The 40,507-nt window shown below is 64.6% G+C and carries 34 protein-coding genes; 17 read left to right on the top strand and 17 right to left on the bottom strand.

Annotation, left to right across the window (positions count from 1 at the left end):
• Window positions 1–59: 59 nt before the first annotated feature.
• A complete protein-coding gene (locus BLV04_RS21200; protein ID WP_175534740.1) occupies window positions 60–467 on the bottom strand; it encodes a hypothetical protein in 408 nt (135 codons plus the stop codon).
• A 348-nt stretch (window positions 468–815) separates the two neighbouring features.
• Here BLV04_RS21200 and BLV04_RS21195 point away from each other — a divergent pair, with 348 nt between their 5' ends.
• The 5 genes from BLV04_RS21195 (at window position 816) to BLV04_RS21175 (ending at window position 5,943) form a co-directional block, all read left to right on the top strand.
• Complete coding sequence (locus BLV04_RS21195; RefSeq protein WP_093037307.1) at window positions 816–2,348, top strand: ATP-binding protein; 1,533 nt, start codon at window positions 816–818, stop codon at window positions 2,346–2,348.
• The gene (locus BLV04_RS21190) at window positions 2,349–3,059 is read left to right on the top strand and encodes a response regulator (protein WP_093037304.1); all 711 of its coding nucleotides are present in this window, start codon (window positions 2,349–2,351) and stop codon (window positions 3,057–3,059) included.
• Window positions 3,060–3,231: 172 nt separating this feature from the next.
• Window positions 3,232–3,786, top strand: coding sequence for a hypothetical protein (locus BLV04_RS21185; protein ID WP_093037301.1), 555 nt, complete (start codon window positions 3,232–3,234; stop codon window positions 3,784–3,786).
• A 224-nt stretch (window positions 3,787–4,010) separates the two neighbouring features.
• On the top strand, window positions 4,011–5,051 hold the full coding sequence (locus BLV04_RS21180) for an NADP(H)-dependent aldo-keto reductase (RefSeq protein WP_093037297.1): 1,041 nt from the start codon (window positions 4,011–4,013) through the stop codon (window positions 5,049–5,051).
• A gap of 79 nt (window positions 5,052–5,130) precedes the next feature.
• The gene (locus BLV04_RS21175) at window positions 5,131–5,943 is read left to right on the top strand and encodes a DUF429 domain-containing protein (RefSeq protein WP_093037294.1); all 813 of its coding nucleotides are present in this window, start codon (window positions 5,131–5,133) and stop codon (window positions 5,941–5,943) included.
• A gap of 85 nt (window positions 5,944–6,028) precedes the next feature.
• On the opposite strand, the gene BLV04_RS21170 is transcribed toward BLV04_RS21175, so the two are convergent.
• Both BLV04_RS21170 and BLV04_RS21165 read right to left on the bottom strand, forming a co-directional pair.
• Entirely contained in the window at window positions 6,029–6,937 is a 909-nt protein-coding gene (locus BLV04_RS21170) for a PfkB family carbohydrate kinase (protein ID WP_245731981.1), read from the bottom strand.
• Entirely contained in the window at window positions 6,921–8,336 is a 1,416-nt protein-coding gene (locus BLV04_RS21165; protein WP_093037287.1) for an SUMF1/EgtB/PvdO family nonheme iron enzyme, read from the bottom strand. Before BLV04_RS21165 ends, BLV04_RS21170 begins: the two co-directional genes overlap by 17 nt.
• A 226-nt stretch (window positions 8,337–8,562) precedes the next feature.
• On the opposite strand from BLV04_RS21165, the gene BLV04_RS21160 reads away from it, so the two are divergent.
• Window positions 8,563–10,122, top strand: coding sequence for a gamma-glutamyltransferase family protein (locus tag BLV04_RS21160; RefSeq protein WP_093037284.1), 1,560 nt, complete (start codon window positions 8,563–8,565; stop codon window positions 10,120–10,122).
• Between the two features lie 193 nt (window positions 10,123–10,315).
• Here BLV04_RS21160 and BLV04_RS21155 read toward each other — a convergent pair whose 3' ends face one another.
• From BLV04_RS21155 to BLV04_RS21145, 3 genes are all read right to left on the bottom strand, one after another.
• Window positions 10,316–10,858 (bottom strand): retropepsin-like aspartic protease family protein, encoded by a 543-nt coding sequence (locus tag BLV04_RS21155; RefSeq protein ID WP_093037281.1) that lies wholly within the window; start codon window positions 10,856–10,858, stop codon window positions 10,316–10,318.
• Between the two features lie 230 nt (window positions 10,859–11,088).
• Window positions 11,089–11,634, bottom strand: a complete 546-nt coding sequence (locus BLV04_RS21150; RefSeq protein ID WP_245731980.1) for a retropepsin-like aspartic protease family protein — start codon at window positions 11,632–11,634, stop codon at window positions 11,089–11,091.
• A gap of 264 nt (window positions 11,635–11,898) precedes the next feature.
• Window positions 11,899–12,663 carry an MlaC/ttg2D family ABC transporter substrate-binding protein gene (locus BLV04_RS21145; protein WP_093037278.1) on the bottom strand — a complete coding sequence of 255 codons (765 nt, stop codon included), beginning with the start codon at window positions 12,661–12,663 and terminating at the stop codon, window positions 11,899–11,901.
• A gap of 182 nt (window positions 12,664–12,845) precedes the next feature.
• Here BLV04_RS21145 and BLV04_RS21140 point away from each other — a divergent pair, with 182 nt between their 5' ends.
• Window positions 12,846–13,187 (top strand): hypothetical protein, encoded by a 342-nt coding sequence (locus BLV04_RS21140; protein ID WP_093037274.1) that lies wholly within the window; start codon window positions 12,846–12,848, stop codon window positions 13,185–13,187.
• A 73-nt stretch (window positions 13,188–13,260) separates the two neighbouring features.
• On the top strand, window positions 13,261–13,752 hold the full coding sequence (locus BLV04_RS21135; RefSeq protein WP_093037271.1) for a hotdog family protein: 492 nt from the start codon (window positions 13,261–13,263) through the stop codon (window positions 13,750–13,752).
• 167 nt (window positions 13,753–13,919) lie between these two features.
• On the opposite strand, the gene BLV04_RS21130 is transcribed toward BLV04_RS21135, so the two are convergent.
• Together BLV04_RS21130 and BLV04_RS21125 are read right to left on the bottom strand one after the other, a co-directional pair.
• A complete protein-coding gene (locus BLV04_RS21130) occupies window positions 13,920–16,730 on the bottom strand; it encodes a hypothetical protein (RefSeq protein ID WP_093037267.1) in 2,811 nt (936 codons plus the stop codon).
• 372 nt (window positions 16,731–17,102) lie between these two features.
• Window positions 17,103–17,342, bottom strand: a complete 240-nt coding sequence (locus BLV04_RS21125) for a hypothetical protein (RefSeq protein WP_139191999.1) — start codon at window positions 17,340–17,342, stop codon at window positions 17,103–17,105.
• A 401-nt stretch (window positions 17,343–17,743) separates the two neighbouring features.
• Here BLV04_RS21125 and BLV04_RS21120 point away from each other — a divergent pair, with 401 nt between their 5' ends.
• The 4 genes from BLV04_RS21120 to BLV04_RS25090 all read left to right on the top strand — a co-directional run bounded on the left by BLV04_RS21120 (window position 17,744) and on the right by BLV04_RS25090 (window position 24,270).
• Window positions 17,744–18,493, top strand: a complete 750-nt coding sequence (locus BLV04_RS21120) for a Crp/Fnr family transcriptional regulator (RefSeq protein ID WP_175534739.1) — start codon at window positions 17,744–17,746, stop codon at window positions 18,491–18,493.
• A gap of 224 nt (window positions 18,494–18,717) precedes the next feature.
• Window positions 18,718–22,110, top strand: a complete 3,393-nt coding sequence (locus BLV04_RS21115) for a choice-of-anchor O protein (RefSeq protein ID WP_093037256.1) — start codon at window positions 18,718–18,720, stop codon at window positions 22,108–22,110.
• A gap of 150 nt (window positions 22,111–22,260) precedes the next feature.
• Complete coding sequence (locus BLV04_RS21110; RefSeq protein WP_093037253.1) at window positions 22,261–23,310, top strand: PKD domain-containing protein; 1,050 nt, start codon at window positions 22,261–22,263, stop codon at window positions 23,308–23,310.
• A gap of 792 nt (window positions 23,311–24,102) precedes the next feature.
• Complete coding sequence (locus BLV04_RS25090; RefSeq protein ID WP_175534738.1) at window positions 24,103–24,270, top strand: hypothetical protein; 168 nt, start codon at window positions 24,103–24,105, stop codon at window positions 24,268–24,270.
• Window positions 24,271–24,554: 284 nt separating this feature from the next.
• Here BLV04_RS25090 and BLV04_RS21095 read toward each other — a convergent pair whose 3' ends face one another.
• From BLV04_RS21095 to BLV04_RS21080, 3 genes are all read right to left on the bottom strand, one after another.
• On the bottom strand, window positions 24,555–25,328 hold the full coding sequence (locus BLV04_RS21095) for a Crp/Fnr family transcriptional regulator (protein WP_175534737.1): 774 nt from the start codon (window positions 25,326–25,328) through the stop codon (window positions 24,555–24,557).
• 603 nt (window positions 25,329–25,931) lie between these two features.
• Window positions 25,932–27,689, bottom strand: coding sequence for a multiheme c-type cytochrome (locus tag BLV04_RS21090; protein ID WP_093037243.1), 1,758 nt, complete (start codon window positions 27,687–27,689; stop codon window positions 25,932–25,934).
• A 579-nt stretch (window positions 27,690–28,268) separates the two neighbouring features.
• Entirely contained in the window at window positions 28,269–29,102 is an 834-nt protein-coding gene (locus BLV04_RS21080; protein WP_175534736.1) for an alpha/beta fold hydrolase, read from the bottom strand.
• Between the two features lie 439 nt (window positions 29,103–29,541).
• On the opposite strand from BLV04_RS21080, the gene BLV04_RS21075 reads away from it, so the two are divergent.
• The 4 genes from BLV04_RS21075 to BLV04_RS21060 all read left to right on the top strand — a co-directional run bounded on the left by BLV04_RS21075 (window position 29,542) and on the right by BLV04_RS21060 (window position 32,890).
• Window positions 29,542–30,105, top strand: coding sequence for a cytochrome b (locus tag BLV04_RS21075; protein ID WP_093037234.1), 564 nt, complete (start codon window positions 29,542–29,544; stop codon window positions 30,103–30,105).
• 444 nt (window positions 30,106–30,549) lie between these two features.
• A complete protein-coding gene (locus BLV04_RS21070) occupies window positions 30,550–32,253 on the top strand; it encodes an FAD-dependent oxidoreductase (RefSeq protein WP_093037231.1) in 1,704 nt (567 codons plus the stop codon).
• Between the two features lie 131 nt (window positions 32,254–32,384).
• Complete coding sequence (locus BLV04_RS21065; protein WP_093037228.1) at window positions 32,385–32,639, top strand: type II toxin-antitoxin system Phd/YefM family antitoxin; 255 nt, start codon at window positions 32,385–32,387, stop codon at window positions 32,637–32,639.
• A complete protein-coding gene (locus BLV04_RS21060; protein ID WP_093037223.1) occupies window positions 32,636–32,890 on the top strand; it encodes a Txe/YoeB family addiction module toxin in 255 nt (84 codons plus the stop codon). The genes BLV04_RS21065 and BLV04_RS21060 overlap by 4 nt, the downstream gene beginning before the upstream one ends.
• 45 nt (window positions 32,891–32,935) lie before the next feature.
• Here BLV04_RS21060 and BLV04_RS21055 read toward each other — a convergent pair whose 3' ends face one another.
• From BLV04_RS21055 to BLV04_RS21025, 6 genes are all read right to left on the bottom strand, one after another.
• Window positions 32,936–33,520, bottom strand: a complete 585-nt coding sequence (locus tag BLV04_RS21055; protein ID WP_093037219.1) for a Uma2 family endonuclease — start codon at window positions 33,518–33,520, stop codon at window positions 32,936–32,938.
• A gap of 125 nt (window positions 33,521–33,645) precedes the next feature.
• A complete protein-coding gene (locus BLV04_RS21050; RefSeq protein WP_093037217.1) occupies window positions 33,646–34,101 on the bottom strand; it encodes a HEPN domain-containing protein in 456 nt (151 codons plus the stop codon).
• A complete protein-coding gene (locus BLV04_RS21045; RefSeq protein WP_175534735.1) occupies window positions 34,080–34,517 on the bottom strand; it encodes a nucleotidyltransferase family protein in 438 nt (145 codons plus the stop codon). Before BLV04_RS21045 ends, BLV04_RS21050 begins: the two co-directional genes overlap by 22 nt.
• A 50-nt stretch (window positions 34,518–34,567) precedes the next feature.
• On the bottom strand, window positions 34,568–37,657 hold the full coding sequence (locus BLV04_RS21040) for an efflux RND transporter permease subunit (RefSeq protein WP_093037211.1): 3,090 nt from the start codon (window positions 37,655–37,657) through the stop codon (window positions 34,568–34,570).
• Complete coding sequence (locus BLV04_RS21035; RefSeq protein ID WP_245731979.1) at window positions 37,654–38,844, bottom strand: efflux RND transporter periplasmic adaptor subunit; 1,191 nt, start codon at window positions 38,842–38,844, stop codon at window positions 37,654–37,656. The genes BLV04_RS21040 and BLV04_RS21035 overlap by 4 nt, the downstream gene beginning before the upstream one ends.
• A 418-nt stretch (window positions 38,845–39,262) precedes the next feature.
• A complete protein-coding gene (locus tag BLV04_RS21025; protein WP_093037204.1) occupies window positions 39,263–39,397 on the bottom strand; it encodes a phospholipase A in 135 nt (44 codons plus the stop codon).
• A 116-nt stretch (window positions 39,398–39,513) separates the two neighbouring features.
• Here BLV04_RS21025 and BLV04_RS21020 point away from each other — a divergent pair, with 116 nt between their 5' ends.
• Entirely contained in the window at window positions 39,514–40,416 is a 903-nt protein-coding gene (locus BLV04_RS21020) for a DUF6268 family outer membrane beta-barrel protein (RefSeq protein ID WP_093037201.1), read from the top strand.
• The last annotated feature ends 91 nt before the right edge of the window (window positions 40,417–40,507 follow it).

Below are 40,507 nucleotides of genomic sequence, written 5' to 3'. Positions count from 1 at the left end.
TGAAATTCCGCTTCTGCCCAGCCCATCGACGCCCCCGGAGATCGTCCAAAAGCGATATCTTAGCCTGTACACTTAAAGTTGTGTGTAATGGGATGGGAATAGATCACCTCGACCGCGTAGGTCGTTTGCGCAGAGGGTGACGCGCCTGTCGAGTGTTCCGGGATCAAGACCGTGCAGGATTCGCGAGCGCTGCATCCATGGAGCTGTCGGTTCCGTTGACCGTCGGGGTTGGCCGGGAGTGCACCGCTCTCGCTTGCAACCAGTAGGGCTTGAGCGACCTTCCGTGCGAGCTGCCCGTATCCGCTGAGCTCGGATGGATAAACGCCATTAAAGGAGCCATCCGCAAAGATGACGTCGTATGGGCTGCCTTGGATCTCGACACCCGTCACACCGCTGATGACACCATTGTCCACGGCAAAGGATTGCGCTTGGGCCATGACTGCAGCCCCGACGTAGAGAGCGATCATGCCGCTACGAAATCCGTGATCGAGAATGCGTTTTATCGTCATCGTGCGCTCCGGTAAAGGTCGATGAGTAACTGTCCTCGCTCTTTCGCGTGCAACATTGAAACGCTCGGACGTTCATCGCGCATTGCGAAATGTGGCGCATGAGCGTCGGGGTCGATCGATTCCTTTTTTGATGCACCGTCGCCTGTTATCGTCGCTCGTCGATCGAGAACGGATACCGCCCGACGGCGTTGAGTGCGCCGAACGTGCGTCGACCCTGCGCGGCGCACTCGGCCGAAACCGCGCCTGCTGCAACATCCCGTTAACGAGCCGCGTTTGCCGAGGCGTCCGCCCTGAGCTGCCGTCAAGATGTCGCTTTCCATTCACACCAAGGTCTTCCTCACGCTTCTGCTCGCCTGCGTCCTGGTGTTGTCGGGCACGCAGGCGTTCGTGCACTGGTCGCTTCAACGCGGACTGGTCGAGCTGGCCGAGGCGCGCGAGCAGGCGCGGGTCGAGGTCATCGGCGAGCGTCTCGCCGAGATCTATGCCCGGGAGGAGAGCTGGGCGCCGCTGCGTGCGTCGCCTCGGTTGTGGCTCGGGGCGCTGCTTGGGCGCGATTGGCCCGCCGAGGGACGTCGTGGACGACCGGGCGAGGGCTCGCGCTCTCCGCCGTGGGTGCGACGCTTTCTTGGACCGCATCATCAGGCGGAAAGTGGCGACGGCTTCGTCTGGCCACCGTCGCCGACATTGCGGGGGGATGGACGGGATCAGGGGGCGCCGATCGAGCTGCGCCTGATGCTGATCGACGCCCAGGGCGCGCTGATCTACGGTCGGCCGGAGCTGTTGCCCGACACCCGACGTTTTCCGTTGAATCTCGACGGCACGCCGATCGGCGAGCTTGCGGTCATCGCGGGTCCCCCGGTCGCGGAGCTCGCCGATCTGCATTTCGTCGAGCGCCAAGGCGGGCGACTCTGGCTGATCGTAGCGGCGATGCTGGCGCTTGCGGCGGCCTTGGCCTATCCGCTGTCCAGTCGTCTCATCCGGCCGGTGAAGGAGCTCCAGCGGACCGCTCGCCGACTGGCGGCCGGGGACTATGACGCCCGCGTGGCGATCGGCGGCGGCGACGAGATCGCCCGCTTGGGCCGGGACATCAACGCCCTTGCGGATGCGCTGGGGCGCAACGATCGGGCGCGGCGTCATTGGGTCGCGGATATCTCGCATGAGCTGCGCACGCCGATCGCGCTGTTGCGGGCGCATCTCGAAGCGATGCAGGATGGCGTGAGGCCGCTGGAGCGCGCGGAGGTCGATCGGCTGCACGGGGATGTGCTGCGGCTCTCGCGCCTGGTCGAGGACCTGAACGATCTCGCGACGACGGATCTCGGTGCACTCGCCTACCGCATGCAGGAGATCGACCTTGCCGAGATTCTCTGCGAGGATATCGATTCCTTCCGGACGCGCTTCGCTGCTGCGGGGCTCGACTTGGTTTTCGACAATCGGCTCGCCGGTCGGCGCGACCCAGCTCAGGCCGAGGCTGCTCCGCTGTACGCGGACGCCGGCCGTATTTCCCAACTCTTCGGCAACCTTCTTCAAAACAGTCTGAGCTACACGGATCCGGGCGGAGGGCTTACGGTGACCCTGGACGCAGATCCGGTCGGCAGCTATCGGATCACCTTCGAGGATACGGCGCCCGGCGTCCCGACGGAGGAACTGCCGCGGCTCTTCGACCGACTGTATCGGGTCGACGCCTCGCGCAGCCGCCATACGGGCGGCGCCGGACTGGGGCTTGCGATCGCGAGGAACGTCGTGCTGGCCCATGGCGGGACCATCGAGGCACGCCCTGCGGCAGCGGGCGGTTGTGCGATCCGGATCGAGCTGCCGGCAGACCGAGGGGGGAGGAATTAGATGGGCCAAATCGCACTGCCGTCGATCCTTATCGTCGAGGATGAGGAGCGCCTGGCCGACGTGGTCGGCGACTATCTGCGTGCGGCCGGCTTCCGGGTCCACCACCTTGCGACCGGCACGGGTGCAGTCGCGTGGATCGAGCGCGAAGGACCGGATCTGATCCTGCTCGACCTGATGCTGCCGGGTCAGGACGGCTTGAGCATCTGTCGCGAGGTGCGCAGCCGCACTCAGGTACCCATCATCATGACGACCGCACGGGTCGAGGAGATCGATCGCTTGCTGGGGCTTGAGCTGGGTGCGGACGACTACGTTTGTAAACCCTACAGCCCGCGGGAGTTGGTGGCACGCGTCAAGGCCGTCCTGAGACGAACTAGCCGCGCGCTCAAGCAGCGCCGGAGCGGTTTCCTGACACTCGAGCGGGAGCGCTTGCAGGTCTCGCACGACGGGAAGGTCATCACGCTGACCGCCGTGGAGCTCGCATTACTGGCCGCGCTCCATCAGGCCGCAGGCCGAATTCTCTCGCGCGACCACCTCATGGACCGGATCTATCCCGACGACCGGGTCGTGTCCGATCGCACCATCGACAGCCACATCAAGAAGCTTCGGCGCCGACTCACCGAGCTGGCTCCGGATGTCGAGCTGATCCACTCGGTCTACGGCGTCGGCTACCGCTACGAGGAGCCCGACACCCACGAGGCGCTCTCGCGGTGACCGGGCAGAGCCTCGACCGTTCGGCTCGGACTCGTCCGCTTCCACGAAATTTGCACGATCACTGCACAGCTCCTGCACCCTGGCCACCTAAACTGCAGCGCGTCGGGAATGGACTCGACATGGAGTCGGGACTCTCCCGAGACACGATCCAACACATCAAAGGTGATACATCATGAACACGAATAAGAGCTTTCGCACCGCAACCTTGGCGTTTGCCGTCTCGGCAGTCATGGCCACCTCGGCCTTGGCGGAACCAGGCGGCCCTGACCAGGACCCGAGCACGTTCACGCAGCAGCGCATCGACCGGATGACCCGAAGCCTGGACCTGACGCCCGAGCAGCAGACCGAGATCCGGACCATCCTGGAGGAGCAACGCGCACAGGCGCTGCAACAGCGTGAGGACACGCAGGCACGCATCGGCGCCGTTCTCACGCCCGAGCAGCAGGCACGTATCGAAGAGCAGCGGGGCTCGCGGATGGAAAGGCATCTCGACGGACTCGCCGACCGACTGAATCTGAGCGAGGATCAGGTCGCCCAAGTGCGCACCATCATGCAGACTAAGAACGACGACTCGGGCATGGCCAGAGACGAGATCCGAGAGCAGATCAAGGCCGTCCTGAACGAGGATCAGCTCAAACAGTTCGAGTCCCGCGAACCGAGATCCAAGCACGGAGGCTCGGGCGAACCCTGTGCGTCGGATAGGACGCGCGGCGGGCCGGCGTTCTGATGCGGCGAGCCCCGGCAGTGGGCGGGTTGAATGCGCTCCGGCCGGGGCACCTGCCGAGCGGGAAGAGCGCACGGTAATTCGCGTGCCGCGCCCGCGCCGTCTCCGTTAACTCATATCCGCTACGGTTGCTTCTTCGATAGAATCAGGGCGATTCTTCGCTTGATCATGTGCTTGGACGAGTCGATCTATCATCCCGGATCACCGACACGATTGAGGAGAACGCAATGGAGCTCAGACCGCTCGGGCGCTCGGACATCCGCGTCAGCGCACTTTGCCTCGGCACCATGACCTTCGGCGAGCAGAACAGCGAGGCCGAGGCACATGCCCAGCTCGACCGTGCGCTCGCCGCGGGTATCAACTTCATCGACACGGCCGAGATGTATCCGGTGCCGCCGCGCGCGGAGACTATCGGCCGGACCGAAGCCTATATCGGCACCTGGCTCGCGTCGCGCCGTTGTCGTGACCGGGTGGTTCTGGCGTCCAAGGTGGCCGGTCCTGGCGCATGGCTGCCGCATCTTCGCGGCGGCAAGTCGCGGCTGGACCGCGCCAACATCGTGACGGCATTGGACGGCAGCCTGAAGCGACTGCAGACCGACTGGATCGACCTCTACCAGCTCCATTGGCCGGACCGCGAGACCAATTACTTCGGCAAGCTCGGCTATTCACCGGTGGAGGACGCCCACAGCGTCCCTTTGCTGGAGACGCTCGAGGTCCTTGCCGATCAGGTCCGGGCCGGCAAGATCCGACAGATCGGCGTCTCCAATGAAACACCCTGGGGCCTGATGCGCTTCCTCGCGCTCGCGCAGGAGCATGGGCTACCGCGCATGGTCAGCATCCAGAACCCTTACAGTCTGCTGAACCGGACCTTCGAGGTCGGTCTCGCGGAGGTCGCTTTTCGGGAGAACTGCGGTCTCCTTGCCTATTCGCCGCTCGGCTTCGGCGTGCTCTCGGGGAAGTATCTGGACGGCGCCCGCCCGGCCGGCGCTCGCATCACACTCTTCGAGCGCTTCAACCGCTATTCCAATCCGCAGGCCGAGCGGGCCACGGCCGAGTATGTCGCACTCGCGCGCAGCCACGGACTCGACCCTGCGCAGATGGCACTCGCCTGGGTGACGAGCCGCCCATTCGTCACGTCCAACATCATCGGTGCGACGACGCCCGAGCAGCTGGAAGCCAACCTCGCCAGCGCAGACCTCTCGCTCCCGGATGAGGTGATCGCGCAGATCGAGGCGATCCATACGCGGCAGCCGAATCCGGCCCCTTGAACCCGGTAGGTGCGAATTTATTCGCACGTCGCGGCATGACGATGCGAATAAATTCGCACCTACACCGGATCTCGCGCGAATGAAGATCTACGGCATCGACTTCACCAGCCGACCGAGTCGCCGCAAGCCAATCACCTGTCTGGAATGCTGTTTGGAAGGCCCGCGACTGGAGGCCGGCGCGCTGACCGAATGGCGCGATTTCGCGGGTTTCGAGACCGCGTTGCAGCGATCCGGGCCCTGGATCGCCGGGATCGATTTTCCCTTCGGCCAATCGCGCACCTTTATCGAGAACATCGGCTGGCCCGAAACCTGGGCAGGCTACGTGGATCATGCGACCGGACTCGGTCGCGACGGATTCCGCGCCGCGCTGGATGGGTACAGGGCGTCCCGCGCTCCGGGCGACAAAGAGCACCGCCGTGCGACGGATCGCGCAACCGGTGCGATCAGCCCACAGAAGCTCTACGGCACGCCGGTCGGACTCATGTTCTTCGAGGGCGCACAACGGCTGCGCAAGGTCGACGTGAGGATTCCGGGACTCCAGGAAGGCGACCCGGAGCGGATCGTCGTCGAAACCTATCCCGGCGTCCTCGCCCGCCGGCTCATCGGCAAACAGAGTTACAAACAGGACACGCGGTCCAAGCAAACAACCGAGCGAGACGAGGCGAGATCGAGACTTCTCAAGCTGATCCTCGACGGCAAAACACAAGCCATCTACGGCCTGAAGGTCGAGGCGGATCCGAGCCTCGCCGAGGATCCGAGCGGCGACCGGCTCGACGCCTTGCTCTGCGCCATCCAGGCGGCTTGGGCCTGGACGCGGAGGGCGAAGGGGTTCGGGATGCCGGATGCGATGGACTGCCTGGAAGGAGCAATCGCGGACCCGATCGGTCGCTGACGCACCGATGCACGCACGTCGGAACAGGCCAGCACGCGACTCGACCGGCATATCGTGTCTGGTGTCTTCTTTATTCAACAGCCGTTCAGTCGGAGATCGGCGGCGATTCGCGCTCCATCACAATGCCCGGATGCCCGCATTTGAGACCCGCGAGCTTGACTGCCTGCACGACGGCTTCGCCGTCGGGCAGGCCCTTCAGCAGACCATGGATCACCCCGGCGTTGAAGACATCGCCCGCACCCAAGGTATCCACGACACGCGTAGGGACGTAGGCCGACACCCGCTGGACATGGCCGCCGCGCTTAAGGAATGCGGCACCCTGTGCGCCCCGAGCAACAACGCAAAGCCGTGCATCGCTGCGCATGAGGAGATCCTCCAGAAAATCACCCGGATCCTCGAATCCGCCGGCGCGCGCAAAGGCGCGACTCGCCAGCAACAGCTGCGGCCCATGCAGCAGCGCCTCGATCCCGGGGCGGTGTTTCTCGAGCTCCACGGAGATCGCCACATCCGGCGCCTCCTTTCGGACACGGCGGATCATCCGTGCCGTCTCCTGCGGGTTGCGCCCCTCGAAATGGACCCAGGCGAGCCCGTCGAGCGAGGCCCGACCGAAATCCTCCGCACTCAGCTCGGGCAGGTCCCGAAAATGGACGATGGTCCGGCTGCCGTTGGTGCGGCTGACCAGAATCGACGAGGTCGGAGTGGTCCCGCCGGACACGCGCACGGCATCCCCTGTCTCGATGCCGTGACCGGCAAGGTCGGCGAGAATCAAGTCCGCCGCCGGGTCGTCGCCCAGGGTGCCGACCCAACGGCAGACGTGTCCGAGTCGCGACAGGACGGCGAGGCTATTGGTGACATTGCCGCCGCGCACCCGACGCAGGGCGAGGGCGCGGACCTCGTCGTCCTCGGCGGGATAGACCTCGACCTCGTTGACGAGGTCGAGCACGGCGATGCCGACACCCAGCACGGACCCTGCGGGGTTAGATGTCTCGTGCAACGCGAAACCCCAGCATGTCCAGACGCGTCCCCGGAACAAAGCGTGCGCGAACATAGGTCCGCATCGAGGCGGACGGCCTGTTGAAGGCACCGCCACGGGCGACACGATAGGTGCATGGACCGTCCGTGCGGGCGCTCCCGTCGCTCGGTGCGCCGTCGTAGCCCGACTCATAACAATCCGCGACCCACTCCATCACATTGCCTGCCGTATCGTGGAGACCGAACGGGCTCGCCTCGAAGCTCCCCACGGGGGCCGTCGAGCGGTTGTCCCAGGCGCTGCCGCAATCCAAGCAAACCGCACGATTCGGCTCCAGCCCGAACCCCCACCAGTAGGATCCGCGCCCGCCGGCTCGCGCCGCGTACTCCCATTCGGCCTCGCTCGGCAGGCGGTAGCTGCGTCCGGTCTCGCGGGAGAGCCAGGTCGCGTAGGCGCGGGCATCCTCCCAGCTCACCCCGACCACCGGGCGGTTACCTCGGCCCCATCCGAAGTCCCTCGCAAGGCCACGACCGGTGGCGCGGGCGAAACGATCGTAGTCCTCGAAGGTCACTTCGTAGACGCCCATCAAGAAGGGCGCGATCTCGACCTCGCGCTCCGGCCCGAAGTCGCTCGCGACCGTCAGATTCCGGCCCATCCGGAAACGCCCGCCCGGGAGCCTTGCGAGCGTCGGACCCAAGCCGCCGTTGCGCAGCCGATCGCGCTGTGTCGGGACGGTGATGATCGAGGGCGCAACGGGCTCGGCCGTCGACTCGGACCCGGGCGGCAAGTCGCTCCCCCCGGTCCCGGTCTGCATCGCAGGGGACCGCGAGGAGGCGGTTTCCGGGGTCGCGGTGGCCGGCGGGCGATCGGCGCGCAGCCACACGAAAAGGATGAGCACGGTGAGTGCCGGGATCAGAAGAAGCGGCCAGAGGCGAACGCCGACCGCGTGACGCCCGATCCGATGCGGCTCGGCGAACGGCCCGCGCGGCGGCCCGGGCTCGAGCAGCACGGGCTCACTCGCCTGCGCCTGCAGATCAAGCAGGGCCTGTCTCAAACGGCTGACCTCCTCCTGCGCAGCCGTCAAAGAGAGATCGCGCCGCTCCACCTCTTTGCGCAGGCCGTCGAAGACCAGATGCTGATCCTCCAACACGTCCTCGAGACGGCGACACTCCTCGGTGATTGCGTCGAGGGCCTGCTCTTTCGCACCCAGTGTCCGCTGAAGGCTGTCGAGCTCCTGACGAAGTGCCAGCTGCTCCGCCGCCGAGGCCGCTCCGACCTCGACCGCGGCGCGCTCATGCAACTGGCGATTGATGCGCGCGACCTCCTGCTGGGCCTCGCGACGCACCTCCCCCAACGCCTGCCGCAACGACGCGGCCTCGGCGCGATCGCCGTCCGGGGGCTGTAGGTTCGTTTCGTCGACCATTCAGAAGGGCATCGGATGGGTTGAACCGGCTTGAGCGTCGGGCGACATCGTCGGATCATACTGCTCGCGAGCGCGCGTCCGAGGCGTAAGATTCGCATGATCGGCGGTCGGTTGCACCTTGCGTTGATCAAGTGCGAGAGCCGCGACCGCCCCGCTCCCGGATCACGCCATCGGCAGACGACAGGTCGGCAATGCACTCGACACCCTCATCCGGACACCGGCGCCCATGACCATCCTCGGTAGCGTGGCGGCCGGCCATCCCTTGACCGCCGAGGCAGCCGCCGAGACCCTGCGCGCCGGCGGCAATGCGTTCGATGCGGCGCTCGCGGCACTGTGCGCGGCCTGCATCGCCGAGCCGGTCCTGGCCTCGCTCGGCGGCGGCGGCTTTCTGCTCGCCCGACCCGCCGGCGCGGCGCCGGAGCTCTTCGACTTCTTCGCGCAGACCCCGCGCCGGCACCGCCCGGAGCAGGAGCTGGATTTCTATCCGATCCTCGCCGACTTCGGCGACGCCACCCAGGAATTCCACATCGGACAAGGATCGATCGCGACACCGGGGGCGATCGCCGGTCTCGTCGCGATCCATCGCGCACACTGTCGGCTTGCTCTCGAGGTCATCGTCGCGCCGGCCTGCCGTCTCGCCCGCGACGGGGTGATCGTGAACCGCGTCCAGCGTGATATCGCAGAGATCGTCGCGCCGATCCTGTACGCGAGCCCCGCGGCACTTGCACTCTATGCCGACCCGGAACAACCCGACCGGCTCGCCCCGGTCGGCGCACGGGTGCGCAACCCGCAGCTCGCCGAGACCCTGCAGAGGATCGCCCGCGAGGGTGCGGACCCCTTCTATCGGGGCGACTTGGGAGCGCGTTTAGTCCGCGATTGTGCCGAGCACGGAGGACATCTGAGCGCGGCGGATCTCGCCGAGTACCGGGTCGAGCGACGCGCCCCGCTCGTACACCCCTATCGCGGGGCGCATCTCTACACCAATCCGCCACCCTCGCAGGGCGGATTCCTGCTCGGCGTCACCCTGGGTCTACTCGACGCCGTCGAGCCGGCCCGTCTCGGACGCGGCAGTCCCGCGCATCTGCACGCGCTCGCCCTCGCCCTGGAGCTGACCCAACGCCTGCGTCGCGCGCAGCCGACCGGCCCCCCCGAGTCACTCTCGGCGCCACCGTCGGCATTGCCCCAGAGCATCCCGGAAGCCTATCGCAAGCTCATGGAGGACGCGGCGACCTTCAGCCGCGGGACCACGCAGATCAGCGTCGCCGATCGCGAGGGCAACCTCGCCAGCGTGACCCTCTCCAACGGCGAGGGTGCGGGCTATGTGCTTCCCGGCACCGGCATCATGCTGAACAACATGCTGGGCGAAGAGGACATCAACCCGCACGGCTTTCATCGCTGGCCGACCGATCGGCGGATCAGCTCCATGATGGCGCCGAGCCTACTGGAACTGGCGGAAGGGGGTTGGGTCGTCACCGGCTCGTCCGGGTCCAACCGGATCCGCAGCGCCATCCTGCAGGTAATCTCCAATCTGGTCGACTTCGGGCTCGATCTGGAGGCGGCCGTGGCCTCGCCCAGAATGCACTACGAGGACGGGGTCCTGAACCTCGAGCCGCCGATCGCGGAGGAGACGGTCGCCGCACTCGGCACGCACTGGCCGGGGCTCAAGGTCTGGAATCGGGGAAGCGTCTTCTTCGGCGGCGCCCACAGCGTGGCGGTCGCCCCGGACGGCAGCACGCACGGCGCGGGGGATCCGAGGCGCGGCGGGGTTGGGCTCCAGGTCCGTTAAACCTAAACCGCGCCCAGCGCGGTATGTGAGGTTTTTGGATGGGAACGGCCCCGGCAGACTCGACGATTATTGGAGCTGGCGCGGCTTAAGGCTTTAAAAAATATAAAATTTTAAACGGCGTCTCCACCAAGGGCGGTGAGGTCCCCAAGGCCAAATACGACATGAAAATCTCGCATGTCGCTCTGGACGCGGTTTAGTCGCTCGAATACGGCCGCAGGATCATCTCCCCGCCTCGCAGCACCAGCTCCATGCGTCTGAGGTAGGCCATGCCGAGCAAGACCTGATCGCCCTGCATGTTGGGGAGGATGGTCGCGTTGAGGTCATAGGCAACCAGCCCGCCGACATCCACAGTCTCCAGCCGCGCGACCCAGGTACGGACATCGCCGTTGCCGGTCTTGCTGAGCCCGCCGGGCTGGAGCGTCAAGCCGAGCGTCTGGGCGACCATGTAGGGCATGGCGACATCCACGGCCCCGGTATCGACCAAGAACTCGATGGGGGTCCCGTTGATCCGTCCGGTGGTCACGTATTGACTCACCTGATTCTCTTTGAGGACGACCTCGGGCACGTTGCCGGCGCCGAGATAGGCGACCGGGTTCGGATTCGGATTCTCCCGACGCGCCGCCAGATCGCGCGCGAGCAGGATCACCAGCAGACTCGCGAGCAGAAACACGGGGATCGGCATCTTGCGTCTGAGCCAAGCGACTGAGCTCTCTCGGATCCGGTGCAGTTTGATCATCGTTCGTCGGGGTGCGTCGATACCAAGTGAAGCGCCGTCGGCGTTGACTCCGAGCCCGATCGCAGGGCCGGATCGCCGCAGGCCATCCGCCCGGCATTGCGCTCGAGCGGTCGCGCCGATGCACGGGTTCGGTCGAGCTTAAACCGAAACCCTACGGATGACGAGGTTGTGTCGTCGAGAGCGGAAGTGGGATTCGGAGTCGGCACGCAAGGCCGGCACCAAAACGCGGATCAAGATGACCCGAGGTGAGGACGCAGCGTCAGCACGCCGCCGCGTTGAACCATCTCCAGATGTCTCAGATAACTCATGCCGAGCAGGACGTCGTCTCCAGGCATGTTCGGCAGGACGGTCGCGCGGACGTTGTGCGCAACCAATCCGCCGAGGTCGACCGTATCGAGTCGTGTCGTCCAGGTCCGCACCATACCGTTTGCGGTCTTGCTCATGCCGCCGGGCCTGAGCGGCAGAGACAGGCGCTCGGCCAAGGACAGCGGCAAGGCGACGTCGGTCGCGCCGGTGTCGATCAGAAAGCGCACCGGTTCGCCGTTGATCCGACCGCCGGCAACATAGTGCCCGGCACGGTTGCGTTCGAGTCGCACCTCGGGGATCCCGCTGCCGCCGTGCAGTGCAACCGGAGCCGGGTTGGGATTGTCGCGACCGGTGATCACGCCGTCGAAGAACATCGCCAGCAATGCCAATCCGACGATCCATGCCGCGAACAACATCACCCGCCCGACCTTCGAGGGCATGTCGTCGGCGCCCGGGGGCGCACTGTTCATCGGTCCATCCATCGTCGGCTCCCCATGGTCGGCCCCCGGTCGGGCGAAATGATCGCCGGTCGCGATCTCTCGCAAGGTCCAGTCTATGGCCTTTGGCTACGTCTCCATGAAGTGGTTCGATCGAGTCGGGGCCGGCAGTGCATGCCGACCCCGTAGGGGCGAATTTATCCGCACTCTTGAATCAAGGTGTGCGATCCAATCCGTGCGAATCAATTCGCGCACCTACCCCGAGCCGCCCCGGTCAAGGAGCAGCTCGGTCGAGGATCAACTCGTCGGCCCTGCCCCCTGTCCGGCCATGCGCTGAAACTGCACCCGATAATAGGCGGCTGCACTCTGACCGTTCGCCACGACATCGTAAACGCGCCAGCCGGTCGGCGATTTGTACATCCGGAACTCGAGCTTGGAGGGATAGCTCTGCGCGCGCAGCAGCGCCACGTTGACGCTGACGTCGCCGCGCGGACCCATGCGCGGCTGCAACATGCGGATCTGCTGCCCCTGATAGTCCATCAGCCGGGACGCTAGGGTCCCCAGGAAATCGGCCTCCAGACGCGCGGCCATCGCCTCCTTATCCTCGGCACTCATGCCTTCGGACGCCGGACCGGCTACCCACTTGGCCATGGCCTCGAAGTCGAAATAGGGCGCAATCTCGCGGTCGAGGAAGGCGGCGACCTGCAGCCGATTCGGCACCTCGTCCCGTGCGAGGAAGCCGAGGAGCTTGTCCATGCCCTCCTTGAGCGTCGCGCTGGCCTCGGCCGCTGGACCCTCGGGCATCCCGGCAGGCGCACCCGCACCCCGAGCCGGCGCCGTGGACTCAGCACGCGCAGGCGGCGCGGCCGGACGCGCAGGGCGCGCCGCGGCGGCGGGCATCTCGGGCATAGGCGGCATGACCGGGTAAGCGCCGCCGTAGGGCATCGGCATCTGGCCGTAGCCTTGAGGGATTGGCGGGGGAGCGTAGCCGTAGGGCTGGGCGGAAGCGCCGGCGGCGGCTCCTAGTAATACGAGGAGCGGCACCAAAGAACGAGACTTCATCGAATTCCTCCTAAACATTATGTTTTTCGTCGTCCGCCAAGCGCCCTGTTGTCGCCCGGCAGGCTCTGAGCGTGCCAACGGACTCGGGGAAAAGCAAGCCGGTCCGGGGTAAACTATCGAGCATCGGCAGGACTCGGAATCGCCCGAATCCTGCATATCACCAAGAGGGAGGCAAACACCTCATGTCCCTACCGCGCGTCTACTACCGAGTCGTCGGACAAGACGACTATGTGCTGGAGATCACCCTGGAGCCCACGGGAACTTATCGGGTCGACTGCGGCGACCACACCAGCCACAAGCCACGCCAGGGCGCGCTCGACGAACGTCAGACCCGCGAGATCGCCGGCCTGATCGACGCCTTGGGCGAGCCCCGAGAGCACCCGGCACCCGCAGGCGCGACCGGGTTCATCGCCGAGCTGACCCTCGGCTCCCCACCCGACGTGCGCGCCTATCGCGTCTGGGAAGGCGAGCTAGCGGAAGAGCCGGACGTGATGGCGCTGATCCGCGCGCTGGAAGTCATTTGAGCGGCGTCGCGATCGCCGCGAAGGCCGCGGAAGCCCGTTCCGGGCACTGCAGACCAGCAGGGAGATCCCATCCATGACGCCAACCCGCTGCTTGACCCCCGCGATGCTCGAGGTCGGCATGCGCCACGAGGCGCGCCTGAGCTTCAGCCGCGAGGAGGTCGATCGCTACTGTGCCCTGGTCGGGGATCACAACGCCATCCATCGCGACCTCGACGCGGCACGGGTGCGGTTCCCGGATGCCCGCGACATCATCGTCCCGGGCGGACTCGTGCAGACCCGCATCTCCGCCCTCTTCGGGACCGAGTTTCCAGGCGACGGGACCCTCGGCTTGACCTTCTCCCCCGAGCGCCTGCGCCGTCCGCTGTATCCGGGCGACGAGCTGGTCGTGACGCTGGAGGTCGCACGCCTGATCCGCGGCGGAATCGTCGAGATGCAGATCGGCATCGCCGATCCCGAGGGCAACCGCGTCAGCGAGGCAACCGCCAAGGTGGTGGCGCCGGACGCGACCTATCGGGCTTGGTGGGAAGCGAACATCGGCGCGGAGGCCAGTAGCGGCAGCGCATGACCGGCAGCCTCTGACTGCCGGTTTCTTTGCGCCTCCATACGACGGAGGTTGCGAGCGACCAATGACGCCGGCTCAAGGCCGGCGTCCTCGTCGGGGATCAGCTCCAGTCAATCCCGTTTAGCTGATGCCCCGCCGCTTTGTCGGGGGTTGTGGCTGCCTGCCCCCAATCACGGCCCCGTCGTCTCGAAGATCACCTCCTCCTTCGCATAACCCAGAATCGCGTAGTTGGGTTGCGCTACGGTCACGGGCTCCATCACAGGCATCCAACGCCCCCCGTTCCAGGTCAGGTCCTTGGCCTTCAAGCCGGTGCCCTTCAGGGACTTGCTGCCGTCGGCAGGCTGGAAGATCGTATAGCCCTTCAGTTTCTTGCCGTCGCGCGTGAGTTGCCCCGCCGGATTGAACCAGTTGAGCACCATCTGGTTGCTGCTTGAGCGGACATAGTTCCGGTTGCCCCCGACATCGATCTTCGCCTTGCCGGCGAGGACTTCCTCGTTGGAGGTCGTCACCCCCAGGTCGATCAGCCCCTTGACGTTGTAGTAGACCCACCGCCACACGGGCATATCGCCCTGCCCCATGGGCCCGAGATCGACCAGCTCCTTGCGGGTCACCGGCACCGGGTTGGCGAGCACGCCGCCGGCGCTGTGGCAATCACGACAGCCGTTGCGCCCCTTGCTGCCGCCCAGCGCATTGCGGCCGGGATCCGGCATGACGCCATGACCGCCCAAGGTGACGCCGTTGGAGAAGGCCGGATAGTTGCCGACGAGCTGACGGATCGTCTCGGGCGGAACGCCGGCCGCGCCGAGCTGCATCTCCAGGAAGAGCTTCATGAAACTCCCGTCGGGTAGCTTCATGGTGGCCACGTTGTCCACGTCGGCGAACGGCGGGTACCAGTCATAGGATGCCGGCAGCATCATGGGTTGGTTGAAGCCTTTGAACTCCATCAGACCGGTGTTGACCGCCCCCAGCATGTCGAACAGGACGTCGGTATTTGCGTCGATGACACCATTGCTATCCGCGTCTTCTAGCGCGCCGGCCAGTTTGCTGCTGATGAGATAATGCTCGTAGCCGTAGGCCGTCTTGCTGAAGTTCATCAGGTTGGGGAAGGCCTGCATCATCGCCATGGCCTGTCGGCTGGGCTGCCCTAGGGCCATCAGGTCAGTCAGAACGACCTTGCGTGTCTCCTCCGGAGTCAGCCCTTCGACGATCACGTTGCCTGCTGCGTCTCTCACCGTTCCCAAAAGCCCGAGACCGGTGAAGACCTCGGCGTTGCCGTAGAGCCCGTCCGAACCGCACTTGAAAGGCGCAACGCCCGGTAGCTGCAGGTCGTCGCAATCCGCTGCGCCGGCGTAGAAGCGATACATCGAATGCGCGTTGTATGGGAAACCCGCCTGGTTCGTCAGCATCTCACCGTCGAAGAAGCGCCCGTCCATGACCATCCCGTTCGCCATCGGCTTGAAGGGGGTGATCATGGCGTTGGGTGCATCCCGTACCGAGAGCGATTGAGCGAGGAAGGAGGTCATCCCGTCGAACCACATCAGCACCGAGGGGATGCGATAGGCCGCATAGTCGGCATCCACGTCAGCGCGGTCATTCGACACCATGTGGTCGCGGGTGATCAGCTTGGTATCGAGGCCGGCGGCATTGCGCCCGAAGGAGAGATGGCTGCCGTGGCCGTACAGCGAATAGGAGATGCCGCCGCTGTATGGAATGTGGCAGGTCTCGCACGCGATCTTCGCCAGGTGGCGCTCGCTGTGCACCTGATTCGTACCCTGTTTCGACAGATCGGACAGGCGATGACACTGGATGCAGGTCAGATGGGTCTCATCGTCCGGATCGGGTGCGACCCCGGGAGGCGGCGGCGGATAATCGGCCGCTGCCAGGTCGCCGCCGACGAGATGCCCGCGCACGAACTTGTGGTTGTTGTCGAGCACAAGATGACACACGGTGCAGCGGTTTTGGGCAGCGGCGAAGGGACCTTTGGTGGCTGCGGCGTGGACGTCGTAGCCATCGAGGAACAAGGTCGCACGTTTGTAGCCGGTGCGTGCATGCTCATGACAGCGCAGGCAGGTGTGCTCCTCGGTCCGTCCGACGGAAAGAACGGCCTCGACCGAGCGGTCCTGGGCCACCGTCGACCAAGGCCGATAGATCGGCTTGCCGTCGGCGTCGATCCCGGCCGGAACCATAAGCGGCGAGTCCGGCCCGTCCTTGCCGTCGGTGTCGATCAGCTTGTCCGGTTCCCCGTCGTGATCGAAGTCGGTATTGTCGCGGGCGAGCTTGGCATAGCCCTCGGGCGAGGGTGAAGCTGTCCCGGGCTCGGCATAGTTGGCGATCTGCAGCGTAGCGAGCTGCTCCGCGCTCAGATCGTCGCGCACGGCCAGATACTTTTCGGCGTGACAGATCAGACAGTCCAGACCGCCGTCGATGATCGCCTCCGCCTGGCCGGCCGGATCGGGCCACCCCATCTGCGTGAATTGGCTCGTGAAGGCGTTCTGCATAAGCGGCAGGAAGCGGCCCACATGGCACTTCGAGCACTCGCCCAGATTGATGTCGCTGTTGAAGTTGATCAGCGCCGAGGTGCCCGGCAGTCCGCAGGCGCGGTCGAGCATGCCGTGGGCACCGCCGCCGGGGAAGAGGATGCGTGGATTCGGGCCCTGGTTGCTGTAATGCACGGAATCCTTCAACGAGTCGATCGCATCCTCGTGACACTTCGCACAGATGGCCGTGGCCAGGCTGCGCTCCGCCTCGATGGCATCGACCGTGCCCTTGCCTTGCAGGATATATTGATTGGTTTTGGTGTTGAAGCTGATGTAACCGCCATGGCCGACGAGGACCGCGGGGTCACCCGGACCCGCTGCGCTGACCGATCCCGTCTCGAGCCCCAAGGCCGCCGCCCAAGCCGTACCGACCGTGAAGGCCAGCATCGCCGGCATCAGCAAGGCCAAGGCTTCGCCCGACAACGACTGCCGTTTCGCTGACATCGCTCGTTCCTCCCGCATTCGCCGTGAATCCAAGCGCTCCAAAGAGCGCCTCGCAGTAGCCTGCTCCCGCGCTGGGCGAATGGGGATGCTGCCCCGGTCCCGGCGAGCGGTACGCATTTTGAGTTTTGCCGGATTGCGTAGAAAAGCACGCGGCAAGCGACCGAAAAATTGCGAATGGTTAAAAATCGGCCGGGTAACGAGGAAACGGACGTCCGGCGGGGAAGGATGCGGAAAAGCGCAGGGGTCTATCGAGGGCGGTCGACTCGGAAGGCGAAAAGGGGCTAGGGATGCGGCAGGGTCTTGTCGAGCCGAGTAAACCGATCTGACCCGTCGGGGTTTGACGGGTCTGTTCAGGCCGGCATTCTTGGTTCGCTAATTGTCGTAATTGCACTCGACGACGATGACGGCACCCTCTTCGTCCGGCAAGAAATCTACAGCTCCCGGCGTCGTGTTCTCGGGGCATTTCACGACCAGGGCACGTTGGGTGTCGTCCGTATTCGAGTCGCCCAGCCAGTTATCCTCCGGCGCACCCTTTCGATTGTTGTCTCCTCCGGCGATGGAAGCCGTCGCGAAAACAAAAAGCATAATAGAAATCAGCAGCTTTACTCTCATTTTAATCCACTCTGTTGTTGCATTTCGCATGAGGAACAATAGGTCTTACCGCAGTTTCCTGCAGTGACTTTCATCACAATCTGCAGTTGCCTTCCTCATTAGAAGGTCGCGAATCGGCATCACCTAATCCCGACTTCTTCACCCCCGTAATCCATAAATCGGGGCAGCAGCCGAAGTCTATATTTCCCGCTACGCCGCGCCTGCGGCGCCGAGATTTTGAACGAAACGTACAAACCGAAAAGGTCATACCGAATTCTACGTACCGTCCGAGAAATTGCAGATCGTCAATTTTCGGATTCGTGCCTTGTGCAATTGATCACATTTCTCGTCTAGTTTTTATAGCACGGGCGGCCGAGCCGAAGCCCAGAGGCACGGCGTCCATTGCACCGAGGGTGATGATCATGTCCGACCAGACAATGGATCTCCATAAGACCGGCGAGCCCCTGAACGGCGTCGCGAGCCCGGACTGCGGTGACCTGCGTTGGGACATCCTGGCGGACTGCCGCCACTGTGCGGTGCGTCGCCAAGCGCTCTTCTCGGCCCTGCGCGGCCCCGACTTCGAGCACATCTTCCTCCCGATTCGCAGCGCTGTTTGTCCCAAAAACACCATTCTCTACGAGCAGGACCAGCCCGCCGACGCGGTGTACAGCATCCGCCGCGGGATGCTCAAGCTGATCAAGCACAGCTCCACCGAAGGAGACCGCATCGTGCGACTGCTCGGTTGCGGCACGGCGACCGGGCTCGAGGCCGTGACCCATGGGCTCTATTGGCACACCGCCGTCGCACTGCGCGAGCTTGAGGTTTGCCGGATCCCGCTGGGCGTCTTCGATGAGCTGCAGGCGCGCAACATCCAACTCTCGGACCGGATGGTCGGGCAGTGGGAGCACCAGGTCATCGAGGCCGATCGCTGGCTCGCCGAGCTCGGCGCCGGAGCATTGCACGAGCGTGTCAGACGCTTGGTGCGCGTACTCGCCGAGATGGATGCGGCCGAGGGCAATCGGCTCGAGCTGCCGCCGATGGCCGATCTCGCCAACATCCTGGGTGCCTCCCGCGAATCGGTCAGCCGCGCCCTCGCCGAACTCAAGCGCGGCAAAGCGCTGCGCCGAGTGGCCCCGCGCACCTACGAGTGCGATCTGGACGCGATGTCATGAAAACCACCCTCCAAACGCCCCGGCACGCCGATGACTGCCGGAACACCTTATCCGCCCGAGGCCCACGCCTGCGGACGACCACGATTCGCCGCGCCTCCGGAGCACCACGCTGCCCGGGAGGCCGGCAAGGAAAGGGAAGCTCCGGCAATGAGAACGAGCAGGCCAAGCCGGGCCTATTCCGTTCCGGTACACCCTGGATGTCACAGACGGTCAGGAGAAATCCAATGAGAGCGAAACTACTGCCCTTGAGCGTCGCGATGACGCTCATCGCCGGATCAGCCGGCACGGCGCTTGGCGACGACGGCGGAAACGGCGACGGCGGCCCCGTCAGCAAGCGTATGTCCAACATCAGCCAGCCGACGGTCGAGGGTTACATCGACGAGGCCGAGCACGCCTTCATCGCCCAGATGAAGTTCTATGTGACCGCCCAGAAGTCCGACGGGTCCGAGGCCCTAGGCGATTACTTCAACGCCGACGATGCCCCTGTCACAACACGCACCCTCGCCAAGCCCCTGGTCGGCGTCTACATGTACGGCCCGTTCGAGGAGGTCGAGGGCGTCGGCTTCGTCGGCCACGGCAAACGCGATGCCTACGCCGCGGTGAGCCTGGACGACGGCGTGACCTGGAAGGAGACCAATCTTTCCGAGTCGGCCACCGAGACGTCCTGCGATAGCGCCAACTGCAACATCACCCGGACGGACGTGCCGCTGATCGCGGAGACCGCCTATCCCGGCGATGTGCTCAACATGTTCCACACCATCGCCGGCAACAAGGTCCTGGTCGCCTGGCCGAGCCGCTATTGCGCGAGCGGACAACCGAGCTACTCCCTGGACAACCCGGAGGCCACACCTGAACAGATCACCCGCCGCGCGGGCATTGCCAGCTACCTAGGTATCGACCTGGCCACGGCCTCGCCGGACGACCTGTACCTCATCGACATGTTCGGCGTCGGCGGCTCCCAGGGCTCGGTCAACTATGCCGAGGAGGACGACTACGAGCCCAATCAGGCGGTCGGCGAGGTGCCCTACGCCTGCCTCTGGACCGCCCGGGGCGTGCTGAACCAGGGCGACGACCCGCGCACAACGGAGCAGACCGAGTCGAGCTACATGCGCTGGTTCAAGGCCGAGCGCCTGACCTCCGGCGTGCGCGACGTCAACCGCATAGAGACCGTATGCGTCGACGGTGCAGGCTGCGCCATCACCTGGCAGGAGGATCCCGAAGGACTGCGCGGCGGTCAGGGTGAAGGTCCCGGCGAGGGCTGGAGCGGCGCGGTCGCCAACAGTCAGACCGACGTCTGGTACTCCTACATCGACGCCAAGCACTTCGACGCGGTGCAAAATCCGTCCGACGAGACCGGCGCCACGCCCATGACGTTCGCGGAGTACGAGGCTGCGGCGATCGGCGACATCACCCAGAAGCCCAAGCCCTTCGTGCCCTTCGCCATGCCCATGCGGCTGACCGATAACGCCAAGTGCAATGTGACGAATCCGAAGCCGTACTGCTACGGCTCTGCGCTCGTGGGCACCATCACGGACCCGACCAAAGTACCGGTCTTCCCAGACGTGAACGCAGAGGCCCCGATGGACTACGGGCTGAAGGACCTGTGCGCGACCATCGTCACGGTCACGACCGGTCAGGCCAATCCTCAGGAAACCGACCTCTGCGTCACCCAGGACAACCTGCCGCTGGTGGGCAACACCGCCGCTACCCGCCCGCGTCTGGCGGTCTACGGCTACGACTCCACCGGCAAGGTCAAGGATGCGGTCATCGACAGCGCCTTCGTCGCGGTAGTGCTCGAGGAGGACAAGGGCCTCGGCGCCTTCACCTTCGACGACACCGGCAACGCCTGTGTGCAGGACGGCAACAGCGACCCCGACTGCTTCACCTTCGACGACGGCAAGAACATCAAGTACATCACCTTCAGCATGAAGATCGGCGACAAGGTCGGCGGCAAGACCCAGGATACCCTGCTGACCAACCTGACCTTCCCGGGCCATCAGCTCAACCAGCCGGAGGTTGACTGGATGACCGGGGCATTCTACCCGGCACGCAGTACCGTCGATTTCTGGGACTTCGGCGACTACAACTTCAACATCTACAACACCGAGATCGCCCGCCGCGGCAGTTGGCTGGGGCAGGACATCTACAAGGTGCACAAAGACACGTCGAAGGCCGGTTACGGCCTGCTGGCCCTGCCGAGCTGGAAACAGGGTCAGATGAACCAGGGCGGCCCGGCCGACGTCATGGCCCGGCGTATCGTGATACCCAACAAAGGCAAGTGGACCCTGACGACGTACGGCAACCCTTACGCCTTCCGTAACATGGAGTGCAAGACCTGGGGCGAGACCGCCAACCCTTATTATCCCGGCGGTCTCTGCCTGGATTCGGCCATCAACCTGTCGGCCATGGTCCCGGACACCTGTCAGGATTCGGGAACCGGCGAATCAGTTCTCTGCCCGCAGGTCAACCTGAGCGGTGGGACGACGTTCGGTATCGGCGACACCAACCCGATCCTGCAGGGCAGCAACGTCACGCCCAACAAGACGAAGGTCCTGTCCTGGCACCAGTGTCCGGCCAGTTTTACCACGGTGACCGCGACTGAAGGTACGACGCTGTACACCTGCGACAACGACCTGAGGACCGACACGAGCTCGAAGGCCGGCACCACGGGTACCCTGCGCGACCAATCCTGGTACAACCCGCTCGACGTGGCGAAGGGTCACCGCGGCTTCCTGGACGGCGACATGGTCATGATGCTCTACGCTTGGTCGCCCAACTGGCGCCTCAACGCGGTAGGCAACGACCGCTACGAGCTCTACATCCGGCGCTCCTTCACCGGCGGCACGACCTGGACGACCCTGCCCAGCAAGTACACCTACTGGGATCCGAACGACAAGACCAAGTACGGCGGCGACGGCACTGTGGCCTGCGAGACCTTCCGCAGCAGCCAGACCCAGGCCTCCGGCGACCTGGTCGAGCCCAGGGTGTGCAACAGCTACGCCGCAGGCGCCGCCGAGCAGGCTCGCAACGTGACGCAGCACCAGGCCATGCGGATCACGACGCTGGACCCGCGCTTCGCCATCACCGGCTCGCCTCAGGGCGTCCCGAACACGCTGGATCTGTTCGGCAATGGGGTGAATCCCTACGGCGAGGACGTGCGCAATCCGTCGCGCTTCTTCGTGGTGTACGAAACGGGTGACAACACCACCGCCGCCGAGGGCGAGCCGGAGCCGCTCGATCTCTTCTACAGCCGGGCAGTCAACTTCGGTGACGACTACCAGGTCTGGGCCGAAGAGACCGACCTCAGCGTCTGCTACCCGTCCGACCCGCACGAGGACGACAAGGTGCCCGCGGAGCTGATCAATTCCGGGTTCTGCAACGAGTTCGACCAGATGGAGCAGGGCAAACCCGGTCTGGAGGCCAGCGAGTCCAGCCTGACGGCCAACCCCGGCGGCCAGTTCCTGTACGGTGCCTGGACGCAGCTGCTCGTTGAAGACGGCGTGGCGACAGAGTCCGACGCCATGGCCCGCCGCATCTGGTGGCTTGACGACTACATCCCGGTGGACGCCTGGGTCTTCGGCCAGGGCTCGGGAGACGGCACGCCGGCCAATCCGTAACCCCGCATCCCGCCTGCCCGGAAACCCCGGGCAGGAGGCCCCAACCCTCAACCGATCGCAGCCGCCGCCCCGCGCAGAACCTCGGACAAACCGACAGGACCCTGCCGGAGCGGAAATCCATCAAACAGCGATTCTTGGAGGAACCGAACCATGTCGTACACGCCTTCATCTCTACCGCGGACCCTGGCGTCCGCCCTGCTGACCGCCGCAGTGCTGGCGGCCTTCTCGCCCGTCCAAGCCAAGAATAGTTATCTCAAGACTTGGCAGGACTTTTATGCCGGCTCGACCACGGACAACGCCAGCTGCGCCATCTGCCACGGTACCGGGAACACCAACCTCAACGCCTATGGAAAAGACCTGTGCGTGGCGTTCGGTGGCAGTGTGCCGGCGAACATCGTCCCCGCCTTGGATGCCATCGAGGAGTCGGATTCAGATGGGGACCCGACCGCGTCCACCAATTTGGCGGAGATCGACGCCAACGCCCAGCCGGGCTGGACCGAGGGGGCCGTCAACCAGATCTATGCCGCCGACGTGAAGAACTGTTCGTTAGCCATAGGCGACCCGATCAGCGTCCCCGCCAGCGTGCCGCTGCCTTACGATCCGCCGATTGACGGCATGCCGGTGGCCGACCCCAATGGACCCTATGCAGGCAACGTGAACGTGCCGATCACCTTCGACGGCAGCGGGTCGTACGACAGTGACGAAACCAACGTGATCGTGAGCTATCTGTGGGACTTCGGCGATGGGACCGAGGTTTACACCGAGGCATCGACTGTTGAGCACACCTACACGCTGCCGGACACCTACATCGTAAGGCTGACGGTGACGGACGACGAGAGCGACACCAACACCAACCCGACCATCGCCACCATCTCCGGCAACGCGGTGCTCGATCTCGACATCGCAGCCTTCAAGGTGACCAAGTCGGCCAGTGTGGGCAAGCCCATCTCGATCTCGCTCTCGGTGGAGAACCCGGGCACCGTCCTCGGCCAGGCCTTGGCAACAGTGGTGGGCACCCAAAACGGGTTTGATGTCTACAAGTGGAGCCTGAACGTCTACGACTACAACGGCAGGGGCACGACCAGCTTCACCTTCCCGACCTATAAGGCGACGGCCTCGGGGACCATCAACTGGGCCGCGACCATCGCCGACGTCGCCCCGGATCCCGATCTGGCGACCGCCGTTACGACAGTCAAGTGAAGTCCTTCGATGGGCCGGGCGAGCCTCGCCCATCGAGATACCGCCTCGTAAAGACGAGACGGGTTGGGACTATGTCCTTCCCCGTCTCTCGTGTCGCGCAGACTTGGCGAAGCACCCGATCGTGTCGGCGCTTCCAACCCAGCCCTCCACTTCCCGAATCCTCGGCGAAGGAGGCCGCGCGTTCAAGATGTGAAGATGTCAAATGAGGAGATTGCGATGAACAGAATCCGAGTGGCGATGCTCTTGACTGCCCTGGCCGCTGCTCCCGTCCTTGCCGCTGGGCCAGGCTATGGCCCCAGGCCGGGTTTTCCGGGCTATGGGCCCGGGTTCGGACTCGGCTATCCGGGCGCTGGATGGAGCGGGCCGGGCTATGGTCCGGGCCCGGGGTACGGGCCGGGGCCAGGTTATGGGGCGGGCCGGACCTACGGTGCCCGCGGTCCCGGTTTCGGACGAGGTGCACCGGGTGAAGGCTGGGGACGTCCGGACGATAATGGGGGTGCCGGACCGGGCTACGGTGACCGGGGCCAGCGACAGGGCTTCGGCCGCAGCCCCACCGGTCGTGGCGGTGGCCCCCGTCAGGGACCCATGAACCCGAACATCACGCGTTGAGAGGGTCTGTTGCCGTCGGCTGCTGATCAAGGGCTTGAGCATCCTTTCGGCCATCGAATTTCCCAACCGATCATGAATACGCTGCGGTGGCCTTGTACCTTGCGATCCGCCAACCAGGCCGAATCGCATCGATAGTGGCGTGGCGCAAGATGCGTCAGTTTGCCTGCCCGCTTGAGATCCGCCATGTGTCGGCTGACGGCCTCGGGCGAGGCGCCGATCAGGGCCGCGATCACGGAGACCGTCGGCAGCTGGATCGATTCGAGGGAGTCGCCGCTGATGTCGGCGACGAGCCTCACCAGCCCGGCCAAGCGTCGGGTGACCGATCCCGTGCAGAGCATCGTGATCTGGTGATCCGCACTCGATGATCTGGAGACTCGGGGCTTTCTCGGTCCCCTGATCAGCTGCCCTCGTTCTTCGCAATCGGTCATTCACCGACCACGTCAGTCGAATCAACCCTGCGGGATCAGGCGGAGCGAAAATCTCTCGGGATCTGACGGCGGACTTGGTAGGACGCTATTGGCGGAGTTGCCGGAATGCCGCGGAAGCCGGCGGGTGAGGCGCATGACCGGTTGGTCCCGGAGCGCACGAGATTGCGGCTTGGCGACTCGCCGGAACCTCGAGATGCCGACCGACGATCAGTTCAATGATGTCGAATCGACGTTGACGGGTCGACTCGGGAGAGGGTTTTCCGCGCGACTGATCGATGCGCCCGCAGACCCGCCGAACATCGCCGGATCGCATCGATAGATGCGTGGCGCTAGACGGGTCAGGATGCCTGCTCGCTTGAGCTCGGCCATGTGGCGGCTCACACCCTCGGGCGAAGCGCCGACAAGCGACGCCATGTCAGCCACGGACGGGAGCTCGACCGCGTCGGTACGGTCCCCGCAGATCTCGGTGATCATCCGCACCAACCCGGCGAGACGCTCGGTCACGGTCCCGGAGCCGAGGAGAGCGATCGAGAAGTCGGCAGACGTCATCTCGTCGTTCCATTTGCTCATCACGCCCCGGGTGACATCGCGATTGTGGTCGCTTAGCTCGTCGATCGCCGAGATCGGAATCTCGCACAGATTCGTCGTACGCAGTGCGACCGCCGAATGAGCGTAGGCACTGCCGCCCAAGACCTCAAGGCCCAAAGCCGCACCCCGTCCGAGCAGTCTGACGATTCGCGTTCCCCGACCCGGCACCGCCGATACGAGCTTGACGAGGCCGACCCGGATCGTGTACACCGCCGCGCCGCGCTGTCCCGCCGAATAGATGGTGCTCCCGCGCATGGACAGTCCATTGCGCAGACAACGCGTCGATCTCGCCAGATCGCTCGCACGCGCGCCTTTCAGCAGCGCCAAGCGGCGCAGACCACAATGCTCGCAATCACAGGTCGTGACCCGCAGGAGCGGGACGCGGATGCCCAAGTCGCTGCTCGTTTCGCTCTCGACCGGTTCGGGTGCTCGTTCTCGTGACGTTTTGCAGCGAATGTCCATCGCCGCGGCACAGTTCAGGCACCCGGCGATCCCTCCTCGACTCGATTCCGGCGATTTCATAAGCGTGCTTCGTTCTCTTATCCAGGCTCACATTCAAAGCCTTTGCGGGACGCACACTCCCGTTATAGCAACCTAATGTGCAGGTCGCCGGTCATCGTGCGGGACCTTCGATTTCCAGAAAAAGTCTAGCATAGAGAGCGAGTTAAGGCAGCAGCGTGCAAATACGTAGAGGTCTGCGGAGTTTGCGCTGAGACGCTCCGCAGTTTCCGGGCGATCGACGAATCCGAGTCGGTAGAAACCGAGGCGAAAGACGTAGTGGGCAGGAACGTGCGATTGCGGGATACGGGTCGAGATGCCGCCTCGACGACCGGGAGGTCGCCAAGGACAGAGAGAGATGAGCGGATGTGAAAATGGCCTTGATTGGGCCGGATGAGCCTGACTCACCCGGAGAAACGACTGAACCGCAACCGGGGCGAGAACAGGATCCGGGGCGCTCGCCGATGCTCGGGGGCGCATCGACGAGCAGGGTTCCCGCTATTGCCCTCCGGCACCGCCTCCCGGGCCGTATCCGTTTCCGGGTCCACCAGGCCCCGGCCCGGGACGCGGCGGTTGGGGCTGTCCGCCGATGATCGGCGGCTCCGGCTCGGGCGACTTGTCCCCTGGAACGGCAATGGTCTCGGCGCGGATCGCGGACCCGTCGTACAAGGCGAGAAAGCGCGCGACAACCGGGTCGTCCGCATCCGCCGCGAGATCTTGCAGAAAGCCGAAGGCCAGGGTTTGATACTTGAGCGCGAGGGACACCGAGGGCGTGCCGTTGAAGGTCCCGAGCGCGATGCGGTAGGTCACCAGATCACTCCCGCCGATGAAATCCGTGTCATCCGCGGCTGCGCCCTTAACGGCGATGGCGTCGGGGACTTGGGTCTTGTCGAAGCCGCGCGGAAGAATCCGGTTGTCCTTCAGATAGGACGCCGCATGCAGCAACGTATAGGTCTGATTGCCGGTCAAATCGGCCATGATCGGCTCGTAGACCTGCACCTGGTCCGGGCTTGTGATCTCGTTGTAGTGGGGCTCGTAACCGGTGCCCGCATCCGAGTCCACGCCGACAATACTCCCGTCGGGGTTCAGACGACCGGACTCGAACAGCACGGCGCCACTCTGGTCCGTGACGGTGAAATGGATATAGGCGCGGCGCGAGGGAAAGCTGGTCGGAAACTTATGGCCGGTGTGGTTGGTGACGCGAACCCGAACAGTCAGCTCGTCGCCGTTCAATGCGATGTCTTCGATGTCGATCTGCGCGGCCGAGCGCAGCGTCCGGCGCGTCGCCTCGATGCTTGCGGCAAAGTCGCCTTCGCCTACTCCGAGAGCCTCGCGATTGTTGGCGAGGATGTCCAAGACCAGGGTGTTGCCCCCGTAGGAGCCATGGCGGGCAAAGTCGTTCCGCGCATCGAGATTGCGGGGCCGATTCGCGATCTTGACGCCGTCTGCTCGCGCCATGTGACACTGTTGACACGACTGCGCCTCGACCTCCCCGTCGGCGAAGGCACTATTCAGCCATTCCGTGTAGACGGCTTGCTCGTGAAACCTCCCGCCCGTCAGGATCGGCGACTCTCCGTCGATATCGGGCTCGGGGTCGAGATCGATCACGGGCGTCGCGAGGTCATGGCAGGAGGCACAGACGGCGGAGTCGGAGATGTGCGCGGCGTACTGCGGAGTGAAGCCCGAGAATCGCTGCATCGGGTCGATCCTGGGCGCAACATAAGGACCAAAGGCCGGTCGGTCGAAAGGGTCGACCGTGGTGTCGACGACGAAGTTGCCGGAGGATCCCTCCGGGGTACCGAGGGTCTCGTCGTCGGCGATCTGGTGGCAAAGTGTGCAGCTCACACCGTCCATCGCGGCATCGTGATAGGGATGCGCGGGATCGCTGAAACCCTCGTCGAAGAAGTCGATGACGTCATTTGAAGCCGCTGCTTCGACATTGGCCATCGGGGCGTGGCAGCGTGTGCACACCGCGTTGAGCTCATGCGCCAAAGCCGGGGTGCGGCGCAGCTCGCTCGCGAATTTGGCCTGCCACAGCGGATCTCTCGCCGCGTTGGCCATCATGGTGGCCGACCACTCATCCTCGATGGAGACGTCGTTGCCGTCCTTGTCGACCAGTCCATCGTGGCAGGCGGCGCAGTTGCCCGAGCCCGAGAAGTGGGCCGTATCGAACAAGGCGCTTGCCGAAGACGCGGTTTGGAAGATGCACAGCGCTCCGGTCAGCAGTGTCAGCAGTGTGGTTCTGGCGATGATCATGGATGTTGAAGGCTCCTGTCGTGAATCAGCAGACACGTCGGATCCGCAAAGTCGACCGAGATCGAGGCGGTCTCGGGCCTTTGTCTCTCGCCGTGATTTTTTGTGACAAAGATCACTTTTTATTTGAATTCATATACTTGCAAACCAACATCTACAAACATACAAGATTTTCAAGGTTTCTTCAAAAACAAAAGACCGGACCGTCGAAGGCAAGTGCAAAGCACCGCTCGAACGGGAACGGCGTCAGGGCGGAGGTGGGCGCAAGAGCGGCAGAACGCTTGAACACCGACAGGGAGATAGAAGGCGCGGGGTCGTGATCGGCATCGCCGAACCCGAAGGCCACCCCGTCAGCGAGGCAACGACAAAGGTGGTAGCGCCGGACGCTGTCTATCGGGCCCGGTGGGAAGCGAATATCGGCGGCTGAGGGATAAGGCTCGGGGTTCGGGTGATTCCCGGAAGGAGCGACCACCCGGAGCGACGTAGGGGCGCCCTAGGGACGATGTGGGGGCGATGTGGGGCGACTTTAGTCGCCCTCTGCGCTACCTGCAGTGGCCCGGATTCCCACGCCCGGAAATCGCCTCAGAACCCGCCCGGCTCCGGGTGTACCTGTTCCCCGTCGAGGAAGGCCGCAAGATAACTGGCCGTCTGCTCGGGCGACTGATAGAAAAACCCGTGTCCGCCGCCCTTGATCTGGATCACGGAGGCGCCGGCGATGTGCTCGCCGATGATCCATGCATTGCGCGCCGGGATGACGACATCCTCGGTGCCCGTCATCAGCAGGGTCTGGGCTACGATCTCGGGCAGCCTGCGACAAACGCCAGGCCACTCTTGCAGTGCCTGGGCTTGGCGCATGAGATTCCGATCGTCGATCGGTGCATTGATCGGCGGAAACACCTGCATCGGATCCGGGGTCGCCCGCAGCCAGTCGGTCGGGAAAAGATTCTCGAACATACGCCGGATGCGCTCTTCGAGGGTGCCGGACAGATCGACCAGCCTCCGCCAGACCGCCTCGTCCGGCCAGACCGCCTCCGCGCCGCCGCAGGAGGCCGACAAAAGGATCAGCTTCTCGACCTGCTCCGGATGCCGCAACGCCAGCTCCTGCGCGATGTAAGACCCCATGGACCAGCCCAGGACATGCGCACGATCGATGTGCAGCACGTCCAGCAAGGCATGGGTATCGTCCGTGAAGCGCTCGATCGAATAGTCCCGATCCGAGGAGGTGCTGTATCCCATCCCGCGATTATCGAAGATGATGACGGGGCGGGTCCGCGCCAGAGCCTCGACGATCGCCGGAGGCCACATCTCCATGAGTCCGCCGTAGCCCTGGATCATCAGTAGAGGAATCCCGCCTTGCCCCTCACCGAAGATTCGGTAGGCGATCTCGATATCGGCAACAGGCACACGCTCGATCATAGCGTCGACTCCAATGTCGGTAGGTGCGGCGAAGCCCCGCCAAGCGGCCGGAGCAATCACGCAAAGGCTCGTCAGAAGGATGAAACGCAGGATACGCATTTCGGAATGACGGGTTCGATCCGCACGGCGCCTTAGTCTACCGCCGATCCCCGGAGTCGCGCATAGGAGACCGCTCATCGCAGGGGTTGCGCGCACCTGACCGACCCGGGTCAGACGCTACAGCGAGCTCACCGGGCAACGGCGCCGGTTTGCAAAGCCCACAAACTCTGGGGATACTCGCGCGGTCGTGCTCCGTGACGCGGCCTCGACACGACCGCCTCGGCATTGAGAGAAGGCCGAACGAATCCAGACGACCCGAGTCCGCCCGGTGGCCAAAGTCCAATGCCGCATGGCGTCCGAACGCCATTCAACTCAAGCGCAGCTCAAGAGGAAGACTCCAATGAGTAACACCCGGCCCGACGAACATTACGGCATCGTCTCCCAACTCTTTCACTGGGTGGTCGCCGCCCTGCTCTTTGCCATGCTCGGCACCAATCTCCTGCGCGAGATGGCTGAAAAGGAATCCCTTGCACGCACCGAGTGGCTGAACCTGCACATGTCGCTCGGCATCCTGTTGTTCGTAATCGTGATTCTTCGCTTGGTCTGGACGAAGAAGACGCGCCAGCCCGAGCCACTGCCCGGTCCGTGGATCACCCGCATGCTCGCCAAGGTAGCTCATGTGCTGCTGAATCTGGCGACCCTGTTGGTGCCGATCGGCGGCTATCTTCGCATCGCGTCGAAGGACATTCCGGCGAATTTCTTCGGAACCCCGATCCCCTCGCTCGTCGGCGACATGCCATGGCTGCACGACGTCGCCAAGATCGGACACGGGCCCTACATGGAGTATTTCTTCTACGCCCTGATCAGTCTGCATATCTTGGCCGCGCTTTGGCACCAGTATGCCCGCAAGGACGGCGCCATCGATCGGATCGTACCCTGGGGCAAGACCGAAGCCGTCAGCTGAGTTTATGGGCCGTGCCGGGGCTCGGCGTGCAGCCGCCGGCGACTGCACGCATGAGGCTCCTCGCAGGACCCTGCACTTGTTCCCTGGAGATCGGGTCAGGGCAGCGTAACCCGACATCCACCCTCTCGACAGACCGCCAACGTTGGGTTACGGCGCGCGCTAAGCCATTGGCCGAAAATTATGTTTTGCCACGCGCGCCTAGCCCGGCCTCCGCGCCGCTAGCCGACAGCAAGAGCGTCCGTCCACCACGAGCTTGACACAGATCAGGCTCGCCTCGCCGACTGTTGCGGATCCGCAATTCCGACGGCTTACGAATGGATCACACTGCCCGCGTTGGCCGCTCGGGCGCGCCCGCTCCCCGATACCCTCCGACGCCTTGTCCGATTGCCCATTCGACCGGCCGCGCCTCCATACCCCTTCCCGCTCAACCGAGAGACCTGATCTATGTCGTCGCAACCCCTGCGTATCGTCGTCATCGGCGGCTCAGCCGCCGGCCCCAAGGCCGCCGCCAAGGCCCGTCGGATGGACGAGCATGCCGAGATCACCCTGATCCAGCGCGAGCCGGATCTGTCTATGGCCTCCTGCGGCTTCCCCTACTATGTCGGCGGCACCTTCGACGACCGCAACATGCTCGTCTGCACACCGGCGGGCATCGTCCGTGACCCGGCCTTCTACGGCAAGGCCAAGCGCATCCGAGCCTTGGTGCGTACCGAGGCAACCGAGATCGACCGGGTCGCAAAGACCGTCACCTATCGGGATCTGCCGACCGGCGAGCAGTCCACCATCCCTTACGACCGCCTGGTCATCGCCACGGGCGCGACACCGCTGCGTCCATCCGTGCCGGGCATCGAGCTCGACGGGGTCACGACACTTCATTCGATGGCCGATGCCGACGCCCTGCGAGCGGTCCGCGACGAGAAGAAGGCAACCAAAGCCGTGGTCGTCGGCGGCGGCCTGATCGGCTTCGAGGTCTGCGAGGCGCTGCGGCTCGCCGGGATTCACACGACCGTGATCGAGAAGACCCGGCAGATCCTGCCGTTTCTTGATCCCGACCTGTCGAAGTTGGTCGAGAACCACGTCCGCGCGCACGGCCCCGACATCATCGTCGGCAACGGTGTTGCCGAGCTGCTCGGGGAGAACGGCAAGCTGGTCGGCGTCAAGCTTGAGAACGGCACCGAGCTGCCCTGCGAGGTCGCGGTGATCGCCGTCGGGGTCAGACCCAATATCAAGCTCGCCCAAGCGGCCGGGATCGAGATCGGCTCGGTCGGGGGCATCCGCGTCAATCCGCAGATGCAGACCTCCGACCCGAACATCTACGCCGTCGGCGACTGCGTGGAGTGCACCTCGCTGATCAGCGGCAAAGCCGTGCGTGCGCCCTACGGCGACCTCGCCAATCTACAGGGACGCGTCGCCGGTCAGAATCTGGTGATCGAGGGCAGCGCCAGCTTCCCCGGCATCATCCAGACCGGCATCTGCAAGATCTTCGACTACGCGGTCGGCTTTACCGGACTCTCGGCCAAGGATGCCGGCGAGGCAGGTTTCGACGACATCGAGACGGCGATCATCTCCGGGCTCGACATTCCCGGCTACATGAGCGGCAAGCTGCTGATCAGCAAGCTCGTCGCCGACCGCAAGACCGGGCGCATCCTCGGCTTCCAATGCATCGGCCCCGGCGATGTCAGCAAGCGCGTGGCGGTCGTCGCCATGGCGATCCGCGGCAAGCTGACCGTCGAGGACATGGTCAACGCCGATCTGCCCTATGCCCCGCCCTATTCGCTCGCCATCGATCACGTGATCAGCTCCGCCCAGGTCATGGACAACAAGCTCCAAGGCCGCATGCAGGGGCTCTCGGCGAGCGAGGTCAAGCACCGCATCGACACCGGCGCCGACTGCTTCATCCTGGATACCCGCAGCCCCCAGGAGTTCGAGGAGACGCGCCTGGGCATCGGCGAGACCCTGATCCCGCTCGGCGCATTGCGTGACCGCTTCGCCGAGCTGCCGCAGGACAAGTCCAAGGAGATCATCCTTTACTGCCGGATCTCGCTGCGTGGCTACGAAGGCGCAGCCATCCTCGACGCCCACGGCTGGCACAACGTGAAGGTCATGGAAGGCGGTGTTGTCGCCTGGCCTTATGCGAAGGAGAAGTAGCCATCTCTTCAGGCGCGATGCGGGGGCGACGTAAGTCGCCCGCGACGTGCAGTAGGCCATTTTGTTGCCTCGTTGCGTACGATCTTAAGTACAAGTACGATAATGCGTACAACCTCGGAGATCACCGCAAGATGGACACCATCAGCTACTCGGCCTTCAGAACCCGCCTTGCCAGCACGCTCGACAAGGTCAACGACGATCACACGCCAATCCTGGTCACACGCCAGAACGGCAAACCGGCCGTGGTCATGAGCTTAGAGGATTTTCATGCTTATGAAGAAACGGCTTACCTGATGGCGAGTCCTCGAAATGCCGAGCGCCTGAGTCGCGCCATCGCCGAGGTCGAGGCCGGGAAGTTCCAGCACCATGAGCTGATTGAAGAATGATCCTCGCTTGGGCCGAGCCCGCATGGGAGGACTATCTTTATTGGCAGGAAACAGACAGAAAGACGCTTAAACGGATCAACACCCTGATCCAGGACATGCAGCGACAGCCTTTTCAAGGACTCGGAGACCCCGAGCCATTGAAGCACCAGTGGTCCGGGTACTGGTCCCGGCGTATCGATCGCGAGCACCGGCTGGTCTATCGGGTCAAGGATTCATCGCTGATCATTGTTCAGTGTCGATATCATTACTGAGCAGAAGCCGTGGCTGCTGAAGTATCGGCGCTTCGGGGGCCGACGCTAATGGTCGGGGTTAAACTCGACCTTGTCGTAAACCTCGGCCAGCGACAGCTCGGTGTCGAGTGCCGTCAAAGGGATGCGATCGCTCGGATCTGTGTAGACGGAAAGCAGCCAGTCACCACTCGGCTGGCGCAGGAAGAGCTCGGCGCTCACCCGGTGCTGGGAGAGCAGCAGATAGGCCCGCAGGCTGGGGATGGACCGGTAGTAGGCGAATTTGTCGCCCCGATCATAGGCCTCGGTGCTGTCGGAGAGGACCTCGACGATGAGTGCCGGGTTTGTGATGACGTCGCGGCGGTCATCCAGAAATTGCCGCTCTCCGCAGGTCGCCATCACGTCCGGGTAGGCGCAGAGATTCGCGGACTCGACACGGACCTTCATGGCGCTGGTGTAGACGTAGCAGGGGCGGCCCTTGAAGTGATTGCCCAGCTCGCCCAATAGGTTTCCGCAGATCAGGTTGTGCGCCTCCGAACTGCCATCGATGGCGAAGACCTCGCCATTGCGATACTCGGTACGGCCCTGATGCGATGCACGTTCGGCGGCGAGCCAGACGGCAAAATCGAGTGGGGACTTGGGTTGAAGGGACATGGCAGGGCTCCGGGTCCGGACTCAAACAACGCTTGAACGAGGTTGCAGGATCGCGAAAGGAGACGGAACAATCCCGCAGGGTATGGTTGGACAAGCCGCCGGGGCGATTTGGCCATCTTTGTCCATCAACCGTCGCGGGCAATCTCGGCACGAATCGACGGCGCGATCGACTCGACAGATGCGGGTACGCGAACCTCGAGATCGTCCATCGCAGCGGCGACGAGCGCCATGACAGGCGCGTGCGCGCGAGCAACATCCTCGGCATCGAATTGGTGAAAGCCTTGGTAGTCCGCGCGAAGTCGATCTGCCTCAAGCTGTCCGAGCGTCTTCAAGTGCTGCCGGTCGAAGGCTCCTGATCGGACGAAGTGAGCCGCGAAGAGCCGTTGGGTACCCTCATGCGTCTTCGTCTCCAACCCATGGCTGAACAAGAGGGCGCGGACCGCATGAAACGCGGCGTAATAGAGGTTGGAGATGCACTTGCGATGGACGCCGACCTGACGATTCGCGCGGAAGCTGCGCAACTCGTCGAGCAGCAGCCCCAGCTCATCGGTCACCGCACTTAAGCGCTCGTCTTCGCCCATAGCTCGATCCCCTCTTGCATGATGTCGTCCAGCAGTCGGCGACTCGTACCGTCACCATCGCGGATGACGATGGGCCGCAGGTGCGGGAGATCCTCCCAGCCCTCTTGCGTGGACTCCGCGATGTCGGACAGGTCTCGCGCGATCGACGGGTGCGCATCGCGCGAGACGAAGACCGCAAGATCCAGGTCCGAGTCCTCGTCACCCTCGCCCCGAGCGCGGCTGCCGAATACCAGGATACGCTCGATGGACGCGTTGCCGAGCCGATGCAGACTGTTTGCGACGAACGTTGCCAACAACTGGCGCTCGCCGGGTGTAAAGGGAGCGCCTTCCGGGCGAATGGTCGAGTCAAAAAGGCTTGATCCGGCGGGCATTGCGAGATTCTGCCCTCGATCGGGCTCGTCGTCGACGGCGGTCATGACGGATGTGGCCGTCACATCGCGTGCGCGACATGACGGCATCGATTGCGCTAGGCGCCGCTCGCGTGCGGTTCCGGGCCGGTCGCGTCGCGGCTCGGCGCGACACCCCCGAACCAGGTCACATAGAGCGTCGGCAGAAAGACCAGCGTGAGCAGCGAGGCGACGGCGAGGCCGCCCATGATGGCAAAGGCCATCGATCCCCAGAAGACCGTGGGCGCGATCGGGATCATCCCGAGAATGGTCGAGAGCGCGGTCAGCATGATCGGCCGAAAACGGGACAGGCTGGCCTCGACCACGGCATCCCAGACCGTCTTGCCGGCCGCCCGCTCGGCTTCGATCTGGTCGATCAGGATCACCGCGTTCTTGGCGATCATGCCGACCAGGGCGAGGATGCCGAGGATGGCGACGAAGCCGAGCGGCTTGCCGGAGGCCAGCAGGGCGCCGACCACGCCGATCAGGCCCAGCGGCACCAGGCTCAGGACCATGAAGAGCCGCGCGAAGCTCTTGAGCTGGAAGATCAGCAGGGACAGCATCAGCAGGATCATCACCGGCACCACGGCGAAGACCGAGGCTTGCGATTCGGTGCTCTCCTCGACCGCGCCGCCCAGCTCGATGCGATAGCCCGCGGGCAGCGTCGCGTTCAACTCGGCGATCGGGTCGGTGAGATCCGCGACCACCGTCTCCGGCAGCATCCCCGGCGTGACGTCGGCCTGGACCGTCAGGGTCGGCACCCGGTCGCGCCGCCACACCAGCGGATAGTCCTGACCGTACTCGAAGACGGCGAACTGACTGAGCGGGATGGTGCGCCCGTTCGGTAGCGAGACCGGCAGGCTGCGCAGGGTTTCGACCGACAGACTCTGTCCCCCAAGCTCGCGTGCGACCACATCGACGAGATAGATGTCGTCGCGGACCTGGGTAATGCCGGTGCCGGAGATATTGGCGTTGAGCGCGGTAGACACCGCCTGGCTGCTCAGGCCCAACTGACGCGCCTGTTCCTGGTCGATGCGGATATGCAGCTCGCGCTCCGGCTCCATCCAGTCGAAATTGACCCGGCGCGATCCGGGGTGATCCGCCACGAGATCCGCGAGCTGCATCGCGATCTCGCGCAGCTCGGTCGGGTCCGGACCGACGACGCGGTATTGCAAAGGCCAGCCGACCGGTGGACCCAGCTCCAGCGGCGACACCCGTCCGACGACCTCTGGGAAGCGCTCGGCCAGCAGTTGTTCGAGTCGCGGCTGGAGTCGTTCGCGTGCCTCGATGTCGTTGGTCACGATGACGGACTGGGCGAAGAAGGGGTTGGCCAACTGGACGTCCAGCGGCAGATAAAAGCGGATGGCGCCCTGACCGATGTAGGTGCTCCAGCGCTCGATCTCGGGCGCGAAGTCGGGATCCTCGCGCAGGATCTGCTCGAACTCATTCACCAGCCGCTCGGTGGCATGGATCGATGCGTTCTGCGGCAACTGCAGGTTGACCAGCAGCTCGGGGCGGTCCGACGACGGGAAGAACTGGCGCGGCACCTGCCCCAGCGCCACGATGGCGACGACGAAGATCGCGAGCGTCAGGGCGATGGTGAACCAGCGAGCGCGCATCGCCAGCGTCAGAAAACCCCGGTAGATGGCGACCGTGCGGCTCGGCTTGTCGTTCGCACCGGCCTTGGGCGGGCGCAGCAGCGTCATACCGATCAGGGGCGCGAACACCATTGCAACGAGCCAAGAGGCGATCAGTGCGATGCCCACGACCGCGAAGATCGAAAAGGTGTATTCGCCCGCCGAGCTTTGAGCGAAGCCGATGGGCACGAAACCGGCGATGGTGACCAGGGTGCCGATGAGCATCGCCTTGGACAGGTGTGTGTAGGCATAGGTGGCCGCGCTCGCCCTGTCGTCGCCCAAGGCCAGACGGCGGCTCATGGCGTCGATGGTGGTCATGGCGTCGTCGACCATGAGGGCGAGTGCGATGATGAGCGCGCCGAGAGAGACCCGTTGCAGGTCGATGTCGACGATGTCCATCATCGGAAAGACCACGGCCAGCGTGAGCGGAATGGCGATGGCCACGACCGTGCCGGCGCGCGCGCCCAGCGCGACGAAGCTGATCACGAGCACGATGCCGATCGCCTGCCACAGCGAGGTGGTGAATTCGTTGATCGCGAGATCCACCGTCAGGGGCTGATCGGCGACCAGACGTGGCTCGATGCCGTGCGGCAGCTCGGCTCGGATGTCGGCGATGGCGTTGGCGACATTGCGCCCGAGCGCCAGGGTGTCGCCGCCGTCGCGCATGGCAATGGCAAGCCCGATGGCGGGTTCCCCATTGATGCGGAACATGGGTTGGGGGGGATCGGCGAAGCCGCGGCGGACATCGGCAATGTCGCGCAGCCGCAGCATGCGCTCGCCGACGGCGAAAGTGACCTCGGCGAGATCACGCTCGGAACCGAAGGCACCCGAGACCCGCAGCGCGATGGACTCGTCGCTGGTCCTCAGGATGCCCGCCGGGCTGACGATGTTCTGGGCACGCAGCGCGGCGATCAGGGTGCCGGGATCGAACCCCAGTCCGGCCAGCCGCTCGGCCGAGAAATCGATATAGATGACCTCGTCCTGCGCTCCGAGGATGTCGATCTTGGAGACGTCGGGGACCGTGAGGAGTTGCGAACGGGCGTCCTCCACGGCGTCGCGCAATTCGCGATGCGTGAAGCCATCGGCGGTGAAGGCGTAGATGATCCCGAAGGTGTCGCCGAACTCGTCGTTGAAAAAGGGTCCCACGATCCCTTGAGGCAGGGTGTGGCGCATGTCGCCGACCTTTTTGCGCACCTCGTACCAGGTGTCCGATACATCCCGTCCCTGCGCGCTCCCGACCAGGTCGACGAAGATGGTGGTGGTGCCGGCGCGGGTGAAGCTGCGCAGGTTGTCGAGATTCGGAACCTCCTGCAGGGTGCGTTCGAGACGCTCGGTGACCTGCGCGATGGTCTCGTCGAGGGTGGCGCCGGGCCAGATCGCCTTAACCACCATGGTGCGGAAGGTGAACGGCGGGTCTTCCGCACGGCCGAGCTTGTAAAATGAGCTCACCCCGGCGGCCAGCACCGCGAGCATGATGAAGATGGTGACCGAACGGTTGCGGATAGCCCAATCGGAGAGATTGAAGCCGCTCATGGCCGATCTCCGGTCGGGGCTTCGATCGGGGCTTCGATCGGATTAGGGGTCGGCTCCCCGAGCAGTCGGACCTGCTGACCGGGGCGCAGGGTCTGAACCCCCGCCGTCACCACCAATTCGCCCGGCGCCAGACCCTCGGAGATCAGCACCCGATCCAGCTCAAAGCTTGCCACGTCGACATTGCGCAAGGCCACGGTGCTCGACTCCGGATCCAGGGTCCAGACCGCAGGCGCGCCTTGGGACGAGGTGAGCGCCGAGGTCGGAATGGCGATCCCCGCGACCCCGCCGAGCAGGATGCTGCCGGTCACGGTGGAGCCGAGCCGCATCGCCTCCGGCGGACTGGCGAGGCCCACGCGAACCTTGAATGTCCGGGTCACCGGATCCGCTTGGGGCGAGACCTCGCGGACCCGACCGGTGGTGCTGACCTTGGGATCGGTGCTCAGTGCAACGGTCACCTCGTCATCGGCGGAAGCCGCCTCGATCACCCGCCCCGGCACGTCGAAGACCGCATCGCGTCCGCCCTCGCGGGCGAGCTGCACGACCATGCGCCCGGCCGCAACCACCTCGCCCGGCTCCGCGCCGCGGGCGGTGACGATGCCCGGCCCGTCGGCGATCAGGGTCGTGAATCCAAGCTGGTTCTCGGCCGTCCTGACCTGGGCCTCGGCCGCCTCCACTTGAGCCTGGGCGGCGTCGCGTGCCTCGACGGCGCGGTCGAATTGAGCGCGGGCGACGAAGCCACGTGACAGCATCGGTTCGTACCGCTCCACCGTATTGCGCGCCTCGACCAGCCGCGCCATCGCGGCGGCCAGATTCGCCCGCGCCGCGTCGATCGCATTGCGCTCGTTGACCGCGTCGAGACGGGCGACGATCTGCCCCGCGCGAACCTGATCGCCGACGCTGACGGTGCGCTCGATCAATTGTCCGCCGACTCGAAAGGCAAGGGCCACGTCATCCTGCGCCTGGATGTTGCCGGTCAGAGTTACGGTCTCGCCGCCCGGCAACTCCTCGACCGTCACGACCCGCACCGGGCGGATGGGCTCGGCGATGGGTTGCGACTCTTCGACAGGCTGGCACGCGGTGAGCAGCGCGAGAATCGCCGGGAGCACGACGGCACGGGGCAAGGATGCGCCGGTCCCGAAGACCAGGCGCGTCTTGTCGCCGCAACGGGGTGAAATCAAAACTTTCACAAGAACATCTCCGGTTGAATGTTGAACGGCGATCTCGGATGGGACTGCAAAATATGGACGGATGATCAAGGATCGAGCGGGCGCGAACAAGCGCAAACCATGATACTCGAACGTATCCGATGACTGCGGGCGGCAGTCGGTCCGCATCCAGGATCCGGTGCGCCGGCAGGGCGATGTCCAGGGTGTCGATGGCGCGATGGGCCAGCAGCGCGCCGGTCGCCGGATTGCGCATGGCGGTGGGGGAAGGTTCTTCGCTACCAACGGGGCCAAGATCGGGGCGTGCTCCGGCAGCGTCAGCAGCACGGCGGCGACTGCCCGGGATGCAGACGGCGGCGCCGAGTAGAAACTCACGCGTCGACGACACTCCAACCGCCGCGAACCCGTCTCGGCAAGGCTTGTCGCGTGCGAGCGATGCCGCTCAGAGGATATCGTTCAACGCCAAGCCGATTCCGATCGTATTTTGCTTCCAGTTGTAGTCGATCAAGCTGTCGCCGTAGCCGGTGAAGGCGCGGACATAGACGCGCAAGGGCCCGAGCACTTGCGGAGACATCATTCCTCTGAATTGTCCTGGGGATCGTCCGGTTGGCGTCCTATCCGGCTCGATCTCGGGATGCTATGGTCTCGGCTTTTCCGCCCCCCGTCCATCGATTATCCAAAGGAGTGTCTCCGATGCCAGCGCCTTGCCTCGTCCGTGTCGCCTGTGCCGCCGTGCTGTCGACCGGGGTTGCCGCTGTCTCCATGGCGCAAGCGCCTCCGGGTGTCAGCTTTTCCGTCGCTCCGGTCGTTCAATTCGACAGCGATCTGGATTCCGGCGGGGATGCCGCCTATGCCGCGGTGCTCATGTCGCTCGGAACGAATTGGGCGCTCGATGAGCAGTCGTCGCTGGGCGTGCGGCTGCGCCTCGACTACGAGGATTGGCACTTCGACAAGCCACTCGGATTCGGCGGCGCGCAGCCTTGGGACAGACTCTACCGAGCGGGTGTCTCCGTACCCTACGGTTTCACGACCGAGAGCGGCTGGCGGCTGGGTCTGACACCGACGATCGAGTATGCCGGCGAATCCGGCGCGAGCGTCTCGGACGCGCTGGAATACGGCGCCACGGCCTCGGTATCGCGCGCCGTGCGGCCCGATCTGACCCTCGGCCTGGGCGTCGGCGTCTTCGAGCGGATCGAGGAGACGAGTGCATTCCCCTTCCTGATCATCGACTGGCGCATCAACGATCGCTTGCGCCTCACCAACCCCTTCCCGGCCGGCCCGGCCGGTCCCGCGGGGTTGGAGCTGTCCTATGCGCTCGATTCGGGCTGGACCGCAGGCGTCGGCGCGGCCTACCGCTCCTATCGCTTTCGACTCGACTCCGACGGCCCCTTTCCCGACGGCGTCGGCGAGCACCGATTCATCCCCGTCTTCGTCCAGCTCGGGCGCGACCTGACCGAGAACCTGAGCTTCAAGCTCTATGCCGGGGCAGCGACCGGGACTACCTTGAAGGTCGAGGACGAGAAGGGTCGACGACTCTTCGAGGAGGATCAGGATCCGGCGGCGATGCTGGGGGTGTCTTTGATTGGGCGCTTCTAACGAGCATGCAGGCGTGGCGGCACCCCGGAAAATGAAAGATGCTGCGCGGGAGACCGTGCAGTGAGGTCGGTCAAGTGTTTGGCGACTCGAT

The organism is Thiocapsa roseopersicina, from assembly GCF_900106925.1.
Lineage (GTDB): Bacteria > Pseudomonadota > Gammaproteobacteria > Chromatiales > Chromatiaceae > Thiocapsa > Thiocapsa roseopersicina.
Note: the sequence above shows the minus strand (reverse complement) of the source record. Positions and strands in the feature narration are given on the sequence as shown.

Bases quoted from the DNA above. Each gene is read 5' to 3' on its own strand.
- BLV04_RS21165 (WP_093037287.1), bottom strand. From the start codon at position 8,336: ATGGTCGACGAAACGAACCTACAGCCCCCGGACGGCGATCGCGCCGAG.
- BLV04_RS21090 (WP_093037243.1), bottom strand. From the start codon at position 27,689: ATGATCATCGCCAGAACCACACTGCTGACACTGCTGACCGGAGCGCTG.
- BLV04_RS21155 (WP_093037281.1), bottom strand. From the start codon at position 10,858: ATGATCAAACTGCACCGGATCCGAGAGAGCTCAGTCGCTTGGCTCAGA.
- BLV04_RS21145 (WP_093037278.1), bottom strand. From the start codon at position 12,663: ATGAAGTCTCGTTCTTTGGTGCCGCTCCTCGTATTACTAGGAGCCGCC.
- BLV04_RS21125 (WP_139191999.1), bottom strand. From the start codon at position 17,342: ATGAGAGTAAAGCTGCTGATTTCTATTATGCTTTTTGTTTTCGCGACG.
- BLV04_RS21110 (WP_093037253.1), top strand. From the start codon at position 22,261: ATGTCGTACACGCCTTCATCTCTACCGCGGACCCTGGCGTCCGCCCTG.
- BLV04_RS21025 (WP_093037204.1), bottom strand. From the start codon at position 39,397: ATGATGTCTCCGCAAGTGCTCGGGCCCTTGCGCGTCTATGTCCGCGCC.
- BLV04_RS21060 (WP_093037223.1), top strand. From the start codon at position 32,636: ATGATCCTCGCTTGGGCCGAGCCCGCATGGGAGGACTATCTTTATTGG.
- BLV04_RS21140 (WP_093037274.1), top strand. From the start codon at position 12,846: ATGTCCCTACCGCGCGTCTACTACCGAGTCGTCGGACAAGACGACTAT.
- BLV04_RS21120 (WP_175534739.1), top strand. From the start codon at position 17,744: ATGTCCGACCAGACAATGGATCTCCATAAGACCGGCGAGCCCCTGAAC.
- BLV04_RS21190 (WP_093037304.1), top strand. From the start codon at position 2,349: ATGGGCCAAATCGCACTGCCGTCGATCCTTATCGTCGAGGATGAGGAG.
- BLV04_RS21195 (WP_093037307.1), top strand. From the start codon at position 816: ATGTCGCTTTCCATTCACACCAAGGTCTTCCTCACGCTTCTGCTCGCC.
- BLV04_RS21130 (WP_093037267.1), bottom strand. From the start codon at position 16,730: ATGTCAGCGAAACGGCAGTCGTTGTCGGGCGAAGCCTTGGCCTTGCTG.
- BLV04_RS21050 (WP_093037217.1), bottom strand. From the start codon at position 34,101: ATGGGCGAAGACGAGCGCTTAAGTGCGGTGACCGATGAGCTGGGGCTG.
- BLV04_RS21075 (WP_093037234.1), top strand. From the start codon at position 29,542: ATGAGTAACACCCGGCCCGACGAACATTACGGCATCGTCTCCCAACTC.
- BLV04_RS21080 (WP_175534736.1), bottom strand. From the start codon at position 29,102: ATGATCGAGCGTGTGCCTGTTGCCGATATCGAGATCGCCTACCGAATC.
- BLV04_RS21160 (WP_093037284.1), top strand. From the start codon at position 8,563: ATGACCATCCTCGGTAGCGTGGCGGCCGGCCATCCCTTGACCGCCGAG.
- BLV04_RS21055 (WP_093037219.1), bottom strand. From the start codon at position 33,520: ATGTCCCTTCAACCCAAGTCCCCACTCGATTTTGCCGTCTGGCTCGCC.
- BLV04_RS21135 (WP_093037271.1), top strand. From the start codon at position 13,261: ATGACGCCAACCCGCTGCTTGACCCCCGCGATGCTCGAGGTCGGCATG.
- BLV04_RS21185 (WP_093037301.1), top strand. From the start codon at position 3,232: ATGAACACGAATAAGAGCTTTCGCACCGCAACCTTGGCGTTTGCCGTC.
- BLV04_RS21175 (WP_093037294.1), top strand. From the start codon at position 5,131: ATGAAGATCTACGGCATCGACTTCACCAGCCGACCGAGTCGCCGCAAG.
- BLV04_RS21020 (WP_093037201.1), top strand. From the start codon at position 39,514: ATGCCAGCGCCTTGCCTCGTCCGTGTCGCCTGTGCCGCCGTGCTGTCG.
- BLV04_RS21070 (WP_093037231.1), top strand. From the start codon at position 30,550: ATGTCGTCGCAACCCCTGCGTATCGTCGTCATCGGCGGCTCAGCCGCC.
- BLV04_RS21115 (WP_093037256.1), top strand. From the start codon at position 18,718: ATGAGAGCGAAACTACTGCCCTTGAGCGTCGCGATGACGCTCATCGCC.
- BLV04_RS21065 (WP_093037228.1), top strand. From the start codon at position 32,385: ATGGACACCATCAGCTACTCGGCCTTCAGAACCCGCCTTGCCAGCACG.
- BLV04_RS21040 (WP_093037211.1), bottom strand. From the start codon at position 37,657: ATGAGCGGCTTCAATCTCTCCGATTGGGCTATCCGCAACCGTTCGGTC.
- BLV04_RS21150 (WP_245731980.1), bottom strand. From the start codon at position 11,634: ATGAACAGTGCGCCCCCGGGCGCCGACGACATGCCCTCGAAGGTCGGG.
- BLV04_RS21180 (WP_093037297.1), top strand. From the start codon at position 4,011: ATGGAGCTCAGACCGCTCGGGCGCTCGGACATCCGCGTCAGCGCACTT.
- BLV04_RS21045 (WP_175534735.1), bottom strand. From the start codon at position 34,517: ATGACCGCCGTCGACGACGAGCCCGATCGAGGGCAGAATCTCGCAATG.
- BLV04_RS21200 (WP_175534740.1), bottom strand. From the start codon at position 467: ATGATCGCTCTCTACGTCGGGGCTGCAGTCATGGCCCAAGCGCAATCC.
- BLV04_RS25090 (WP_175534738.1), top strand. From the start codon at position 24,103: ATGTGTCGGCTGACGGCCTCGGGCGAGGCGCCGATCAGGGCCGCGATC.